General features: G+C 65.3%; 59 protein-coding genes and 1 riboswitch (2 of these 60 running past the window's edge). Of the genes, 19 read left to right on the top strand and 40 right to left on the bottom strand.

Annotated elements, in window-relative coordinates:
* From E4K65_RS25700 to E4K65_RS25725, 6 genes are all read right to left on the bottom strand, one after another.
* Positions 1-704: the 5' portion of a M16 family metallopeptidase gene (locus E4K65_RS25700; protein ID WP_430649040.1), read on the bottom strand. 685 nt of this gene lie to the left of the window's left edge; 704 of the gene's 1389 nt are visible here — the first part of the coding sequence; the start codon lies at positions 702-704; its stop codon lies off the left edge, out of view.
* Positions 701-2095, bottom strand: coding sequence for a M16 family metallopeptidase (locus tag E4K65_RS25705; protein ID WP_371090214.1), 1395 nt, complete (start codon positions 2093-2095; stop codon positions 701-703). The genes E4K65_RS25700 and E4K65_RS25705 overlap by 4 nt, the downstream gene beginning before the upstream one ends.
* Positions 2096-2286: 191 nt before the next feature.
* Entirely contained in the window at positions 2287-3012 is a 726-nt protein-coding gene (locus E4K65_RS25710; protein WP_135176509.1) for a hypothetical protein, read from the bottom strand.
* Between the two features lie 96 nt (positions 3013-3108).
* Positions 3109-3603 (bottom strand): signal peptidase II, encoded by a 495-nt coding sequence (gene lspA, locus E4K65_RS25715; protein WP_167771137.1) that lies wholly within the window; start codon positions 3601-3603, stop codon positions 3109-3111.
* Between the two features lie 164 nt (positions 3604-3767).
* Positions 3768-6776, bottom strand: a complete 3009-nt coding sequence (gene ileS, locus E4K65_RS25720; protein ID WP_135176511.1) for an isoleucine--tRNA ligase — start codon at positions 6774-6776, stop codon at positions 3768-3770.
* A 205-nt stretch (positions 6777-6981) separates the two neighbouring features.
* A complete protein-coding gene (locus tag E4K65_RS25725; RefSeq protein WP_167771138.1) occupies positions 6982-7953 on the bottom strand; it encodes a bifunctional riboflavin kinase/FAD synthetase in 972 nt (323 codons plus the stop codon).
* A 232-nt stretch (positions 7954-8185) separates the two neighbouring features.
* On the opposite strand from E4K65_RS25725, the gene E4K65_RS25730 reads away from it, so the two are divergent.
* The gene (locus E4K65_RS25730; RefSeq protein ID WP_008567674.1) at positions 8186-8581 is read left to right on the top strand and encodes a response regulator; all 396 of its coding nucleotides are present in this window, start codon (positions 8186-8188) and stop codon (positions 8579-8581) included.
* Positions 8582-8760: 179 nt separating this feature from the next.
* Here the strand turns inward: E4K65_RS25730 and E4K65_RS25735 are convergent, their stop codons facing one another.
* From E4K65_RS25735 to E4K65_RS25745, 3 genes are all read right to left on the bottom strand, one after another.
* Positions 8761-9615 (bottom strand): TIGR01459 family HAD-type hydrolase, encoded by an 855-nt coding sequence (locus tag E4K65_RS25735; RefSeq protein ID WP_027546011.1) that lies wholly within the window; start codon positions 9613-9615, stop codon positions 8761-8763.
* 15 nt (positions 9616-9630) lie between these two features.
* A complete protein-coding gene (locus E4K65_RS25740) occupies positions 9631-11124 on the bottom strand; it encodes an EAL domain-containing protein (protein WP_135176513.1) in 1494 nt (497 codons plus the stop codon).
* A gap of 142 nt (positions 11125-11266) precedes the next feature.
* On the bottom strand, positions 11267-12772 hold the full coding sequence (locus E4K65_RS25745; RefSeq protein ID WP_430649041.1) for a winged helix-turn-helix domain-containing tetratricopeptide repeat protein: 1506 nt from the start codon (positions 12770-12772) through the stop codon (positions 11267-11269).
* A gap of 177 nt (positions 12773-12949) precedes the next feature.
* On the opposite strand from E4K65_RS25745, the gene E4K65_RS25750 reads away from it, so the two are divergent.
* Positions 12950-13789, top strand: a complete 840-nt coding sequence (locus tag E4K65_RS25750; RefSeq protein ID WP_135176514.1) for a class I SAM-dependent methyltransferase — start codon at positions 12950-12952, stop codon at positions 13787-13789.
* A gap of 41 nt (positions 13790-13830) precedes the next feature.
* On the opposite strand, the gene E4K65_RS25755 is transcribed toward E4K65_RS25750, so the two are convergent.
* The 7 genes from E4K65_RS25755 to uvrC all read right to left on the bottom strand — a co-directional run bounded on the left by E4K65_RS25755 (position 13831) and on the right by uvrC (position 20109).
* Positions 13831-14961, bottom strand: coding sequence for a YihY/virulence factor BrkB family protein (locus E4K65_RS25755; RefSeq protein WP_135176515.1), 1131 nt, complete (start codon positions 14959-14961; stop codon positions 13831-13833).
* 1 nt (position 14962) lies between these two features.
* Positions 14963-15550 carry a phage holin family protein gene (locus tag E4K65_RS25760; protein ID WP_135176516.1) on the bottom strand — a complete coding sequence of 196 codons (588 nt, stop codon included), beginning with the start codon at positions 15548-15550 and terminating at the stop codon, positions 14963-14965.
* A gap of 89 nt (positions 15551-15639) precedes the next feature.
* Entirely contained in the window at positions 15640-16599 is a 960-nt protein-coding gene (prmB, locus tag E4K65_RS25765) for a 50S ribosomal protein L3 N(5)-glutamine methyltransferase (protein ID WP_135176517.1), read from the bottom strand.
* Positions 16599-17081, bottom strand: coding sequence for a molybdenum cofactor biosynthesis protein MoaE (locus E4K65_RS25770; protein WP_135176518.1), 483 nt, complete (start codon positions 17079-17081; stop codon positions 16599-16601). The genes prmB and E4K65_RS25770 overlap by 1 nt, the downstream gene beginning before the upstream one ends.
* A 4-nt stretch (positions 17082-17085) precedes the next feature.
* Positions 17086-17337: a molybdopterin converting factor subunit 1 gene (gene moaD, locus E4K65_RS25775; protein ID WP_011090205.1), complete on the bottom strand. Its 252-nt coding sequence runs from the start codon at positions 17335-17337 to the stop codon at positions 17086-17088.
* Positions 17334-17951, bottom strand: coding sequence for a CDP-diacylglycerol--glycerol-3-phosphate 3-phosphatidyltransferase (gene pgsA, locus E4K65_RS25780; protein ID WP_011090204.1), 618 nt, complete (start codon positions 17949-17951; stop codon positions 17334-17336). The genes moaD and pgsA overlap by 4 nt, the downstream gene beginning before the upstream one ends.
* A 97-nt stretch (positions 17952-18048) precedes the next feature.
* A complete protein-coding gene (gene uvrC, locus E4K65_RS25785) occupies positions 18049-20109 on the bottom strand; it encodes an excinuclease ABC subunit UvrC (protein WP_135176519.1) in 2061 nt (686 codons plus the stop codon).
* Between the two features lie 252 nt (positions 20110-20361).
* Here uvrC and E4K65_RS25790 point away from each other — a divergent pair, with 252 nt between their 5' ends.
* Entirely contained in the window at positions 20362-20985 is a 624-nt protein-coding gene (locus E4K65_RS25790; RefSeq protein WP_167771140.1) for an outer membrane protein, read from the top strand.
* Between the two features lie 87 nt (positions 20986-21072).
* Here E4K65_RS25790 and E4K65_RS25795 read toward each other — a convergent pair whose 3' ends face one another.
* The 4 genes from E4K65_RS25795 to E4K65_RS25810 form a co-directional block, all read right to left on the bottom strand.
* Entirely contained in the window at positions 21073-21288 is a 216-nt protein-coding gene (locus E4K65_RS25795; protein WP_008544396.1) for a cold-shock protein, read from the bottom strand.
* Positions 21289-21538: 250 nt separating this feature from the next.
* Positions 21539-22399 carry a 23S rRNA (adenine(2030)-N(6))-methyltransferase RlmJ gene (locus E4K65_RS25800; RefSeq protein WP_135176521.1) on the bottom strand — a complete coding sequence of 287 codons (861 nt, stop codon included), beginning with the start codon at positions 22397-22399 and terminating at the stop codon, positions 21539-21541.
* Positions 22400-22589: 190 nt separating this feature from the next.
* Positions 22590-23294: a ribonuclease T2 family protein gene (locus tag E4K65_RS25805; protein WP_135176522.1), complete on the bottom strand. Its 705-nt coding sequence runs from the start codon at positions 23292-23294 to the stop codon at positions 22590-22592.
* 121 nt (positions 23295-23415) lie between these two features.
* Complete coding sequence (locus tag E4K65_RS25810) at positions 23416-23880, bottom strand: hypothetical protein (RefSeq protein WP_135176523.1); 465 nt, start codon at positions 23878-23880, stop codon at positions 23416-23418.
* Positions 23881-24062: 182 nt separating this feature from the next.
* On the opposite strand from E4K65_RS25810, the gene E4K65_RS25815 reads away from it, so the two are divergent.
* Both E4K65_RS25815 and E4K65_RS25820 read left to right on the top strand, forming a co-directional pair.
* Positions 24063-24356: a hypothetical protein gene (locus E4K65_RS25815; protein WP_135176524.1), complete on the top strand. Its 294-nt coding sequence runs from the start codon at positions 24063-24065 to the stop codon at positions 24354-24356.
* Positions 24357-24400: 44 nt separating this feature from the next.
* Positions 24401-24931 (top strand): DUF3617 domain-containing protein, encoded by a 531-nt coding sequence (locus E4K65_RS25820; RefSeq protein WP_135176525.1) that lies wholly within the window; start codon positions 24401-24403, stop codon positions 24929-24931.
* A 166-nt stretch (positions 24932-25097) separates the two neighbouring features.
* On the opposite strand, the gene E4K65_RS25825 is transcribed toward E4K65_RS25820, so the two are convergent.
* From E4K65_RS25825 to E4K65_RS25835, 3 genes are read right to left on the bottom strand one after another with little or no spacing between them, the layout of a single operon-like run.
* Positions 25098-26486, bottom strand: a complete 1389-nt coding sequence (locus tag E4K65_RS25825) for an ATP-binding protein (RefSeq protein WP_027545995.1) — start codon at positions 26484-26486, stop codon at positions 25098-25100.
* 18 nt (positions 26487-26504) lie between these two features.
* The gene (locus tag E4K65_RS25830) at positions 26505-27236 is read right to left on the bottom strand and encodes a response regulator (RefSeq protein WP_027545994.1); all 732 of its coding nucleotides are present in this window, start codon (positions 27234-27236) and stop codon (positions 26505-26507) included.
* The gene (locus tag E4K65_RS25835) at positions 27233-27775 is read right to left on the bottom strand and encodes a MarR family winged helix-turn-helix transcriptional regulator (protein WP_027545993.1); all 543 of its coding nucleotides are present in this window, start codon (positions 27773-27775) and stop codon (positions 27233-27235) included. The genes E4K65_RS25830 and E4K65_RS25835 overlap by 4 nt, the downstream gene beginning before the upstream one ends.
* A gap of 338 nt (positions 27776-28113) precedes the next feature.
* Here E4K65_RS25835 and E4K65_RS25840 point away from each other — a divergent pair, with 338 nt between their 5' ends.
* From E4K65_RS25840 to E4K65_RS25860, 5 genes are all read left to right on the top strand, one after another.
* Positions 28114-29196 (top strand): branched-chain amino acid aminotransferase, encoded by a 1083-nt coding sequence (locus E4K65_RS25840; protein ID WP_135176526.1) that lies wholly within the window; start codon positions 28114-28116, stop codon positions 29194-29196.
* Positions 29197-29332: 136 nt separating this feature from the next.
* Positions 29333-29857, top strand: a complete 525-nt coding sequence (locus E4K65_RS25845; protein ID WP_135176527.1) for a YegJ family protein — start codon at positions 29333-29335, stop codon at positions 29855-29857.
* Between the two features lie 256 nt (positions 29858-30113).
* Positions 30114-31634, top strand: a complete 1521-nt coding sequence (gene hisS / locus E4K65_RS25850) for a histidine--tRNA ligase (protein ID WP_135176528.1) — start codon at positions 30114-30116, stop codon at positions 31632-31634.
* A gap of 55 nt (positions 31635-31689) precedes the next feature.
* On the top strand, positions 31690-31956 hold the full coding sequence (locus tag E4K65_RS25855) for a tautomerase family protein (protein WP_011090190.1): 267 nt from the start codon (positions 31690-31692) through the stop codon (positions 31954-31956).
* A 203-nt stretch (positions 31957-32159) separates the two neighbouring features.
* The gene (locus E4K65_RS25860) at positions 32160-32555 is read left to right on the top strand and encodes a thioesterase family protein (RefSeq protein WP_135176529.1); all 396 of its coding nucleotides are present in this window, start codon (positions 32160-32162) and stop codon (positions 32553-32555) included.
* 127 nt (positions 32556-32682) lie between these two features.
* On the opposite strand, the gene proC is transcribed toward E4K65_RS25860, so the two are convergent.
* Both proC and E4K65_RS25870 read right to left on the bottom strand, forming a co-directional pair.
* Positions 32683-33555 carry a pyrroline-5-carboxylate reductase gene (gene proC / locus E4K65_RS25865; RefSeq protein ID WP_209312089.1) on the bottom strand — a complete coding sequence of 291 codons (873 nt, stop codon included), beginning with the start codon at positions 33553-33555 and terminating at the stop codon, positions 32683-32685.
* Positions 33556-33709: 154 nt separating this feature from the next.
* Positions 33710-34210 (bottom strand): type III secretion system chaperone family protein, encoded by a 501-nt coding sequence (locus E4K65_RS25870; protein ID WP_135176531.1) that lies wholly within the window; start codon positions 34208-34210, stop codon positions 33710-33712.
* Positions 34211-34674: 464 nt separating this feature from the next.
* A riboswitch (FMN riboswitch) is annotated at positions 34675-34850 on the top strand.
* A gap of 76 nt (positions 34851-34926) precedes the next feature.
* Between E4K65_RS25870 and E4K65_RS25875 the strand changes: the two genes are divergently transcribed.
* On the top strand, positions 34927-35502 hold the full coding sequence (locus E4K65_RS25875) for a 6,7-dimethyl-8-ribityllumazine synthase (RefSeq protein ID WP_135176532.1): 576 nt from the start codon (positions 34927-34929) through the stop codon (positions 35500-35502).
* Positions 35503-35593: 91 nt separating this feature from the next.
* Here the strand turns inward: E4K65_RS25875 and E4K65_RS25880 are convergent, their stop codons facing one another.
* From E4K65_RS25880 to E4K65_RS25915, 8 genes are all read right to left on the bottom strand, one after another.
* Positions 35594-36628: a D-alanine--D-alanine ligase family protein gene (locus E4K65_RS25880; protein ID WP_167771143.1), complete on the bottom strand. Its 1035-nt coding sequence runs from the start codon at positions 36626-36628 to the stop codon at positions 35594-35596.
* Entirely contained in the window at positions 36625-37653 is a 1029-nt protein-coding gene (locus tag E4K65_RS25885) for a putative zinc-binding metallopeptidase (protein WP_027545976.1), read from the bottom strand. Before E4K65_RS25885 ends, E4K65_RS25880 begins: the two co-directional genes overlap by 4 nt.
* 233 nt (positions 37654-37886) lie before the next feature.
* On the bottom strand, positions 37887-38840 hold the full coding sequence (locus E4K65_RS25890) for a ribose-phosphate pyrophosphokinase (protein ID WP_027545975.1): 954 nt from the start codon (positions 38838-38840) through the stop codon (positions 37887-37889).
* 193 nt (positions 38841-39033) lie between these two features.
* The gene (locus E4K65_RS25895) at positions 39034-39648 is read right to left on the bottom strand and encodes a hypothetical protein (protein ID WP_135176534.1); all 615 of its coding nucleotides are present in this window, start codon (positions 39646-39648) and stop codon (positions 39034-39036) included.
* Positions 39649-39835: 187 nt separating this feature from the next.
* Positions 39836-40603: a peptidoglycan editing factor PgeF gene (gene pgeF / locus E4K65_RS25900; protein ID WP_135176535.1), complete on the bottom strand. Its 768-nt coding sequence runs from the start codon at positions 40601-40603 to the stop codon at positions 39836-39838.
* Positions 40603-41718 carry a class I SAM-dependent methyltransferase gene (locus E4K65_RS25905; RefSeq protein ID WP_135176536.1) on the bottom strand — a complete coding sequence of 372 codons (1116 nt, stop codon included), beginning with the start codon at positions 41716-41718 and terminating at the stop codon, positions 40603-40605. The genes pgeF and E4K65_RS25905 overlap by 1 nt, the downstream gene beginning before the upstream one ends.
* 21 nt (positions 41719-41739) lie before the next feature.
* On the bottom strand, positions 41740-42585 hold the full coding sequence (lgt, locus tag E4K65_RS25910) for a prolipoprotein diacylglyceryl transferase (protein ID WP_167771144.1): 846 nt from the start codon (positions 42583-42585) through the stop codon (positions 41740-41742).
* Between the two features lie 14 nt (positions 42586-42599).
* Entirely contained in the window at positions 42600-43331 is a 732-nt protein-coding gene (locus E4K65_RS25915; protein WP_135176538.1) for a dienelactone hydrolase family protein, read from the bottom strand.
* A 166-nt stretch (positions 43332-43497) separates the two neighbouring features.
* Between E4K65_RS25915 and E4K65_RS25920 the strand changes: the two genes are divergently transcribed.
* The 4 genes from E4K65_RS25920 (at position 43498) to ychF (ending at position 46507) form a co-directional block, all read left to right on the top strand.
* Positions 43498-43749, top strand: coding sequence for an accessory factor UbiK family protein (locus E4K65_RS25920; RefSeq protein WP_011090176.1), 252 nt, complete (start codon positions 43498-43500; stop codon positions 43747-43749).
* A 265-nt stretch (positions 43750-44014) separates the two neighbouring features.
* Positions 44015-44740: a 50S ribosomal protein L25/general stress protein Ctc gene (locus E4K65_RS25925; protein WP_135176539.1), complete on the top strand. Its 726-nt coding sequence runs from the start codon at positions 44015-44017 to the stop codon at positions 44738-44740.
* Between the two features lie 58 nt (positions 44741-44798).
* Complete coding sequence (gene pth / locus E4K65_RS25930) at positions 44799-45404, top strand: aminoacyl-tRNA hydrolase (RefSeq protein WP_135176540.1); 606 nt, start codon at positions 44799-44801, stop codon at positions 45402-45404.
* Between the two features lie 5 nt (positions 45405-45409).
* A complete protein-coding gene (gene ychF, locus E4K65_RS25935) occupies positions 45410-46507 on the top strand; it encodes a redox-regulated ATPase YchF (protein WP_135176541.1) in 1098 nt (365 codons plus the stop codon).
* A 170-nt stretch (positions 46508-46677) separates the two neighbouring features.
* On the opposite strand, the gene E4K65_RS25940 is transcribed toward ychF, so the two are convergent.
* Complete coding sequence (locus E4K65_RS25940; RefSeq protein WP_027545964.1) at positions 46678-46974, bottom strand: DUF4282 domain-containing protein; 297 nt, start codon at positions 46972-46974, stop codon at positions 46678-46680.
* 169 nt (positions 46975-47143) lie between these two features.
* On the opposite strand from E4K65_RS25940, the gene E4K65_RS25945 reads away from it, so the two are divergent.
* The 3 genes from E4K65_RS25945 to E4K65_RS47475 all read left to right on the top strand — a co-directional run bounded on the left by E4K65_RS25945 (position 47144) and on the right by E4K65_RS47475 (position 48452).
* Entirely contained in the window at positions 47144-47596 is a 453-nt protein-coding gene (locus E4K65_RS25945; protein WP_167771145.1) for a MaoC family dehydratase, read from the top strand.
* Entirely contained in the window at positions 47596-48078 is a 483-nt protein-coding gene (locus E4K65_RS25950) for a MaoC family dehydratase (RefSeq protein ID WP_135176543.1), read from the top strand. The genes E4K65_RS25945 and E4K65_RS25950 overlap by 1 nt, the downstream gene beginning before the upstream one ends.
* A 227-nt stretch (positions 48079-48305) precedes the next feature.
* Entirely contained in the window at positions 48306-48452 is a 147-nt protein-coding gene (locus E4K65_RS47475; protein WP_027545961.1) for a hypothetical protein, read from the top strand.
* 39 nt (positions 48453-48491) lie between these two features.
* On the opposite strand, the gene E4K65_RS47480 is transcribed toward E4K65_RS47475, so the two are convergent.
* From E4K65_RS47480 to E4K65_RS25975, 5 genes are all read right to left on the bottom strand, one after another.
* The gene (locus E4K65_RS47480) at positions 48492-48629 is read right to left on the bottom strand and encodes a hypothetical protein (RefSeq protein WP_018648329.1); all 138 of its coding nucleotides are present in this window, start codon (positions 48627-48629) and stop codon (positions 48492-48494) included.
* Positions 48630-48925: 296 nt separating this feature from the next.
* On the bottom strand, positions 48926-49351 hold the full coding sequence (locus E4K65_RS25960; protein WP_135176544.1) for a hypothetical protein: 426 nt from the start codon (positions 49349-49351) through the stop codon (positions 48926-48928).
* A 337-nt stretch (positions 49352-49688) separates the two neighbouring features.
* The gene (locus E4K65_RS25965; RefSeq protein ID WP_135176545.1) at positions 49689-50603 is read right to left on the bottom strand and encodes a hypothetical protein; all 915 of its coding nucleotides are present in this window, start codon (positions 50601-50603) and stop codon (positions 49689-49691) included.
* A gap of 267 nt (positions 50604-50870) precedes the next feature.
* Entirely contained in the window at positions 50871-51311 is a 441-nt protein-coding gene (locus tag E4K65_RS25970) for a nuclear transport factor 2 family protein (protein WP_135176546.1), read from the bottom strand.
* Positions 51312-51591: 280 nt separating this feature from the next.
* The gene (locus E4K65_RS25975) at positions 51592-52044 is read right to left on the bottom strand and encodes a nuclear transport factor 2 family protein (RefSeq protein WP_167771146.1); all 453 of its coding nucleotides are present in this window, start codon (positions 52042-52044) and stop codon (positions 51592-51594) included.
* Between the two features lie 299 nt (positions 52045-52343).
* On the opposite strand from E4K65_RS25975, the gene E4K65_RS25980 reads away from it, so the two are divergent.
* Positions 52344-52580: a hypothetical protein gene (locus E4K65_RS25980; RefSeq protein WP_135176548.1), complete on the top strand. Its 237-nt coding sequence runs from the start codon at positions 52344-52346 to the stop codon at positions 52578-52580.
* A gap of 79 nt (positions 52581-52659) precedes the next feature.
* Here E4K65_RS25980 and uvrB read toward each other — a convergent pair whose 3' ends face one another.
* A protein-coding gene (gene uvrB, locus E4K65_RS25985) for an excinuclease ABC subunit UvrB (RefSeq protein WP_135176549.1) crosses the window boundary here: on the bottom strand, positions 52660-53993 show its final stretch. 1582 nt of this gene lie beyond the right edge of the window; 1334 of the gene's 2916 nt are visible here — the last part of the coding sequence; the start codon falls outside the window, past its right edge — the gene reads right to left on this strand; it ends in the stop codon at positions 52660-52662.

Genomic DNA, 53993 nt, shown 5'->3' on the forward strand with positions numbered 1-53993 from the left:
GTCGCGGGATCGACGTCGCCGACGACTGCGACCTTCAAAGTGTCCTTGGCGAGCACGCGGCCGACATAGTCCTTCATGTCGGCGGCGGTGACGGTCGGCACGCTTTCCAGCGTGCCGTTGGTCTGCCGGCCATAGGGATGATCGCCGAAGGCGACCTCCAGGAATTGGCGGCTCGCCAGCGACGACGGATTGGTGGTCTCGCGGCGCAGGCCCGAGATCACCTGCGAGCGGATGCGCTCGACGTCGGCGGTGTCGAAATGCGGCGAGGTCAGTGCCATCCGCAACAGGTCGAAGGCTTCGTCCTTGTTGTCGCGCAACATGCGCAGGCTGCCGCGGAAGGTGTCGCGGGTGGCGCTGAAGGAGAGCTCGATGGCGCGGCGGTCGAGCCGCTCGTGGAAGGTCTTGGAGTCGAGATCGCCGGAGCCTTCGTCGAGGAGGTCGCCGACGAGATTGGCGACGCCCGACTTGTCCTTGGGATCCTGGGCCGAGCCGCCGGCAAAGGAATATTCCATGGCGATCAGCGGCACGGTGGCGTCCTGCACGAACCATGCCTCGATGCCGCCCGGCGAGATCAGGCGCTGGATCTTTGCTGCGGCCTGCGACGGCGAGACCGCGGCGAGCGCGAGCGCCGCGCCGGTGACGAAGGACAGCGCGAAGTGCCTTGTGCGTGGGAAGTGTTTTGCGCGAAGGAAGGGATAGGTCACGAACGCTTCTCCTCGCGCTTGGTGGTCGCAGTGTCCTTGACCAGATAGCCCGTCACCGAACGCTTCTTCTCGAGCCATTTTTGCGCAACAGCGCGAACCTGTTCGGCGGTCACCGCGCGAATGCGGTCGGGCCAGCTCCTGATGTCCTCGATCGACAGGCCGGTGGTCAGCGCGCCGCCATACCAGCGCGCCAGCACCGCCTGGTTGTCCTGGGCGTAGATCGCTTCCGCGATGAGCTGGGTCTTGACCCGCTCGAGATCCTCGGCGCGGATCGGGTTCTGCGCGATGTCGGCGATGACGCCGTCGACCGCCTGCTCGACCTCGGCGAAGCCGACGCCGGGTTTCGGCGCGGCCGAGATCGCGAACTGCGTCGGGTCGAGCGAGATGCTGGAATAGCTGGCGTTGGCGGAGACCGCGAGCGGCTTGTCGACGACGAGGGCGCGGTAGAGATAGGAATTGCTGCCGCTGCCCATCAGCTGCGCGAGCACGTCCAGGGCCGCGCTTTCGCCGGCCGCAGCCGTGGTCGCCGAGGGAACGAGATAATAGCGCCGCAGGCTCGGCTGCTCGACGCGCGGGTCGGCCAGCGTGACGGTGCGCGGTGCCGCCGGCTCCGGCTCCTGCGGACGGATGCGGCGTGCCGGGATCGCGGGCTGGGCCGGGATGGAGCCGAAATTGCGCTCGACCAGCGGACGGATGTCGGCGGCTTCGACGTCGCCGGCGATCACCAGGATCGCGTTGTTCGGCGCGTAGAAGCGGCGGTAGAAGGCCAGCGCATCCTCGCGATCGAGCTTCTCGATCTCCTGATGCCAGCCGATCACCGGCCGGCCATAGGGATGGTTGAGATAGAGCGCGGCCATGATCTGCTCGTTGAGCCGCGCGTCCGGATTGTTGGCAACGCGCATGTTGTACTCTTCGAGCACGACGTCTCGCTCGGGCAGCACGTTCTCGTCCTTGAGGATCAGGCCGGTCATGCGATCGGCCTCGAACTCCATCATGGTCGGCAGCTGCTCGCGCGGCACGCGCTGGTAATAGTTGGTGTAGTCGACCGAGGTCGAGGCGTTCTCGTTGCCGCCGACACGAAGCACGGTCTGGGAGAATTCGCCGACCGGATGCTTCGAGGTGCCCTTGAACATCAGGTGCTCGAGGAAGTGCGCGAGCCCGGATTTGCCCGGCGTCTCGTCGGCCGAGCCGACCTTGTACCAGATCATCTCCGTGACCACCGGCGTGCGGTGATCCGGGATCACCACGACCTGCATGCCATTGCTGAGCGTGAAGCTGGCGGGCGGGGCCGATGTCACCGTGGTCTGGGCGAGGGCCGCGCTGGCTGAGAGGACACTCGTCGAAAGCAGCGCGGCAAGGAGGCAGGCAGCCGATCGGTAAGAGGACATCATGATCCCTAGTGAAAGGCCGAGGTCCGGATGTCCGGCTCGGCGGCACGGCATGCTACACCGTGCGGCTGAGGCTTCGCGTCACGAAGCAGAGAACGCCGTCATCGTGAAGTTAAAGATAAGTCATGTGCTTCGTCCGGCCTACACCGGTCGATTGCGGCAGTTTCGTATGGGGACGCCTCTCGGCAAGAGCGCTATTTCTCTTTTTCCTTGCCACTGAGCACGTCGAAATATGTCCTTTTGGACTTATCCGGTCCCCCGGCGCCATAGGCGTAGTTGGGCGAGGGCGTCTGGTATCCGGGCGGTGGTTCGGTCAGGGATGCCCGCGGCGGCTCAGATGTGAATTGCTTGGATTCTTCGCTGTCACTCTTGAAGATGCCGAGCAGACCGCCCTTATAGCCGAGCTGGCTGGGGCTCATGGTTGGATTGTTTCCGCCCGGCTGGACAGAGTCGTTGCTCGACGTGCGGCTGCTGCCGTTGGTCTTGGCGGCGTTCAACTCGGCCGGAGTGAGTGGTCGGGCCGCTTCCCAGGGGTTCAGGAACTTGGTGCCCGATTTCTTCCTGGCGGCGGCAGCCTCCTTGCGGCGCTTCTCGTCCGGGTCTTTTGGCCAGTTCGGAGGAGCCGCCTCGGCGGCCGATGCCGGGGGCGGCAGGTCGAGCTTCGGCGGCACCACCAGCGGCGAACGTTCGCGGTATTCAATGCCGGGCGTTTCCATGCTCTTGGCGCCGAGACCCGACATCAAATTATCGATGATCTTTTCCTCGAAGGTCCGATCGTCTTCGTCATCGTCGCCGGCGCGGGCCGCGCCTGCTGCCATGACGACACCGATGCCGAGCGCGACAGCGGATAATTTCAACGCCCGCCAGAACTCCCACCGGGGGTCTCGAACCATCGAACCGCTGGTCTTCGAGCTGCGCATCAGTGTACCTGTTCCATATTGTGGCAGATTGCCGCTCGCACGCGGCTCAAACTCTCGCAAAAAGCGGGTTCCACCTGCCGGTCGTATCGGCCGGGATCAGGGCGCTTTTGCGGCGGGTACCCCCAGGAAGGAATCATACAATAGCGCCGCCACCCCAGCAACGATGGCCACGTCGGCGAGGTTAAACACATACCAATTATAGGTATTTCCGCCGATCTCGATGTGGAATAGGGCGAAATCCACCACCGCGCCATAGGCCAGGCGGTCGATGCCATTGCCGATGGCGCCTCCGATGATCAGGCCGAGCGCGATGGTCGCAAGCAGGGTGTGCGAGCGGGCCATCCAGATCGCCAGCGCGACCACTGCGATACCTTTGACGGCCATCAGCGCGAGCTGCGCCGCCTGGCTGTCGTTCTGGAGCCAGCCGAAGCTGATGCCGATGTTCCAGGCCAGCACCAGGTCGAAGAACGGCGTCACCTTCACCGCGCCGCGACGGGCGAGGTCGAACACGTTCAGCAGCCAGAGCTTGGAGGCCTGGTCGAGGATGACCGTGGCGATGGCCGAGACGATGCCGGCGCGGAGCGGGGTCATCGTGAGTGACCCAACGCCGCCGCGGCACACTCCGCCGTCGTCCTGGCGAATGCCAGGACCCATAACCCCAGGCGGTCGTTGATTGAAAGACTCGTGGTCATCAGCCTTCGCTGCAATTGGCGACGGTGGTAATGGGTCCTGGCTTTCGCCAGGACGACGCTAGATCAAACGCCAACCCCCAGCGCCTTCCATTCGCGCAGCGCCTTGGCATCGCGCGGGGTGACGTCGGGGTATTCGGGGTCTTCGCCGACCGTCGGCGAGATCTTCCAGGAGCGGGCGCATTTGGTGCCGACCGCCTTCTCCACCACGACGGCAACGCCGGGCACGGCATCGAGACGGAACGCGGAAGCCGGCGCCTCGCCCTCGCGCACCTCGTAGTTCGAGGTGATGCAGACTTCGGCGAGGTCGGTGTCGAACAGCGTCGCCAGCATGTCGCGGGCGGCGACATAGATGACCGGCGAGGCCTCCAGCGACGAGCCGATGTTCTTGGCGGCGCGTTCGAGTTCGAGCGCGCCGGTGACGACACGGCGGACGTTGCGGATCGCCTCCCATTTCGCGGCGAGCTTGTCGTCGCGGAGCTTTTCGAGATCCCCCGGAAATAGCGTGAGGTGCACTGAAGGCTCCGCATCCGGCCGGTACATGCGCCAGGCTTCCTCCGCAGTGAAGCTGAGGATCGGCGCCAGCCACTTCAGGATCGAAGAGCACAACAGGTCGATCGTGGTCAGCGCCGCCTTGCGCGTCGGCGAGGACGGCGGATCGCAATAAAGCGTGTCCTTGCGGATGTCGAAGTAGAACGCCGAGAGCTCGCTGTTCAGGAATGCGGACAGCGTCGCCACCACGTTCTTGAAGTCGAACGTCTCGTACGCCTTGCCGACCAGCTCGGCGCGCATCGCGAGCTCGTGCAGCATCAGTCGCTCGAGCTCGGGCATCTCGGCCGGCGGAACCGCGTCAGCCGGCTTGTAATGATGTAGCGTGCCGAGCATCCAGCGGATGGTGTTGCGCAGCTTGCGGTAGGTCTCGACCGTGTTCTTCAGGATCTCGGGGCCGATGCGCTGGTCGTCGGTGTAGTCGCAGGCGGCAACCCAGAGCCGCAAGATGTCGGCGCCGGATTCCTTGATGACGGCCTGCGGCTCGATGGTGTTGCCGAGTGACTTCGACATCTTGCGGCCGTCCTCGGCCTGGGTGAAGCCGTGGGTCAGCACGATGTCGTAGGGCGCGCGGCCCCGCGTGCCGCAGCTTTCCAGCAGCGAGGAGTGGAACCAGCCGCGATGCTGGTCCGAGCCTTCAAGATACATCACGGTGTCGGTGCCGCCGTCGATCTTGCGCTTGATGCCTGACAGCCCCGGGAAGTGCACGGGATCTTCTAGCACGAAGGCGTGCGTCGAGCCGGAATCGAACCAGACGTCGAGGATGTCGTCGACTTTCTGCCAGCCCTCGTTCGCATGCGCGCCCAGGAAGCGCTCGCGCGCGCCTTTCGCGTACCAGGCGTCGGCGCCTTCCTTTTCGAAGGCGTCGCCGATGCGGGTATTGACGGCCTCGTCCTGGAGGATCTCGGCGGAGCCGTCAGCCTTCTCGCGCACGAACACGGCGATCGGCACGCCCCAGGCCCGCTGGCGCGAGATCACCCAGTCGGGGCGCGCCTCGATCATGCCGTTGATGCGGTTTTCACCGGACGGCGGCACCCATTGCGTCACCGAGATCGCGTGCAGCGCGCGGGCGCGCAGCGTGTCGCCGGACTTGGTCTTGCCGCCTGCCGCGATATCCTTGTCCATCGCGATGAACCATTGCGGCGTGTTGCGGAAGATCACCGGCTTCTTGGAGCGCCAGGAATGCGGATATTGATGCTTGAGCCGGCCGCGCGCGAGCAGCATGCCCTTTTCGACCAGGGCCTTGATCACGGCCTCGTTGGCATCGCCCTTCTCGCCCTTGTCGTTGATGACGCGCTTGCCGACGAAGCCAGGGGCATGGTCGGTGTAGGCGCCGTTCTCGTCGACCGTGTAGGGGATCGCCGTGTTGATGCCGCGCGCATCGAGATCGCGCCCATGTGCCATCCAGGCGTCGAAGTCCTCGCGGCCATGGCCGGGGGCGGTGTGGACGAAGCCGGTGCCGGTGTCGTCGGTGACGTGGTCGCCGGGCAGGAGTGGCACGACGAATTCATAGCCGCCGGCAAGACCCTTCAGGGGATGGGCGCATTCGATTGCGTCCATGGTGTCGGCGGGGACGTCGCGCAGCTTTTCGAAGGCGGTGACACGCGCCTGCTTGAACACCTCGTCGGCGAGCGCGTCGGCAAGGATCAGGAGGTCGCCGTTCCTGGCCCAGTTGTCCGCCGGTGCGTCCGTCACCTTGTAGAGGCCATAGGCGATCTTCGGCGAGAACGAGATGGCCCGGTTGCCCGGCAGGGTCCAGGGCGTGGTGGTCCAGATCACGACGCTTGCGGAGGCGAGCGCGCCGTGCGCGGGCGAGGTCACCGGGAATTTCACCCAGACCATGTCGGAGGTGTAGTCCTCGTACTCGACCTCGGCTTCGGCCAGCGCGGTCTTCTCGACCACGCTCCACATCACCGGCTTGGAGCCGCGGTAGAGCGTGCCGTTGGCGGCGAACTTCATCAGTTCGCGCGCGATCTGGGCTTCCGCCGGGAAGCTCATGGTGGCGTAGGGGTGGTCCCAGTCGCCGATCACGCCGAGACGCTTGAACTCCTCGCGCTGCACGCCGAGCCAATGGGTGGCATAGGCGCGGCACTCTTTCCGGAAATCGATCATCGCGGCAGAGTCGCGGAAGTCGGGCTTCTGCTTGCCCTTCTTGCGATAGTGCTCCTCCTCGACCTTCCACTCGATCGGCAGGCCGTGGCAGTCCCAGCCTGGCACGTAGTTGGAATCGAAGCCGAGCATCTGCTGGCTCTTGGTGACGAGATCCTTGAGGATCTTGTTCAGCGACGTGCCGATGTGGATGTTGCCGTTGGCGTAGGGCGGGCCGTCATGCAGCACGAACTTGTCGCGGCCCTTGGCGCCCGCGCGCAGCTTCTCGTAGAGGCCGATCTCGTACCAGCGCTTGAGGATCTCCGGCTCGCGCTGCGGCAGGCCGGCGCGCATCGGGAAGTCCGTCTGCGGCAGGAACAGGGTTTTCGAATAGTCTTTGACTTCGGACTTTTGGGACTTTTGCGGCTTTTCGGACATGAGGCTGACTGGCTCGGAAGGGCGCGGGAAAACGGATGGCGATGCGGAATCGCGGGGTGAAACGACGAAATCCCGGTCTTGCGCCGAGCCAAAGGCTCAGGCGGAAGCCGGGCCGCTAATCCCTATGATGCGCCGCGCAAACATGGGCTCTCCATAGCAGGGGGCTAAGGGAAGCGCAAAGGTCCGGCTTGGCCGGTTTTCGGCCTCAATCGATGACGCCAAGCCGCGGAAATGCGTCCGGGGCGGCGGCCAGCATGGCGCGGGCGCGGGCGGAATCGTCGTCCATCTGGCGGATCAGGGTCTCGATGCCGTCGAATTTCAGCTCCTCGCGGATGAAGCCGACGAAGGCGCAGTCGAGCACCTGCCCGTAGAGGTCGCCCTTGAAGTCGAACAGGAAGATTTCCAGGAGAGGGGCGCCATTGTCGAAGGTCGGGCGGCGGCCGAAGCTGGCCACCCCGTCCAGGCGCTCGGTGCCGCGGCCGACCCGCACCGCGTAGATGCCGTGCTTGAGGCCGCAATTGGCGTCGAGGCGGATGTTGGCGGTGGGGTAGCCGAGGTCGCGGCCGCGCTTCTCGCCATGGATCACCTCGCCGGTGATGAACCAGGGGGCGCCGAGCATGGTGGTGGCTTCGTCAAGCTGGCCTTCGGCGAGCGCAATACGGATGGCGCTGGAGGAGACCGGCCGTTCATCGAAATCGACATGCGGCTGCACGTCGACCTCGATGCCGAGCCGGGGCGCCTCGTTGACCAGCAGGCTCGGCGAGCCGACCCGTCCCTTGCCGAAATGGAAGTCATAGCCGACCGCGATTGCGCTGACGCCGAGACGCCCGATCAGGTCATGGTGAATGAAATCTTGCGCGCTGGTGCCGGCTCTTGCCTTGTCGAAGGTCATGACCACGGCGCCGGAGAGCCCGGTCCCGGCCAGAAGCCGCAGCTTGGCCCGCTCGTCCGTCAGGCGGAATTGCGGGGTGTTGGGGCTGAAAAATCGCCGTGGGTGCGGCTCGAAGGTCAACGCCAGCGCAGGGCGGCCATGCGCCCGGCCCATCTCCAGGGCCGCTGCGATCACTGCGCGATGGCCGAGATGGACCCCGTCGAAATTGCCCATGGCGACCACGGCACCCCGGGGAATAGCGGAATCCGGCGTGGTGTCGCGGATAACGGTAAAATGCGGGGCCATCAGGGGAATTCTCGAGCCGGGCGGGACCGGCCGGGACCGTGGCTTGACCCGCCCGGCGAAGTCAAGCGGGGGAGGCGGCGGCATTGAACACGATTTCAATTCTTCGGGGGCCGCCCCAGTTAACGGGCTGTTTAACGCCTTGATGCTAGTCCTTGAAGCAGTGGAACTGCACGGGCCTCCGGCCTGGCAGCTTCAATCGTAATATTCCTGGGTTTGCGTTGGGGGAGTCGAGATGGCGGTTGATTTGTCGATGCCGGTTCTGGTGGTGGATGACTACAGCACCATGATCCGTATCATCAGGAATCTGCTGAAGCAGCTTGGCTTCGAGAACATCGACGATGCCAGCGACGGTTCGGCGGCGCTGAACAAGATGCGCGGCAAGAAGTACGGCCTCGTGATCTCCGACTGGAACATGGAGCCGATGACGGGCTACGACCTCCTGCGCGAAGTGCGCGCGGATCCGAACCTCGCCACCACGCCTTTCATCATGATCACGGCGGAATCGAAGACCGAGAACGTGATCGCGGCCAAGAAGGCCGGCGTGAACAACTACATCGTCAAGCCGTTCAACGCGGCGACGCTGAAGACCAAGATCGAGGCGGTCTTCCCGGACATGGCGAGCGCGTAAGGCGCGCGCTAAAGCTTTCAGCTGAATTCGAAGGCCCGGGCTTTTGTCCCGGGCTTTCTGCGTTGGGAGTGTCATTCCGGGGCGCCCGAAGGGCGAACTATGGTGCGCAATTGCGCACCTGAGAATCTCGAGATTCCGGGTTCGATGCTCCGCATCGCCCCGGAATGACGATCAGATCACTACCACTTCAATTCGCGCATCAGCGCCTTCGGCGGGTGGCCGAACAATTCCATCACGGACGCCGGGTCGAGCTGGTCGAGACCTTCGAACTCCTCGGCATGGATGCCGCGGGTGACGAACAGGCAGTCGATGCCGAATTCGCGCGCGCCGGTGAGGTCGGTGCGGACGGAATCGCCGATCGCCAGCACGCGTCTGCGGTCGATCTGATGGCCCTGGCGTTCGCCGGCGAGCGCCATCGCGCGCTCGTAGATCGGCCGGTGCGGCTTGCCGTAGAAGATCACCTCGCCGCCGAGCTCGCGATAGAGCTCGGCGATCGCGCCGGCGCAATAGATCAGCCGGTCGCCGCGTTCCACCACGATGTCCGGGTTGGCGCAGACCAGCGTCAGCTTGCGCTCGCGCGCCTTCAGCATCATGCCGCGATAGTCTTCCGCCGTCTCGGTCTCGTCGTCATAGAGGCCGGTGCAGACGATGTAGTCGGCCTGTTCCAGCGGCGCGGTCACCGCATCTAAGCCCCGATAGATCGAGTTGTCGCGCTCGGGGCCCAGCCAGAACATCTTGCGGCCGGGATGTTCGGCGACATAGAGCCGGGTCAGGTCGCCCGACGAGACGATCGCGTCATAGGTCTCGTCGGCGACGCCGAGCTTGCGCAATTGCCGCTGCACGGAGTCGGCGGGGCGTGGGGCATTGGTGATCAGGATCACCGTACCGCCGCGGCTGCGATAGGTGTGCAGCGCCTCGCAGGCTTCGGGGAAAGATTCGAGGCCATTGTGGACCACGCCCCAGATGTCGCTGAGCACGACGTCCACATCGCCCACGAGCTCGCGCAGGCTTTCGGCGAAATGCAGCGTAGTCATGATGCGCGCGACCGATCAGATCCGGCGCGCGAGCGCCGCGTTGCCGGTGATGCGTTGTGCCGGAGGCGCGGCTGACGTCGCGCCTTGGCCGAGTGGAGCGAAGCCATTGGATCCCTGAATATCCTGCGCCTGGTTCGGCGAGGCCCCGCCGGTAGCAGATGCCCCCTCCGGCCGCAATGGCCGGGGCGGCGCGAACAGGAACCCCTGGCCGAACCGAACGTCATAGTCGAGCAAATCGACCACGGCGCGCTCGCCTTCGATCCGCTCGGCGATCAGGTCGATGCCGAAACGGCCGAGCAGGTCTGAGAGGTCGGACGGGTGGATGTCGGAGGTCGAGGCCTGCCTCGGGTCGAGCAACAGCGTGGCCGGAACCTTGATGAAGCGCACGCCGCGGTCGGCGAGTTCGCGCGGCTCGATGCGCAGATCCGTGACATGGTCGATCGAGAAGCGGAAGCCGCGCTGGGCGAGCGCGGCGAGGTTCTCGGACTCGGCCGGGCCGAGATTGCGGAAGGTCGACTGCTTGAACTCCAGCACCAGCGACGGCGCCAGCGCCCGGTTGGCTTCGAGGAAGTCGAGGCATTGCGCGAAGGTGGTCGAATTGCCGAGCGTGGAGGCCGCGACGTTGCAGAACACGCCGACGTCCTTGTTGCGGACCATGAGGCGGCGCAGCACCTGCACACAGCGCAGCATCACCATGTTGTCGATGCGCCCGATCAGGCCCGAGGCCTCCGCGATGCTGATGAATTCCTCGGCGGCGATCAACTGGTCGCGCTCGTCGCGGACGCGAGTCACCGCCTCGTAGAACCGCACCTTGCGCTGCGGCAGCGTCACCATCGGCTGGAGGAAGATGTCAATGCGGTTCTCGTCGATCGCGTTGCGGAGCGTAGCGAGCAATTGGGTCTGGTTGCGTCCGTTGGCGGTCTGAACCGGATGGGCGGTTTGGGCCTGAACTGCCGGTGCCGGCCGCGGCTGCGCTGCGGGAGGCGGGGGAGCCGCGGGAAGCAGTGGCGGCGCCACCGGCCGCTCCCCGAGCGGCGCGATCAGGTCGATCGGCGCTTCCAGGTCCGGCCTCGCGGCCGGAGCCGCCGCAGCTGCAGGCGCGGCGCCAGCCAGCAGGTCCTCATGGGTGGACACGGTGGAAGCGAGCTGCCTGACCAGCCCGCCGAGCTCGTTGATCTCGCCGACCACCGACTGGATGCGGTCGGAATTGGTCGAATTGGACGAGGCGATGCGCCCTTCCATCGCAGCTAACCGGCGGCCGAATTCGGCCACCTGGCGGGCGAGGTCGGCGGTGCCGCGCGAGAGGTCGGCGATCTGGCCGCCGACGTCGCTACGGTCGCGCAGCCGCATCGACACCGCGTTGTAGAGGATCAGGAAGGTCAGCGCGGTCAGCGCCACGATCGCGGATTCGGTTCCGCTGATGCCGGCGACCGCGTAGAGCACAAGCCCGAGCGAGGCCGCGACCAGAACCATGCAGATGGCGATGAAGATCGTCGAAATGCGAATCATGCCGCGCGTTACGCCTCAAGAGCTGACTGCCTCACCCGGGAAAACACGGGTTACTGTGCGAACCCGTCACGCCTCATGCTCCCCCAAGCCGCATGACCCTAACATCATTGTTGATTCGAGGGGATAGTGGTCCGTTTGCCCTTCAAGTCAGGCCAGCCCGGCGAAAGCCTTCGAGGTAGTGCTCGCGGTCGGAGGCGAGTTTGATCGGCATGAATTCGGCGATCCAGGTCAGCGAAACGTTCGGCTGGGTTCGGTGGAGTTCCTTCAGGGCAACCCGGGCGGTCTCGGTTTGTCCGGCCATGCCGGCAGCGGCAACCAGCACCCGGTGCCCGCCGACGAAGTCGCTACGCTGGCGCAGGGACTCCTGTGCGAGCCGGATCGCTTCGGCGTAGTCGCTGCCGAGGAAGCGGGCGAAGGCGGCGATGCCGAAATAGACCGGCGCGTAGGGATCGCGCGGGCTGAGGCGGATCGCCCGGCGCGCGGCCTCGTCGGCATCCTGCCAGCGGCCGCAATAGCCCAGCGCCAAACCATAATAGCCCTGCGCCAGCGCAAAATTCGGATTGAGCCGGAGCGCGGTCTCGAACTCGGCGAGCGAGTCCTCGAACCGCCGCGCGAACAGATGGACATGGCCGAGCGCATTGTGGGCCCAGGCATCCTCATCGTCGGCGCGGATCGCGGCCCTCGCCGCGCGCTCGGCGAGGGGTATTGCCGTGGCCATCTCCATCCAGCCCATATGCGCCGTGAACATGTAGCTGGTGCCGAGCAGGCCGAGCGCCTTGCCGTAGTTCGGGTCGAGCGCGATGGCCTTCTCGAGCAGCGCCTGCGCCACGACATGATCCTGCCGCGTCACGCGCCAGTAGTGGGAAAGGGCGCGCATCACGAGATCCCAGGCGTCCAGGCTGTCGGGCGGCTTGCGCTGGGCGCGAAAGCTCTCCGCGGCGTAGAGCTGTGGCTCGATCGCGGCGACGATGGCTTCGGTGATCTCGTCCTGCACGGCGAAGACGTCGGCGAGCTCGCGATCATAGCGCTCAGCCCAGAGATGACTGCCAGTGGCGACGTCGTTGAGCTGAGCGGTGATGCGGACGCGGTCGCCATCCTTGCGGACGCCGCCTTCGACGACATAGCGCACGCCGAGTTCTTCTGCGACCTGCCGCAGATGAACCGGGCGGCCCTTGTAGATGAAGGAGGAGTTGCGCGCGATGACGAAGAACCAGCGCAGCTTCGACAGCGCGGTGATGATGTCCTCGCTGATGCCGTCGGAGAAATAGTCCTGCTCGACCTCGCCGCTCATGTTGGTGAAGGGCAGGACCGCGATGGCCGGACGATCTGGCAGCGGCAATGCCGTTGGTGGCGCGTTGGACGGTTGGGCCGGCGCCGCGGGCGTTGCGGCCGAGGAAAGTTCCGTGACATCGCCGACGAAGCGCACACCCTTGCGCGCGATGGTGCGGATCAGCCGCTGCTCCTCGCCATTGTCGTTGACCGCGCGCCGCGCTGCGTTGATCCGGCTGGTAAGGGTCGATTCCGAGACGACGCGGCCGTTCCAGACCGCATCGAGCAGATTGTCCCGCGTCACCACGCGCTCGCGGTTGCGGACGAGATAGAGCAGAAGATCGAAGACCTGGGGCTCGAGCGCGACGAGCGTCTCCATCCGCCGCAATTCGCGGCGTTCGGGATCGAGCACGAAATCCTCGAAATGAATTGTCAATCTGCCCTCGGCTCCCGTCCGGAAATCAAGGTACTCTCAGCGTAAAATAAGGCCGCTCTCAAGGCCAGCGAGCTGCATGCGCTCTATCGTCCCGGCGTGTTCAACCGCAGGAGATTTGCCATGTCGACATCCGCAGCGCTCAAGCCGGCGCCAGCCCAACCCGATCTCGCTGCCGTCAAGCAGCGCCAGCACGGCGCCTGGTCGTCCGGCGACTATGCCGTCGTCGGCACCACCTTGCAGATCGTCGGCGAACAGCTTTGCGAGGCGCTGGATCTTCGCGCCGGCAGCAAAGTGCTGGACGTCGCTGCGGGCAACGGCAATGCGACGCTGGCGGCGGCCCGGCGCTGGTGTGACGTCACATCGACCGACTACGTTCCGGCGCTGCTCAAGCGCGGCCGCGAGCGCGCGGCAGCCGATCATCTGATGGTCGAATTCCGCGAGGCGGACGCCGAAGCGCTGCCGTTTGCCGATGGCAGCTACGACGTCGTCGTCTCGACCTTTGGTGTGATGTTCACGCCGGACCAGGACAAGGCTGCTGCCGAACTCGCACGGGTCTGCAGATCGGGCGGCAAGATCGGCCTCGCCAACTGGACGCCGCAAGGCTTCATCGGTCAGCTCTTCAAGACCATCGGCGGGCATGTGGCGCCGCCGGCCGGCGTGAAGTCGCCGGCATTGTGGGGCACACCGGCCCGCCTCAAGGAGATGTTTGGAGACCAGGCGTCGGAGATCACCGCCGAGCCGCGCATGTTCGTGTTCCGCTATCGCTCGCCGGAGCATTGGCTCGAAATCTTCAAGTCGTATTACGGGCCGATGCTCAAAGCCTTCGCCGTACTCGACGAGTCCGGTCAGGCTGCGCTGCGGCACGACCTCATCACGCTGCTCGGCGAGTTCAACCGTGCCGACGACGGCACGGTCGTCGTGCACAGCGAATATCTGGAAGCCGTCATCACCAAGCGCTGATGCGGCTTGAGGTCAGGCCGGCGTTCGGCCTGACCTCAACATCAGGCCGGGGCGGCGGCGCCGACCGTGTCGGCCGAGACCGCCTCGCGGCTGCCGAGCGGCTTGGGCTCCCCGGTGGTCGTGTCGCGCAGGGTCTGCCGTTCGATCTCCGAGTTCAGCTCGGCGCCGAACATGACGACGATCGCGGACATCCACATCCACATCATCAGGCCGATCGCCGCGCCGAGCGAGCCGTAGGTGGCGTTGTAATTGGCGAACTCGGACAGATACCAGGACAACAAGGCGGAGCCGGCAATCCAGAGCAGGGCGGCCGTCACCGCGCCGAGGCTCAGCCATTGCCAGCGCGGCGCGTCGCGGCTGGGTGCGAAGCGGTAGAGGATGGCGAGCGCCGCGAGCAGGATGAGGAACAGGAGCGGCCATCTTGCCAGCGCCACGATCAACTTGCTTTCGGGCGCCATGCCGAGGTGATTGAGCGCGAGCGGGAAGGCGACGACGGCACCCACCATCAGCAGCAGTGCGGCGATGCCGCCGACCGTGAAGGCCAGCGACACCGAGTTCAGCCGGATGAAGCTGCGCTTCTCGCGCTCCTCATAGGCGACGTTGAGGGCGTCGAAGATCGATTTGACGCCGGCATTGGCGCTCCAGATCGCAAGCAGGAGGCCGAGCAGGAAGGTGGCGCCAAGCGTCGTATTGCCCTTCGACACCACGCGCCCTACCTGGTCCTCGACGATCTGGAACGAGCCCTCGGGCAGCATCGTCGCGAGGGTCTGGAGATTGGCGCTGATCGTGGCGGGATCGGCGAACAGCCCATAGGACGAGACGAGCGCGGTGACGGCCGGAAAGATCGCGAGCAGCCCGAAGAACACGACGCCGCCGGCAGTGGCGAGCAAGCGATCGTCGTCGATGCGCTGATAGGTGCGCCAGAAGATATCCTTCCAGCCGGCCCAGGGGATCGCGAAGGGGCTACTGGAACGGCGCCCGCGGCCGGGCTGCGTCGCGGCACGGGTTACGCTCGTTTCCGGAGAGCTTGCTTCGTTGTTGCGGTGGTCTTGCGGCGGCCCCGGCCGGATCAAGCCGGGGTCCTGGAAGTAGCGTTCGGCGGTCAGCACGAAGACGACGGTGGCGGCGACCAGCAGCCAGGAGTCGAGCTGTCCTGAGCGCCGCGCCGCCATCTCACGCGTCCAACCTGTGCCCGTGCCGTCTTCGACGCGCGGCCGTGAAGCCCAGCAGCCCGACGGCTGCGAGCATCAGACCCAGTTGCACGGGACGGTTGGCGCGCACGGGCCGGATGTTGCCGCCATGGCGGCGTTCGCCGGGCGCGAGGGGTGCCAGGGGAATCGTCGTCGCGACCTCTTTCACTGCCTGCTTGACCGTTCCACGCGGAATCCGCGGGGTGGCGATCGCAACGCGCAGGCGGCTGGCCAGCGGCACGATCGGCTTGTCCCGACGCTTCATCTGAGCCAGAGCCGCGCCGGCGCAGCACGCAGCCAGAACCAGCAGGACCGCGCCGACGGCACCAAAGCCCCAGAATTGTCCGTAGGTGATTGCGATCCAGCGGTACAAGGCAACCAGACCGACAAAGAAGGCCGCGATCAGGAACAGCCCGGCCACGGCGAACAGGCCGGCCGCGACCGCATAGGACGTCGCCCGTCCCGTGGCCTGGCTGGTGCGGTCACGCAAGTAAGACCGGGTGGCGCGCTTGAGATGGTTGAGTTTCAGCGCCACGCCGGCGCGCAGCAATTCGCCCGATGGCGCGAGCATGCGGACATCCTCCGAGAGCGAGACATTCGTCGGGGATGAACGTGACGGGATTTGACTTGTTCCGCGCGGGACGCCGCCGCGGTGACCGATCAGCCGAGATCGGCGGCAGCGATCCAGAACACCTCGCCTTCGGAGGCTTCGGTGTCGAGCCAGAGCAGCGGCAGCTCCGGAAAGGCCTCGTCGACCAATTCGCGGCCGCGGCCGATCTCGCAGATCAATCCGCCATCCGGCGTCAGGTGATCGGGGGCGTCGCGCAGGATCCGGCGCACCACGTCGAGACCGTCGGCGCCGCCGTCGAAGGCGAGCTTCGGCTCGGCCTGGCACTCCGGCGGCAATGCCGCCATGCCTTCCGCATCGACGTAAGGCGGATTGGTGATGATGAGGTCGTATCTGTTGTCGCCGAGCGGGGCGAACAGGTCGCCGCGATGGAGCGTGACCCGCTCATCGAGCCCGTGCTCCCCGACATTGCGCGCGGCGACTTCGAGCGCGCCCCTGGAGATGTCGACGGCATCGACCATTGCATTCGGGAAGTGATACGCGGCGAGGATGGCAAGGCATCCAGATCCCGTGCAGAGGTCGAGCACGCGTTCGACGGCCGCGGGGTCGTCGATCAGCGAGCCGGCCTCGCCATCGCCGCCGAAATGCGAATCCAGGAGCTCGCCGATGAAGGAGCGCGGGACGATAACGCGCTCGTCGACATAGAAGGGCAGGCCGCGCAGGTAGATCTTGTTGACGAGATAGGCGGCCGGTTTGCGCGTGGTCACGCGCTTATGGATGAGATCGAGGATGGTCTTGCCTTCCGCAGCCGTGACGCGCGCGTGGGCAAAGGCCTCGAACTGGTCCGGATGCAGATGCAGGGCCTCGCAGACCAGGAAGGCCGCTTCCGCCACCGGATCGGTCGTTCCGTGCGCGAAGGCGAGCTTGGCCTCATTGAAGCGGCTCACGGCATAGCGGACGAAGTCGATGAGCGTGACAAGCTCGCCGCGGCCGACCTTCGCAAGTTTTGGCGCGGCGCGGCCGCGCGCGGTCTTTTTGGAAGCTCTTGCCATCAGGGCTTCGTCCAGCGCGCGGCGGCCTCGTCGTCACGGGCATGGGCTTCGACCCAGCCGGTGCCGGTGGCGCTCTCTTCCTTCTTCCAGAACGGCGCGCTGGTCTTGAGATAGTCCATCAGGAACTCGGCTGCCTGGAATGCCGCCTGACGATGCTGCGATGCGGTCAGCACCAGCACGATGTTCTGGCCGGGCATGAACCGGCCGACGCGGTGGATGACCGTGACGCCGTTGAGCGGCCAGCGCGTGGTCGCCTCGTCGACATGACGCTTGATCTCTTCCTCGGCCATGCCGGGATAATGTTCGAGCGTCAACGCGGCGATCTTCGCGCTGTCCTCGTCGCCGCGGCAGATGCCGGAGAAGCTGACGACCGCACCGATGTCGGTCCGGCTCCTGGTCAGGAGCGCGATCTCGCGCGCAATGTCGAAATCGTCTTCCTGGATACGGATGGTGACGGGGCCGGTGGTCGCAGGGGAAGTCATGGGCCTAGCCGCCGGTCATCGGCGGGAAGAACGCGATCTCGCGGGCGCCCGCGATCGCGGCGTCCGACTTGACGTGGGCGTGGTCGATCGCGGCGCGGATGACCTTCGGCTTTTCGAACGCATAGGCATAGGCCTCGCTCCGGCCGGACAGCCAGGCGATCAGCTCTTCCACGGTGCGCACGGTCGCTGGCGGTTCGATGGTCTCCTCGGCCTTGCCGACCCGTTCGCGCACCCAGGCAAAATACTTCACCTTCATACCTCATCCTCCTTGATGAGGTGATGGATGCCGGAGCGGAAATAATCGTAGCCGGTGTACATGGTGAGGATCGCCGAGGCCCACAGCAGCAACAGGCCGATCTGGGTCACGACAGGCACGACCTGGTCGCCGGCCTCGCCCGCGAGCAGGAAACCGATGGCGACGAGCTGGACCGTGGTCTTCCACTTGGCAAGCTTGGTGACGGGCACGCTGACGCGCAGCGCGGCGAGATATTCGCGCAGGCCCGAGACCAGGATCTCGCGGCACAGGATCACGATGGCGGCCCACAGCGACCAGCCATGGATGATACCGTCGGCGGCCAGCATCAGCAGGCAGGAGGCGACCAGCAGCTTGTCGGCGATCGGATCGAGCATCCGGCCGAACGCCGATTGCTGATTCCAGATCCGCGCGTAGTAGCCGTCGAGGTAATCGGTGACTGCTGCCGCGATGAAAATGGCGACCGCGACCCAGCGCAGCCACAGCGGCTGATCCAGAATCGACTGCGCATAGATGCACCCGACCACGACCGGGATCGCGGCGATCCGGCCATAGGTCAGGATGTTCGGGAGGGACATCGCGCGGCTGGTCGTCCCTCGTGTCGTGGCGATGTTCATCCGTCCTACCAATACCGCTGTGGCCCGAAGGTCAACCGTTCCGCTCCTCAAATGGGGTGCGAGATGCGACGACCATATGACCACGGCCCCCTTTAGTTCACCCCGGCTGGGGATGGAAATACTCGAAAATCCTGCGGGCGCTTTCGGCGCTCACCCCCGGAACCTTGCCGAGATCGGCGATCGAGGCCCGTTCGATCTCCTTCAGGGTTCCGAAATGATGCAGCAAGGCACGTTTGCGTGACGGGCCGATGCCCGGAATCTCCTGCAAACCGGCCTCGCGGATGTCCTTCTTGCGCAGCTTGCGATGCGAGCCGATGACGAAGCGGTGGGCCTCGTCGCGCAGGCGCTGGATGAAATAGAGCACGGGGTCGCGCGGCTCGAGCTTGATCGCCTCGCGCTCCGGCATGAACAGGGTCTCGCGGCCGGCATCCCGGTCCGGCCCCTTGGCGACCGACATCAGCGATACCTGGGTCAGGCCGAGATTCGCAAAGATCTCGCGGACGGCATTGAGCTGGCCGCGGCCGCCGTCGATGATCACGAGGTCGGGCCATTGCGGAAAATCGTCGTCCTTGACCTTGGCCCCCTCCTCGGGCGGGTTGATGAGACGCTTGAAGCGGCGCTCCAGCACCTCGCGCATCATGCCGTAGTCGTCGCCGGGCGTGAGCCCTTCCGACTTGATGTTGAACTTGCGGTACTGATTCTTCACGAAGCCGTCCGGGCCGGCGACGATCATGGCGCCGACCGCATTGGTGCCCTGGATGTGGCTGTTGTCGTAGACCTCGATGCGCTTGGGGGCATGCGGCAGGCTCAGCGTCGTCGCCATGGCGTCGAGCAGGCGGCCCTGCGTCGCGGTGTCCGCGAGCTTCCGGCCCAGCGCCTCGCGCGCATTGGTCAGCGCGTGTGCGACGAGTTCCTTCTTCTCGCCGCGCTTCGGCGCGGCGACCTCGATCTTGTGCCCAGCCTTGATCGAGAGCGCGTTGGCAAGCAGCTCGCTCTCCTCGATCTCATGCGAAAGCAGGATGTTCTTCGGCGGCGGCTTGTCGTCGTAGAACTGGGCGAGGAAGGAGCCGAGCACTTCTTCGGGCGTAAAGGTCTTCTCCGCCTGCGGGAAATAGGCGCGGTTGCCCCAGTTCTGGCCGGTGCGGAAGAAGAACACCTCGACGCAGGAGAAGCCGCCCTCCTGGTGGATGGCGAACACGTCGGCCTCTTCCACCGTGCGCGGATTGATGCCCTGTTGCGACTGGATCGCCGACAGCGCGGCGAGGCGGTCGCGGTAGAGTGCCGCGCTCTCGAATTCGAGCTCATTGGCCGCCTTCTCCATCTCGCCGGCGAGTTCCTGCTTCACCGCATGGCTCTTGCCGGAGAGGAAGTCGGTCGCTTCGCGCACCAGCGTCGTATAGCCGGGGAAATCGATCTCGCGGGTGCAGGGACCGGCGCAGCGGCGGATCTGGTAGAGCAGGCAGGGCCGGGTGCGGCTCTCGAAAAAGGAATCAGTGCAGGAGCGGATCAGGAACGCGCGCTGCAGCGCCGTGATGGTGCGGTTGACGGCGCCGGCGGAGGCGAACGGGCCGAAGTACCGGCCGGGGCGGGTCTGCGCGCCCCGATGTTTCAGGATCTGCGGCGCCCAATGGTCGCCGGTGATCAGGATATAGGGAAACGACTTGTCGTCGCGCAGCTGCACGTTGAAGCGCGGCCGCAGCTGCTTGATGAGGTTGGCTTCCAGCAGCAGCGCTTCGGTCTCGGTGTTGGTCGAGACGATCTCCACGGTCACGGTGGCGGCGATCATGCGCAGGATGCGCGCCGGCTGCGGCGCACTCTGGCGCGCGTAGTTGGAGAGGCGTTTTTTGACGTTCTTGGCCTTGCCGACATAAAGCACGTCGGCATTCGCATTGAGCATGCGATAGACGCCGGGCGAGGTCGGCGCGAGCCGGACGGCGCGCTCGATTGCCTCATGGCCGCTCGCCAGCGGCTCTTCGCCGACCGCGCCGCTCTCTTCCAGGATATCGGGCAGCAGAGCATCGTCCTCGTCGTCGCCGCCTGTGGTGGCGGGATCGAGGTCAGGCGGTGCCGTCTCCTGGGACGGGGCGTCCGGTGCCATGCCGCGCCTGGATTTGCGCGCGCGGGCGTCGTCCGGATTGTCGGTGGAATCGTGAACCATGGGGCGAATTTAGGCGCTGGGGATACCGATTTGAAGTTCCGGCCATGCTGCACGCACAGGATGGCGGGCGCGGTTCCCGGTAACGCTTCCTTAAGTCTGTTAAGCGCGCGGTAACGGGTCTTAACAGCCCTTTAACTTAAAACTCTCGATAAATCTTACGCGAAAAGGTCTTGGTTCCGTAACCATGCGACATGGCGCGGCGCGGCGGCGCGGGCATCGCACCGGTTTACGGCGGTTGCGTTGGAGTGTGTGATGAAGAGGCTCGTTGTGGGCGCGGCCGTGTTGGTTGCCGCCGGCTGGACAGCTTCGGCAGAGGCCGCCGATCTCAATTACGGGCAGCGTGCGCCCTATACCGTCAATCAGCCGCTCAATGCCTATAGCTGGGCCGGTCCGTATCTCGGTGCCAATCTCGGCTATGAGTGGGGGTCGGTGAGTAACTCACCCGTAAAGCCCTCCGGCTTCGTCGGCGGTGTGCAGGCCGGCTATAATTTCCAGAACGGTCCATGGGTGTTCGGCGTCGAGGGCGATATCCAGGCCGCCGGCGCTGATGACACCTTCGCGCCGTGGAAGTTCTCCAATCCGTGGTTCGGCACTCTGCGCGGCCGTGCCGGCTATGCCTTCAGCAACGTGCTGGTCTATGGCACCGCCGGCCTCGCCTTCGGCGAGCTGCGTGCGCAGACCTTCGGCTGGACCGAGTCGCACACCAGCGCCGGCTGGACCATCGGTGCCGGTGCGGAAGTGGGCTTTGCGCCCAACTGGACCGCCAAGCTCGAATATCTCTACATCGATCTGTCGACGAGCCAGTTCGCAATCACAGGCGTGTCAAACGGCTATAGCGCCAGCGTTGTGCGTGCAGGCGTGAACTATCACTTCTGAAAGCCAACTAAGAAAATACCGGACAATAACCTCCCGGCCGCTCGCGGCCGGGACTTTTTTTGCGCCAGGTTTTTTGAGTCAGGCCCGCTAGGAAAGGATGACCAAATTGACCGCCTTCGGTCCCTTCCCCTTCTTGTCCGGTTCGACTTCGAAAGTAATACGCTGTCCTTCGGCAAGGTCCTTCAGTCCCGCTCGCTCCACAGCAGTGATGTGAACGAAGACATCGCGACCGCCGTCATCCGGCTTGATAAAGCCGTAGCCGCGCTCGCCGTTGAAGAACTTGACCGTTCCCGTCATGGCCATCGGGAAACTCCCCCTCATTGCTCCTCCGTCGCGACGCAGACTCACGTCACGACATGACCGGGCCGTACGGAGCCCGGGAGCTGGCCATCCTTGGGCGGACGTTTCGGTCCGGCCGGATCTTTATTAGGCCTTCACTCCGCCGCAACCATTCGCGGAAGCGGAACGTAAAGCCAGTCACCGAAATAGCATAATACGGTTCTTTGCAGATTGACTACGGCTCCTGCATATTTTTCCCAAGAATGCCGGAGTGTTACGGCCTCGGCACCTCTAATCGGAATCTGGCAGCGCCGCCCTGGCCGAGCGGCATTTCGAGCTCGGGCAGGATCGTCTTGAGCTCGCCGTGCAGCGTGTAAGGGGGATTGACGATCAGCAGTCCGGTGGAGGTGAGGGCTGCGCCGTCAAGTTGCGGCGCGGCGCTGAATTCGAGGCGCAGGCATTTGCCCGGCGGCTTTGCTGCGGCTGCGAGCCGCGCCACGAGTTGCGCCAGCGTGTCGGTGGCGCGCCGGCTCTTGGCCGGATACCAGATTACATAGATACCGGTTGGCCATTTTGCGAAAGCCTCCGAGAAGGCTTCGCCCAGCCGCTCGAACTCGTTCTTTGCCTCGAACGGCGGATCGATCAGCACCAGCCCGCGCCGTTCCTTCGGCGGCACGAAGGCCGGCAGCGCCATCCAGCCGTCGAGATCGACCACGCGGGCCTGCTCGTCGCGGCGCAGCACGTCGATCAGCGCCTTGCGCGCCTTCGGCTCGAGCTCGCAGGCGACGAGGCGATCCTGCGGCCTGAGCAGGCCGCGCGCGATCAGCGGCGAACCCGGATAGGCCTTGAGCTCGCCCTTCGGATTGAAGGCGCGGACGATGTCGAGATAAGGCTTGGTCAGTGCGGCGGTCTCGTTCGACAGGCGCGCCTGCATCAGCCGCGCGATGCCGGTCAGCCATTCGCCGCCGCGCCGCGCCTCGTCGCTTTCGAGATCGTACAGGCCGGCGCCGGCATGGGTGTCGATGACGCGGAACGCCCCCGGCTTGTCCTGCAAGTAAGTGAGGATGCGCGCCAGCACGATGTGCTTGATGACATCGGCGAAGTTGCCGGCATGGAAGGCGTGACGGTAGTTCATGCAAGAGCACTACGCCACGTCACGGCCTGAGCAAAGAGGCACTAATGCGTGTCCCGGACGCGGTGCGGCGTGTAACGCTGCGCCGCTGAGCCGGGACCCAGCTTCTTCGTTCGTGATGGGCCCCGGATCAGCGGTGCACCACGCCGCGTTTCGCGGCGCATTGCACCGCATCCGGGGCACGAGAGCCGGTCTACCCACCCCTGATCGGCGGCATCGTCACCTGGTCGCGGCGGCAGGCGCGGCGGTCGATCTCCTCGCAGGCGCGGAATTGCAGGTCCTTGCTGAGGCAGATGCGGACCTCGGAAAGCCGCGTCCGGTTGCAGGTGACCGAGATGGCGGCGCTGCCGAGGCCCGGATTGGCCCTGATGAAGGCCTCCTCGACCTCCGCCGGCGCCACGGTCTTGGCTTGCGACAGGTCGAGATACTCGGCCGGAATCTTGATCGCGGCGCGCGCTTTCCGGATCGTCTCGAAATAGCTGCGGTCGGCGAGCCCCGAGCAGGTGCCGTGCTTGTCCCATTCGTTGAAGATCAGGCCCGGCGCGGGCATCAGGTCGAGCATCGAGGAGACGATGCTGCGGTTCAGCCGTGGCGCCGGCCGCTGGCAATATTCCGGAAAGCCGTTCTCGTATTGCGGCCACAATCCGTGCACCACGAAAGCATAGGGCCGGCCGCTGCACTGGATCTGGGAGCGGCCGCCGCGCTCGGCCGCCTCCTCGCAGAAGGAGGGCGACCACGACAGCGACAGCACATAGAAATCGAACTCGCCGGGCGCGTTCTGTCGCCTGTCCTGGGCTTGCGCGGCGCCCGTCAGCGAGACCAGCCCGGCGGCAAGGGGCAGGGCAAGGACCAGCGAGATCATCAGGCGGGAGAACGAGTGCAATCTGGAATGAAACATGGCAACGCCCCTCAACTAGACTGTGCAGTCGAGCCTAGCAGGCGAGAAGAACATTTCAAGAACAAAATTCGGGCGGCCCCCGTCAGGCCGCTGGGCTAGCTCCGAATCAGGGCTCGTCGAATTACTGCCTGGCGGCGCGGCAGGCCGGATTGTAGGCCCAGTTGCGGTCGAGCCCGACCACGCACCATTCGACACCATTGCCGTAACCGGCGAAGCCGCCATCCTCGATGATCGAGAAATGCACCTTGCGGACCTTGCCGTCGTTGAGCATGGCCTCGCCGGTGCAATAGCGGCGCGGGATGTTGTCGGACTGCCAGGGCCGGAACGCGGTCTCGCGCACGGCGGAGAAGCCGGTGATCTTCAACGAGGAGTTCCAGAAGGAGCTTTCCTTCTCCCAGAACTGGGTGGCGATCGTCGGCAGCGCCTTGTCACAATCGGCGACGCCGCCGTCATAGCGCGGTCCGCTCAGCCAGAAGTTCAGCTCCAGCGGATTGGCCGCCCTGGCCTCACCGAGCGACAGCGCCCCGAACATGAGGCCGAGCACGGCGGCAAAGCGGAGCGATTTCAGGGAGGTCGAGGCGCGCATGGGCAATCCAGACAGAATGATCTGCGAAGGTCGGACGGTGCCGCGAAGGGCGGGTGAGGTCAAGTGCAGCGCGGCAACACTTGGCCAGGAGTTGATCTAAACGTCGCATCCGACAGGGCTTCAGTTCTTTTCACTTCCGTCCCGGCACCGTAAACTGGCGCCAACCAATTGGAGTAACGGGAATGCGAATCATTGCGGCCGCGGGCCTTCTTGCCCTGGGTATGATGGCGAGCCAGCCGGCGCGCGCCGATCTCCTTCCGGTGCCTCCGTTCAAGGGCAACGACACCGGCGGCATCATCGCCTATTCGATGGCCACCCAGGTCGATGCGCGGCAGGTCGCGGTCGATCACTGCGCGCGCTACGGCAAGGTCGTCAAATTCCTCGGCGTGCAGGCCTATGAGGGCGGCTACATCTCGTTCTCCTGCCGCTGGGTGCCCTATGGCGCCGCCAACCAGCCGATCCGCACGCTGTACTGAGGCGTTTTCGTAACGCAGCGATCTCTCAGCCGGGAGCATCCCACATGACGCGCAAACTTGCTTTGCTCGGCTCGGCCGTTTGCTTCGTGTTGTCGGCCGGCAGCGCCTCTGCCGACGATCTGCCGGTGCGCAAGGCCGGCCTGTGGGAATTGAAGATGGTCAGGAGCGGCTCTGCGATGCCGGAAATGACCATGCAGCACTGCACCGACGAGACCGTCGACAAGGAGATGAACAACAACGTCTCCCCGATGGCCAAGCAGATCTGCGCCAAGCAGGACATCAAGAAGACCGCGACCGGTTATGTCAGCGATTCCGAGTGCAGCGTCGCCGGCATCAGCACCACCTCGCATGCCGAGATCACCGGCGACTTCAACTCGGCCTATACGGTGAAGACCTCGTCACACGCGCAAGGCGGCGCCGCCGGCACGGCGGGGCGCGACACCACCATGACGCTCGAAGCGAAATGGCTGGGCGCCTGCAAGCCCGATCAGAAGCCCGGCGACATCGTCATGCCCGGCGGCTTCAAGATGAACGTGCGTGACATGGATAAGTTGAAGGCGTTGCTGCCGAAGTAGGTTGTCTTCCCCTCTCCCCTTGCGGGAGAGGGTGGCTCGCCGCGTAGCGGCGAGACGGGTGAGGGGTATCTCACCGCGTACTCTCTCGCTTCTGAATTCGCGGAAGCAACCCCTCATCCGGCGCTTCGCGCCACCTTCTCCCGCAAGGGGAGAAGGGAAGAGCGGCCTACACCGGTATTCTCACGCTCGCCCTTAATCCGCCCATCGGGCTGTCGCCAAGCGTGATGTCGCCGCCGTGGGAGCGGGCGATGTCGCGGGCGATGGCAAGGCCGAGGCCCGTGCCGCCTTCGTCCTGGTTGCGGGCGTTGTCCAGCCGCAGGAACGGCTTGAACACCTCTTCGCGCAGATGCGCGGGAATGCCCGGGCCGTCGTCGTCGACCGTGACGGTCAGATAACGGTGATCGCGCTGGCCGGTGATGGCGATGCTCTTGCCGTAGCGCGCTGCATTGGTGACGAGGTTGGCGAGGCAGCGCTTGAACGAGGCCGGCTTCACCGTCACCACGGGCAGTCCGTTGAATGCGACGGTCGCAGCGTGGCCGTGGCGTTCGGCATCGCTGCGCAACTCCTCGAGCGCCTGCGCCATGTCGGTCGGCTGCGACTGCTCGCCGGAATCGCCGCGGGCAAAGGCGAGATAGTCCTCCAGCATCATCGACATCTCGTCGACATCCTTGCGCATGCCCTCGAGCTCCGGGTTGTCGCCGATCAGCGCCAGCTCGAGCTTGAAGCGGGTCAGGATGGTGCGCAGATCGTGGCTGACGCCGGCGAGCATCGCGGTGCGCTGCTCCATCGTGCGCTCGATGCGCGACTTCATCTCGAGGAAGGCGACCGCCGCGCGCCGCACCTCGCGCGCGCCGCGCGGCCTGAAGTTCGGCGCCTCGCGGCCCTTGCCGAAGCTCTCGGCTGCATCGGCAAGACGCAGGATCGGCTTGATCTGGTTGCGCAGGAACAGCACCGCGACGATCAGCAGGATCGAGGACGTGCCGACCATCCAGAACAGGAAGATCTCCGAGTTCGAGGCGTAGGCCGCGCTGCGCTGTGCGAACACGCGCATCACGGCGTCGTCGAGCTGGATGCGGATCTCGACGAGGTTGGAGCGGCCGACCGTGTCGATCCAGAACGAGCGCCCGATCTGGCGGCCGAGCTGCACCGACAGCGTCTGGTCGAGCAGCGAGAAGAACGGCTTTGGTCCCGGCGGCGGCATGTCGCCGGCGGGCAGGAAATCGACGACGAGGCCCAAACGCTGCTGGGCGATGCGACGGATCTGGTCGCGATCCTTGTCCTGCGGATAGCCCTTGTAGACGTCAATCAGCGCGGCGATGTCCTGCACCACCGCGGCCGACAGGCGGCGCGTCACCGTATTCCAGTGCCGCTCCATGAACACGAAGGCGACGACCGATTGCAGGATCACCATCGGCACGATCATGATGAGCAGCGCGCGGGCATAGAGGCCGGTCGGCATCCAGCCCTTGAACGCGTTGCCCATCCAGCCATTGGCGGCGGAGACGCGGCCGGCGGCGCTCTTCAGCAGCGTCAGGCCGGTATCGATCGTGCTCATCGGTCGCGCTTCACTGCTTTATGGCGATGCCACCAGCCGGTAGCCGATGCCGCGCACCGCCTGGAGGAACAGCGGATTGGCGGGATCGGTCTCGATCTTGCGCCTGAGGCGGTTGATCTGCACGTCAACGGCGCGCTCGTTGACGCTGCCATTGCCGGTCAGTGCGCTGCGCGGCACGGTCTCGCCCGGGGTCTCCGAGAGAATGCGAAGCATCTCGCGCTCGCGGTCGGTGAGGTGAATGACCTCCTCGCCTTGGCGCAATTCGCCGCGATCGAGATGGTAGACGTAGGGACCGAACGCGATCTTCTCCACCACCGCGGCCTGCGGCGGCGGGGCGGCGCGCTTGAGGATATTGTTGATGCGCAGCGCAAGCTCGCGCGGCTCGAACGGTTTTGCCACGTAGTCGTCGGCGCCGATCTGGAGCCCCTCGATGCGGGCTTCGGCCTCATGGCGCGCCGTCAGCATCACGATCGGCACCGAGGAGGAGGTGCGGATGAAGCGGGCGAGGTCGAAGCCGGTCTCGCCGGGCATCATGACGTCGAGGATCAAGAGGTCGAAATGCAGGCCCATGAGCTTCGAACGCGCATCGCTGGCGCTGGCCGCGGTCGAGACACGATAGCCTTCGCTGGCGAGGAAGCGCGACAGCAGATCGCGGATGCGGCGGTCGTCGTCGACCAGCAGAAGATGCGGGGCGTCATCGGCCGGTTGCACCGGCGGACGGGCGAGCGTGGCAGCGAGCGGCACGGTCACTCCTTTGCGTCTTGATTGACGGAGGCGAAGATCGTCTCCAGCACCTTGTCCGGATCGTCGCGGTCGATCATCGCGCGCAGGAAGCGCTTGACCGTCTCCGCATCCTGCGGCGCCATCTCGGCGAGCGCCTTGGTGATCCGCGTGGTCTGGAGCCCGGCGAGCTTCTGCACCAGCGCCTCGCCCTTCGGCGTGGCATAGAGCAGGCGCTGGCGGCGATCATTGTCGCCGGTCTTCTGCACGATATAGCCCTCGTCCAGGAGCTGCTTGAGCACCCGGCCGAGCGACTGTTTTGTGATGCGCAGGACGTCGAGCAGATCGGCGACCTTCAGTCCGGGATAGCGGTAGACGAAGTGCATGACGCGGTGATGGGCCCGGCCGAAGCCGAATGCCTCCAGCTCCTGGTCGGGATCGCCGACGAAGTCGCGATAGGCGAAGAACAGTAGCTCGATGATATCCCAGCGCAAATTGCCTCCTTCGCCTGCGGCCGGCCGGAGCTCGGCAGCGTCTTGAGAGGGAGTCGCGAAATTTATGTCAGGCATATTGACGTATCTTGGGTTCAATGTTACAAAACGATCAGCCCGCACGAAATTTTAGATCGTTTCGCGTCGGGTGGCATTTTCTAAGAGCGGCCGGAGAGAGCCGGACAGGCGGCAACGGCCGGATCAGATCTACCGTGCGATTGTCGAGCGGCATTTCGGCAAAACATACTGGACTTCCGCCTTCCGCAAAAGCATGTCCTCGGCGACATGCTGGTCACGGAAACCGGCCGTAACAAGGCTGGCGGTGGTTCGGCCAACAATCTAATCAAGCCAGCCGGGCCCGGAACGGGCAGGCGGGCGCCCGAACAGCGCCGCTACCGGCAGCGGGAGGCAAGGACATGAGCATGAAATTCGACATCCAGCCCGCATCCAACCCGACGCCCGAGAAGGATCGGGTCGCCAAGCTGGTGGACCCCGGCTTCGGGCGCGTCTTCACCGATCACATGGCTGTGGTCCGCTATAACCAGGCCAAGGGCGGCTGGTACGAGGCGAAGATCGAGGCGCGCGCCAACTTCCAGATCGATCCAGCCGGCGCAGTCCTGCACTACGCTCAGGAGATTTTCGAGGGCCTCAAGGCCTACAAGCGCGACGACGGCGGCGTGAACCTGTTCCGCCCCGACGCCAATGCGCGCCGCTTCAAGGACTCCGCCGACCGCATGGCGATGGCGCAGCTGCCCGAAGACGTCTTCATCGAGGCGGTCGAGCAGGTCGTGCGTATCGATCGCGCCTGGATGCCGGGCGGCGAGGGCAGCCTTTACCTGCGGCCCTTCATGATCGCGAGCGAGACCTTCCTCGGCGTCAAGCCGTCGTCCGAATACATCTTCGCGGTGATCGCCTCGCCTGTTGGCTCCTACTTCAAGGGCGGACCTGCGCCGGTCTCGATCTGGGTGTCGGAGAACTACACGCGCGCCGCGATCGGCGGCACCGGCGCCGTCAAGTGCGGCGGCAATTATGCGGCGAGCCTGCGCGCCCAGGCCGAAGCCATCCAGCACGGCTGCGATCAGGTCGTGTTCCTCGACGCGGTCGAGCGCCGCTACATCGAGGAGCTCGGCGGCATGAACGTCTTCTTCGTGTTCGACGACGGCTCGCTCTCGACGCCGCCGCTCGGCACGATCCTGCCCGGCATCACCCGCGACTCCATCATCGCGCTGGCGAAGGATGCCGGCAAGACGGTGCGCGAGGAGCCGTACTCCCTCGACCAGTGGCGCAAGGATGCAGGCTCCGGCAAGCTGAAGGAAGCCTTCGCCTGCGGCACTGCGGCCGTGATCTCGCCGATCGGCAAGGTGCGCTCGGTGAGCGGCGATTTCGAGATCAGCGGCGGCGCCGCCGGCCCCGTCGCCATGGGCCTGCGCAAGCAGCTCGTCGACATCCAGTACGGCCGCACCAACGATCCGCACAACTGGATCCGCAAGGTGTTTTGATCGACGGCGATTACGTTTCCCCTCTCGCAAGGGAGAGGGGAAACACGCAACGTTTGTGGCTTATTGCGCTATGAACGTGCTGCTGCCGACACGCGACAAAGCCAGGAGACATCGAAGCATCCTGGACATCGCTATCATGGCAACGCAACTCTCCCAGCCCCTGAAATGGGCCGTTCTCGCCGCAATCACCGGCGTTAGTGTTTTCGGCATCCTGACCATCGGCCCCGCGCCCGAGGTCGCAGCGCAAGACCGCTCGCCGATCGTCGACGTGCGCACCACCGATCCCGAAATGAACGCCGCGATCGCGCGCGGCCGCGGCACGCTCCCAACCTTCTGGGCCTCGTACGAGGCGCCCAAGCCGTCGGAGGCCGGGCACGCCCTGAAAGTGCGCTTTTCCACCCGCAAGGGCGGCGAGCACATCTGGATCGCCGAGGTGAAGAAGCTGCCCAACGGGGCCTATTCCGGCCGCTTCGCCAATGAGCCGCGCGATCTGCCCGGCAAGCACGCGGGCGACGAGGTCAAGTTCAGCGAAGCCGACATCTCGGACTGGATGTTCATGCGCAACGGCAAGATCGTCGGCGGGGAGACCATCAAGCCGACGCTGAAGTCGCTGCCAAAGGCCGATGCCGATGCCCTCCGGGCGCGCATGGAGCAGCCGTAGCGGTAGGGTCTCTTCCCTTCTCCCCTTGTGGGAGAAGGTGGCATAGGCGGCCATTGGCCGCCGTTCTTAAGAACGCCGAAGCTAGGCTTCGGCTATGGCGCCGGATGAGGGGTTCTCTCCGCGTGTTTGGAAGAGAATGACCCGCGGAAAGAGACCCCTCACCCGTCTCGCCGCTACCGCGGCGAGCCACCCTCTCCCACAAGGGGAGAGGGCAAGACCGGTTGCCGCCTCGCGCGTCGGCTGGTAAACGCCGCGCATGGCCGAGAAACCCAAAAAACCCCAGAAACTGAAGGCGCGTCTGCCGCGCGGGCTCGAGGATCGCGATCCCGCCGCGATCCGGGCGACGCGCGAGATGGTCGAGAAGATCCGCGCCGTCTACGAGCTCTACGGCTTCGAGCCGGTGGAGACGCCGGCGATGGAATACACCGACGCGCTCGGCAAGTTCCTGCCCGACCAGGATCGCCCGAACGAGGGCGTGTTCTCGTTCCAGGATGACGACGAGCAGTGGATTAGCTTGCGCTACGATCTGACCGCGCCGCTCGCCCGCTATGTCGGCGAGCGCTACGGGACCGACGCTCTCGTCTTGCCCTACCGCAGCTACCGCGTCGGCTACGTCTTCCGCAACGAGAAGCCCGGCCCCGGCCGCTTCCGCCAGTTCATGCAGTTCGATGCCGATACGGTCGGCTCGGCAACGCCGGCGGCGGATGCCGAGATCTGCATGATGGCCGCGGACACGATGGAGGCGCTCGGCGTTCAGCGCGGCCAGTACGTGGTGAAGGTCAACAACCGAAAAGTGCTCGACGGTGTTCTGGAAGCAATCGGGCTCGCTGGTGACGAGAATGCCGCACGCAGACTGACTGTGCTGCGCGCAATCGACAAGCTCGACAAGTTTCCCGCCGACGAGGTGCGCAAATTGCTCGGTCCCGGCAGATGGGATGGTGGCGAAGAGGGCAAGGGCGACTTCACGAAGGGCGCCAATTTGAGCGCGGCCGAGGCTGACGTTGTTCTCGCCATCACCAAACCGCGCGACGATTGGAAAGAGGCCATTGCCGCGGCGGAAACTTACCTCGCCAAGACCGAAGTTGGTCAGGCCGGCGTGAGCGAGCTGGAAGAGATCGCCAAGCTGGTCACGGCGTCGGGCTATGGCGCGGACCGCATCAGGATCGACCCCTCCGTCGTGCGCGGCCTCGAATATTACACCGGCCCCGTCTACGAGGTCGAACTCCTGCTCGACACCAAGGACGAGAAGGGCCGCCCGGTGCGCTTCGGCTCCGTCGGCGGCGGTGGCCGCTATGACGGTCTCGTCTCGCGCTTCCGCGGCGAGCCGGTGCCGGCGACCGGTTTCTCGATTGGCGTCTCGCGCCTCCAGGCCGCGCTGACGCTGCTCGGCAAGCTCGACACGCGGCCCGAGTTCGGTCCCGTCGTCGTCACCGTGTTCGACCGCGACCGCGTCGCCGACTATCAGAAGATGGTCGCGTCCTTGCGCACCGCCGGCATCCGCGCCGAGCTCTATCTCGGCAATCCCAAGAACATGGGCAACCAGCTCAAATATGCCGACCGTCGCAACAGCCCCTGCGTGATCATCCAGGGCTCCGATGAAAAGGCGCGCGGCGAGCTGCAGATCAAGGATCTGATCGAGGGCGCCAAAGCGGCCGCCGCCATTGCCTCCAACCAGGAATGGCGCGAGAGCCGCCCGGCGCAGTTCTCGTGCAGCGAAGCCGACCTCGTCGCCAAGGTGCGCGAGGTGCTGGCGCGCCATGACGTGAGCTGGGGCTAGCCATTCGCGCATCGCCTGATGCCCGGGCTTGTCCCGGGCACCCACGTCCTGTTTGATGCACACGACTTTGAATGATCGGGACAAGCCCGATCATGACGACAGCAGCAGGGAGAAAACGATGCCTGAGATCACCGTCAGCATGGCCGAAGGCCGCACCGACGAGCAGAAGGCCGGCATGATGCGCGACATCACGCAGGCGCTGGTGAAGAATCTCGGCGTCGACGCCGATGCCGTCGTCATCCAGATCAACGAAGCCCCGCTCCGCCACAAGATGAAGGGCGGCAAGACCTTCGTGGAGCGCGCGGCGGCGGCGAAGAAGTAGTTTCGGCGGGCGCGGGTAGCCACAGTCGCAGCAGCAATCACAACTGTCGTCCCCGCGAACGCCGGGACCCATAACCACAGGGAGCGGTTGTGGGCGAGCTGCTAACTACGAGTCTTCGCCAAGCTACTCCCTGAGGCTATGGGTCCCGGATCTGCGCTCGCTACGCTTCGCTTGTCCGGGACGACAGCGGAGTTTGAGGGACGATGGACGCACGCGACTTCATCACGACAGGCATGAGCGCGGAGCGCACGCTGGTGGTCCCGGTGGAGCGCACGGTCGGACATTTCGTGCCCGGCATGCCTTTTGTCTATGCGACGCCGATGATGATCCTCGAGATGGAGATGACCGCGGGCGACGCGATCCGCTCTGCGCTTCAGCCGGGCTGGGTCACCGTCGGCACCGAGGTCGACATCCGCCATCTCGCCGCCGCCCTCGTCGGCGCGACGGTGCGGACCACCGCGAAGGTGGTCGCGGTCGAGCGCCGCGTCATCCGTTTCGAGGTCGAGGCGTTCGAGGGCACGCGCAAGCTCGGCGAGGGCCACCACGCGCGCGGGCTCGTCAATGTCGAGATGTTCAACAAGCGCCTCGGCGCTACGTAGCTGCCACTCGCTCTGACCTCATCCTGAGGAGACCGCGAAGTGGTCGTCTCGAAGGATGGCCGCGGGCGAGAGCCGGGCCTGCATGGTTCGAGACGGCGCTGACGCGCCTCCTCACCATGAGGGCTTGCTACTTCGCCAATTCCCTCGACCGCTGCGTTGCGGCCGCAATCGCGCGGATCATCAGGTCGCGCAGGCCGGGCTCACCCATCAGCACACCGAGCGCTGCGGCCGTGGTGCCGCCGGGCGAGGTGACGTTCTGGCGCAGCGTGCCGGAGGGAAGCTCGGATTGATGCAGCAGCTCGCCCGAGCCGGCGACGGTTTCGCGCGCGAGCTTCGTCGCCAGCGCCTCGGGCAATCCCGCTTCGACACCGGCGCGCGCAAGTTCCTCGGCGAGCAGGAACACATAGGCCGGCCCCGAGCCGGACACCGCGGTCACCGCATCCATCAGGCTCTCATCCTCGACCCATTCGACCGAGCCGGTGGCGCGCAGCAGCGCATCGGCGACCGCGCGCTGCGTGGCGCTGACGTTGTTCGCCGCAACCGCCACCGTGATGCCGCGGCCGATCGCGGCCGGCGTGTTCGGCATCGCGCGCACCACGGCGCCGCCGCAGACCTCCTGGAGCGAGGCAATCGTGGTTCCCGCCATGATCGAGACCACGGAGGTCTTCTCCGAGACGAAGGACTTCAGCTTCGCGCCGGCCTCGCGGAACATCTGCGGCTTCACCGCGACGACCATGGTCTCGACCTGGCCTGCCGCCTTCGCATCGGGATTGAGCGCCACGCCCTTGGCGGCAAGCGCGCTGATCTCGGGCGTGATATGCGGGTCGACCACCGCGACACGGCGCGGATCGAGCCCGCCCGCCAGCCAGCCGGTCAGCATCGCGCCGCCCATCTTGCCGGCGCCGGCGAGAAGGATTGTGCCGGTGATGTTTTGAAGGGTGCTGTTCGCCACTGTGGTCACCACAAATTCGGTGTCGTCCCGGCGAAGGCCGGGACCCATAACCACGAATGTTTCTAGTGGATGCAGGTGTTGGCAACAAGCCGCGTGCCCCAAGCGATATCACGCGGTATGGGTCCTGGCCCCCGTGCGCAATTGCGCACTAGGCCGGGACGACGGTGGGGAGGGAGCGGCGGCTCCCTACGTCACGAGAACCTTACGCCTCTCCAACCGTATCGAACATCGCCGCGTCCATCGCTTCCGTCGTGGTCTTGCCGGCCCACACCACGAACTGGAACGCCGGGAAGTAGCGCTCGCAGGCGTGGATGGCGCCGGCGAGCATGGCTTCGCATTGCGCGGTCGAGGCGGTCAGTCCGCCCGGCAGCACCAGGGCCTGGCGGTGCATGACCATGCCGGTGTTGGTCCACAGGTCGAAATGGCCGACCCACAACTGCTCGTTGACGGCGGCAACGAGCCGCTGCACTTCGCTCCGCCGCGCGACCGGAATCTTCATGTCGAACGCGCAGGCCAGATGCAGCGCCTCGATCCCGCCCATCCAGGTGAAGGAGAGCTGGTAGTCGGTCCATTGTCCCTTCGAGACAATCGTGAGTTCGTCTTCGCCGGAGCGTTCGAACGGCCAGTTGTTGCTGGCAGCGATATCCTCGACCACCGCGAGCGGATGACTTCGGGAATCGATAGCGCCTTCGAGCAGGGACATGCCGTCTCGACCTCTTGCCTTCTTGTTGTCTTTGATACGCACGCGGTTGGTCCGGCGCGCGCTCCCTTAATATTGCTAAGGCGATCCCCTTGGCGTCGCTCTCGCGATCCCGGGATCAGCGCGGGCTTGTCGCGGATCAACTGATGTGATTTGCGGAATCTGCGCAACTGGCTGCCGAGTCCGTCCACAAGTCAGGACTCGTTCGTCCACAGCTCATCTCCGCCACAATTCTTAACGGAGGAGAACAAACCGGAATCGGATCGGCCGGCGCCTGCTGCGTTCCATGTGCCGGTGCCCTCCTTGCGGGTCCGGATCGGTCCCGCCCTGTTCGAAGTCCGCCCCGCAGGATTTTCGCAGAGTTTCGCTCTGACGTCATAGGCACATGCGTAGTACCCATAAGGAAGGTTCTTGCTGGCCGTCTCCCGGTTCGTCATAATTCGAAATAGTCCACCCATATCGGGTGGATAAGTTCTCAGGGCGGGGTGGAAGTCCCCACCGGCGGTAAGGGCCGAAAGGCCCAAGCCCGCGAGCGCCTTCCCCGGGATTTGTCCTGAAAAGGGATTTTATCCGAAGGGAAGGGTCAGCAGATTCGGTGCAACTCCGAAGCCGACGGTTAAAGTCCGGATGAAAGAGAACGGTCGGTGGCAGACGCATCGCAAGGTGCGGCTGCTTGTCGTTCCGTGTGCCCTGATTCTGGTCCTTAACTGAGGAAAGCCATGAATCAGATGTTGCAAGATCCCCAAGTCCAAACTTCCCAAGCTGAAACTGCCGAGACGACCCAACCGCCGGTTCCCGTGGACCCACCGGCCATCGAGCATCCGCGTTTTGCAAAACCGCAGCGGGTGGCCTTCGTGCAGGCCTGCTGGCACCGCGACGTGGTCGAGGAGGCCCGCATCGCCTTCATGAAGGAGGCCGAGGCGCGTCACCTCACCCATGTCGACGTGTTCGAGGTGCCGGGCTCGTTCGAGATCCCGCTGCACGCGCAGATCCTCGCCAAGACGCGGCGCTACACCGCGATCGTCGCGGCCGGCCTCGTCGTCGACGGCGGCATCTATCGGCACGAGTTCGTCGCCGATACCGTGATCAAGGCGTTGATGGACGTGCAGCTCCGCACCGAGGTGCCGGTGTTCTCCGCGGTCCTGACGCCGCAGCAATTCCACGAGACCGAAGTGCACTACGATTTCTTTCGCAGGCATTTCGCGATCAAGGGCGTCGAGGTCGCAGAAGCCTGCGCCAACACGCTGCTCGGTCTGGAGCGCTTGCGCGGCCAGGTCGCGGCGGGAATTGCGTAACGCAGCGTAGCGACCATCACCCCTCATCCCTGGGAGCGCGCAGCGCGTCTCAAAGGATGAGGGGCTATTCTACGGTCGCTGCCATCTCGCATCACCCCAGCGACACCCCCGCCTTGGCCCGGCTGATCCCGAGCGTCAGGATGCGCTGCAGGAGATCCGGATATTTGAGCCCGGCATGTTGAGCCGCCGTGGCGAATTCCTGGCTCTTGGCGATCTCGGGGTTGGGATTGGCTTCGATGAAATACGGCGTGCCGTCGGCGGCGAGACGAAAATCGATACGCGCATAGCCGTCGAGGCCGAGCGCCCGGTAGATGCGCTTCGCGGCGCGCTGGATGCGCGCGGTGACTTCGGGCGCGAGGTCCTTCGCCGGCCCGTCGACGATGCCGACCTTCTCCTGATAGTCGGTGTCGTGCTTGGCTTTCTCCGTGGCGATGTGCCGTGAGCTGCGTCCGCCCATGCTGCCGAATTTCAGTTCCCAGACCGGCAGAACACGCAGCCGGTTGTTGCCGAGCACGCCGACATAGAGCTCGCGCCCCTCGATGAACTGCTCGGCGATCGCGGCGGATTCGACGCGCTCGTGAATGAAGGCGACCCGCTCCGCGAGCTTCTCGTCGGTATCGACGATCGATGCCTGCGAGATGCCGAAGGACCCGTCCATGTTCAGGCTCTTGACGATCAGCGGCAGCGCAAGGCGCGTCGGGCGTTTCACCTTGCGGCGCATCGGGAAGACGGCGAAGGCCGGCGCCGCGATCCGGCGGTGATGCACCAGCGTCTTGGACAAATCCTTGCCGCGCGCCAGGATCAGGCCGCGCGGATTGCACCCGGTATAGGGGACCTTCAACAGCTCGAGATAGCTGGCGATGTGCTGGTCGTAGGCGACGTTGTTGTGGAATTCCTCCAGCAACGTGAAAACCACGTGCGGCTTGAACTCTTCGATCGCCTCGCGCACCGGCTTGATTTCGTCCTGCGCGCCGAGGGCGCGAACCTCGTGGCCGGCCGCGCGCAAGGTGCTCACCACGTCGTATTCCGTTTTCCACGCGTTGATTTCCTGCGCGGAGTATCCGTCGCTTGAGTCCGGAGGCATGAAGTCCGGATGCATCAGGACCAGAATGCGCAAGCGTCTCATAGCGCGATCCATTTGCGCCGAGACGGGCCAAACAGCGCGTGCATCGTCTTGGCGGTCACGAGGACGGTGAAATCGAGAACGAGCTTCTGTTCGGGGCCGACGGCGCGCAGATCGAGCTCGCGGCAGCGGGAGATCATATCGTCAAGCACGGCATCGAGCGTGAGCTGGTTCTCGCCGGTCCACCGCGCGACCAATTGCCTGATCTGGGCGCGGTGCCGCCTGATCAGGCTCGAAGCCGGCTTTGACCGGTAATGCCGTGGATCGGCGGAAAACAGCCTCGAGAGGTCGCGGTCGTAGGTCTTCGGCGGCGTGAAGGCGTAGAACGCCTGCTTCTTCTTGTAGTGGTCGTCGAGCGTCTGGCTGAGCTTGCTCAGCGGGTCGACACGCTCTCGCGTCGTGATAAGCGGCCGCTTGCCTGCGATCTCGCCCATCAGTTCGTCGACATATTCGAGCTTCTTCAGTGCCGGCCAGCCGGCATATCGTGTCCGCCAGTTCGAGCGCGGCCGCAGCCACACCGCAAAGGTTTCGGCGAAGTCTTCGTCAGGATGGCTCTGCGCGTACCAGAGCCGAAGATGCTGGACATAGCGGCGGCTCGCCGGATTGGGCCGGTAGTAGCGCGGATAGTGCTTTGACGATGGGCCGAACAGCTGCTGCCAGCGCCGGCGGCGCTGCAACTGATAGCCGTGCTGGATGGCATGGCCTGCCTCGTGACGGAGGATGGCCATGCACTCGCGCCAGGTTCCGCCCTCGACGTCGAACATCATCCTTTTCTCGAGCTTCATCAGGCGGGGATGGGCGAGATAGAACGGGATGGCGATGCCGGGCACATCTCCCGGACTGAACCATTCGCTCGAGATCCATGTGTGCGGCCGCAGCCGGATGCCCCGCTCTTCCAGCTCCTCGTGGAGCGTGCCGACGCAATCCTCGAGCCAGGTACCTTCGACCGTAACCCTCAGGCTGCTGAGGCGTTGCTCGAGCAATTCGTCATCCGACAGCTTCTCCCAGGCAAATTTCCGGCGTGGCATCAGGCATCCAGAGGGCAGAGATGACTCGGCGTCCGGATGATGTCATGGGCCGCGGTTGGCAACAACCCGTGGGCGGGCGCGGTGTGCCGCGGCGCATCGGACCGTAGGGTGGGTTAGCCGAAGGCGTAACCCACCACTGTCTGTCTCTGCGGAAACAAAAGAGGTGGGTTACGCCGAGCGGTCTGCGCTTCGCGCAGTCCGCAGGGCTAACCCACCCTACGAAGCCAGCTTGTTCAGTCGAACAGGCTCGACACCGACTCTTCCGCCGCGGTGCGCGCGATCGCGTCCGAGATCAGGCTGGCGATCGGCAGCGTGCGGATGTTCGGCGCCTTGCTCACCGCTTCCGTCGGCAGGATCGAGTCGGTGATCACGAGCTCCTTCAGCTTGGAATTCGTGATACGGGCGGCCGCGCCGCCGGAGAGCACGCCGTGGGTGATGTAGGCGTAGACGTCCTTGGCGCCCTTGGCGATCAGCGCATCGGCCGCGTTCACCAGCGTGCCGCCGGAATCGACGATGTCGTCGACCAGAATACAGCTGTAGCCGGAGACGTCGCCGATCACGTTCATGACTTCGGATTCACCCGGCCGCTCGCGGCGCTTGTCGACGATAGCGAGCGGGGTGTTGATGCGCTTGGCGAGTCCGCGGGCGCGGGCCACGCCGCCGACGTCGGGCGATACCACCATCACCTTGGAGAGGTCGAAACGTTCGCGGATGTCGCGCACCATCAGGGGGGCAGCAAACAAATTGTCGGTCGGGATGTCGAAGAAGCCCTGAATCTGGCCGGCATGCAGGTCGAGCGTCATGACGCGGTCGACGCCGGCATGGGTGATCAGATTGGCGACGAGCTTGGCCGAGATCGGCGTGCGCGAGCCGGAGCGGCGGTCCTGCCTGGCATAGCCGAAATAGGGGATCACTGCGGTGATGCGGCGCGCCGAGGAGCGGCGCAGCGCATCGGTGATGATCAGCAGCTCCATCAGATTATCGTTCGCCGGGAACGAGGTCGACTGGATGATGAAGGCATCCGAGCCGCGGATGTTCTCCTGGACCTCGACGAAAATCTCCATGTCGGCGAAGCGCCGTACCACCGCTTTGGTCAGCGGCATGTCCAGGCCCTGGGCAATGGCCTGGGCGAGAGCCGGATTGGAGTTGCCGGCGACAAGCTTGATGGAGCCGTTCTTGGCCGACATAGACGCTTCCTCCCGCGCTTTGCTGGATAGGACGTTCAACATCTGGGAATACCCACTTGAAGCACGGTTACGACGGGCGAGGAAATATCAGGCCGGGGGCCGCAATGGCAACCCGGGATGCTACTTTTCCCTTTGAAAATCCTGAGTCGGGCCAACGGCTTGGCCGCAACTTGAGGCCGTGGTTTAGCGGGGGTTATCGCTCGGCATAGCCGAGCGCCGAGGCCGGCATGTCCGATGCCGGAGCCTCCGGGGTGACGCTTGCCACCGCCGGTCCGCGCAGGCCCGGAGCAGCGCTCGGCGCCTCCGGCGTCCCGTTGATCATGTTGGAAAGTCCGCTGAATCCGGCCTGGGCGATCTTCCGCAGCACGAGGTCGTCGGCGGCTCCCCAGGGATCGCGGCCCCCCTTGCTGGCGGTGGGTTCCTCGCCGGAGAGGCGCAGCGCCCGCTGCTGGTTGGCGTCATAGACGTCCCAGACCCAGGCGATCACGGTCCTGCCGCGCACGATCTGGGCGGAGAGGTAACTGCGCACGCGGTAGGCGGCCGAACCCTCGCGGGAGACCACGGACAGGCTGCGCAGCTTGGATTCGCTGTCGAGCACGCCGACCATGCGGTCGAATACCTGGGGCGGGGGGCCGTCGATGGATTCGAAGGCTACCGTGGCCCCAGAGCCGGCGCTCGGCGCCATCGCATAGGAGTTGGCGGCACCACCGCCGCCGGCGCAGCCGCCAAGCGCGGTCGCCGCTGCCAGCAACATGCCCGCCAGCACGCGCGAACCCGCGCGGCGCAAGATGGATGACGCGTCCCTCATTATGGAGGGCAGCGATATCGTTAAAACGCATTAACGTCTAGGGCGGAGGCGACACAGACCACCGTCATTCCGGGTCGCGCCACTTGGCGCGAGCCCGGAATCCATCTTGCCGCGCAAACTGTTGCACGATGGATTCCGGGTTCGATGCTTCTCATCGCCCCGGAATGACGGTGTGTTGCCCTTGTGTTCACGCTTCGAGCGCGATCGCGTGGACGTGCCGGCCGTAGTCCGGCTCCTTGCGATGCACCGAGCGGCGATAGCTGAAGAAGCGCTCGTCGGCGTAGGTGTCGAGGCCGAGATCGTCGATCATCAGGATGCCGGCGGCTTCCAGCCGCGTCCGGATGAAGCCGGCGAGGTCGAACATCGCGTGGCCCTCGCGCGCCGACGGAATGAAGAACATCGCGTTCTCCGCGTCCGCCTCGATGAAGCGCGCCACGAACTCGTTGCCGACTTCATAGCTCTCCTGCCGGATCAGCGGGCCGATCGCCGTGATGATGCCGCCGCGCGTGGCGCCGAGCTTTTCCATCGCTAGAATTGTCGCCTCCAGCACGCCGGTCAGCGCGCCCTTCCAGCCGGCATGGGCGCAGCCGATGACGCGCGCATTGGGATCGACGAACAGCACCGGCCCGCAATCGGCGGTGGAGACGCCGAGCGCGATGCCGGGCGTCTTGGTCACCAGCGCGTCGCCCCTCGGCCGCGGCCCGCTCGGCCACGGCGTCTCGGCAACCAGCACGTCGGGCGAATGGATCTGGTGCAGGCTGAGGAAACGTTCGGGCGCCACGCCGACATGCTCGGCCATGCGGCGGCGATTCTCCGCGACGAGGGCCTGATCGTCGTTGGAGCCGAGCCCGCCATTCAGCGCGGCATAGATGCCGCCGGAGACGCCGCCTTCGCGCGTGAAAAAGGAATGGCGCAGGCCTGGCACCGCCGACAGCAGCGACGAAGCGAGAGTCATCAGTTCCCTCCGGCCTGTTCGAGATCGCTGAGGCCGGCAAGGCCTGACAGCCGCGGCTCGGAGATGCCGAGCACCTTGAACATCGAGCCCATGCCGCTGCGCCCGGTGTCGGTCAGGCGCTTCAGCGCCACGGAAATGTCGGTGGCGACCTCAGGCGCCGCCTTCTGCATCAATGCGGCCGCGCGGGTGTCGATGCCGACGCGCTTGAGGAAATCGCCCTGCGTCACCGGCCCGTGCACGCGGGCGCCGACATCCTCAGCCGCGCGCGCCAGCGCCTGGAAATCGACATGGGCGGTGACGTCGGCCTGGCCCGGCGCCTTCAAGGGATCGGTGAAGGTGTGGCGCGCGATCGCCTGGAAGGTGTCGCCGGCATCGCTGCGCAAATGGCCGTAATCGATGATCAGCGCCGCACCGTCCTGGTCGCGCACGCGCGTGGCGAGCTTCATCATCTCACCGTCGGGACGCCATTCAAACACGGCGCCGACGGGCGCGGCGCGCACCAGGGGCGGCAGCAGCACGTCGAAGCGCGGCGTCGGCTCGGGGGCCGCGCCGAACTGAAGCTTGCCGTTGGGATCGATCTCGATCACGCGCTCGTGCCAGCCGTTCTCGTGGCGGACCATCTGGTGGATCGGCAGCACGTCGAAATATTCGTTGGCGAGGATGATGCTCGGGCCTTCGGGCACGTCGTCGATGCTGTCGTGCCAGGCGATGTGGCGCACGCCCGACAGCATCGCACTCTGCCGTTCGCGCAGGACGGGATTGACCTCGACCAGGTGGATATGAAGCGCCTGGTAGAGCGGCGGCAGCACGCGGAGCGCGCGCAGCGCATCCGCCATCATGGTGCCGCGGCCGGGGCCGAGCTCGATCAGCCGCAAGAATTGCGGCGAGCCCATCTGCTTCCATACCGAGGCGGTCCACAGTCCCAGCAGCTCGCCGAACATCTGGCTGACCTCGGGCGCGGTGGTGAAGTCGCCCTCACGCCCGAGCGGATCGCGCGAGACGTAATAGCCGTAGCGTGGGTGCATCAGGCACAGTTCCATGTACCGCCAGACCGGCATGGGGCCTGAGGATTTGATCAGCGCCTTGATCTCGTTCAACAGCGGCGAGTCGGTCACGGACGGCTTTCTCGAAATGAATTAACTGATAGCCCCGATGGGCCTCGGCGCACCGCGCCTGATAGCCAATACAATAAGTATGCCGCCCACAATAAGCATCGGGATCGACAACAGCATGCCCATGGTTAACCAGCCCCAGAAGTAGCCGAGCTGGACGTCCGGCTCGCGGAAATGCTCGCCGGCGATCCGGGTCAGACCATAGATCAGGATGAAGGCGCCGAGGATCATGCCGGGCCGCTTCAGGGCGCCGAGGCGGATCATGATCGCAAGCACCGTGAACAGCAGGATGCCCTCCATGCCGGCCTCATAGAGCTGGCTCGGATGGCGCGGCAGCTGCGTCGGGTCGTTGGGGAAGACCATCGCCCAGGGCAGGCTCGCATCGGTGGCGCGGCCCCACAATTCGCCGTTGATGAAATTGGCGATGCGCCCGAGCAGCAGCCCGACCGGCGCGACCGCGGTGGTGATGTCGCCGAGCGACAGGATCGGGATGCCATTGCGATAGGCGAACCACATCACCGCAACGACGCAGCCGAGGAAGCCGCCATGGAACGACATGCCGCCCTCCCACAGCCGGAAGATCGCGGCGGGGTGATCGATGAAGAAGGGCAGATTGTAGAACAGCACGTAGCCGGTGCGGCCGCCCAGGATGATGCCGAGCGTGACCCACAGGATGAAGTCGTCGATCTGCACCAGCGACATCGGCGCCGGCCCGCCCCACAGGCGCTCTTTCTTCAGGAGCGAGCGCGCATAGAGCCAGCCGAACACGATGCCGCAGATATAGGCCAGCGCGTACCAGCGGATCGCGAACGGGCCGATCTCGAGCGCGATCGGCTTGAAGGCGGGAAAGTCGATGAGCAGAAAGGGCATCACGCCTTCTATGTCTAGACGAGATTGCGGCGATAGAGCGCCAGCAGCCGCTCCCAATGCCGCTCGGCGGCGTCGCGGTCGTAGACCGGGCGCTTGGGGAAGGCGAAGCCGTGATGCGTGCCGGGATAGATCTCGACCTCGGCTTTGGCGCCGCTCATGCCCTGCTTGACCTTCTCGATGATCTCGGTCGGCGCGTAGATGTCGGTCTCAGCGCAGGCGAAATAGAGCTCGGCCCTGGTCTTGGCTGCGGCGAGGTGCGGGCTGTCGTCCTGGTCCGTCGCAAGCTGCGTGCCGTAGACCGAGGCGGCGGCCTTGACGCGATCGGGGAAATGCGTGGCGGCGTTGACGGCGTACCGGCCGCTCATGCAGTAGCCGACGGTGCCGACCATCTTCGTGTTGGCGGCGGCCTGGCCCTCCGCATAGGTGAGCAGCGCGCGTGTGTCGTCCATGATCATGGGAATGGTGAGCGAGCCCATCAGTGCGAACATGCGCTTGCGCTCCGGTGCGTTCGGGTCTGTCGGCAGCGCGCCGAGCTCCATCGCGCCGGAGCGGTAATAGAGGTTCGGCAGCATCACGTAATAGCCTGATGTCGCGAGCCGGCGCGCCATGTCGCGCAGCTCTTCGCGGATCGCCGGCGCATCCATGTAGAACAGGATGACCGGAAACGGCCCGCCACGTTCGGGATGGGTGATGAAGGTTGCGGTGTGGCCGTCCCTGGTGGGAATCGCGATCTGCTGGTCGATCATCTCGTGCGCCTTGTGATTCTTCTTATGCCGGGACGTTGAATACGATTGCAAGGAAACCGGGGCATGACAAGGATACCGCCGATCGGCCCTTGATCCGTTCCGCCCGGATTGCCATTGTCTTTTCGAGCGTTCGCGCAAAGTTTATCGGAGCTGCCAGGAGACCGAAATGACCCAGACCAACAACCGGTTTTTCGACGAGATCGGCCGCCTGATGAACGACGCCGCCGGCGCGGCCCAGGGCGTCAAGCGCGAGTTCGACACGGTGATGCGGACCCAGGCCGAAAAATTCCTGCGCGACATGGACCTGGTCAAGCGCGAGGAGTTCGAGGCGGTCAAGGACATGGCCCGCCTGGCGCGTGAGGAGAACGAGGCCCTGAAGGCGCGCATCACGGCGCTGGAGGCCAAGCTGGGCGGATAGCACCAATGCCGTAGCCCGGATGGAGCGCAGCGCAATCCGGGCCGCTCTCACCTGTTGCACGAGTTCCCGGATTTCGCTCCGCTCCATCCGGGCTACAAGAGGCTACCCGGTGCAGCCCGGCAGCCCATTCTCCTTGTCATTTCCGCGTCTTCCGGGTAAAAGCCCGCCACGTTCGCGGCCCCCGCACCCCTGGAGGCTTGCTGCGAACTATGCCATGGGCCGCGTTGCGGCCCATTAACTTTTGCAAAAACAAGGACTTAACGTTATGGCGACGACCGTCAAGGAATTGAAGGCGACCGCACGTCCGAAGAGCGGCAAGGGGGCCGCCCGGGCTGAGCGTCGCGCCGGGAAAGTGCCCGGAGTGATCTATGGCAACAAGCAGCCCCCGCTCCCGATCTCGGTTGATGATCGCGAACTGCGCCAGCGCATCCTCGCCGGCCGGTTCCTGACCACGCTGGTCGACATCGACCTCGACGGCAAGAAGCACCGCGTGATTCCGCGCGACTACCACCTCGATCCGGTCAAGGACTTCCCGATCCATGTCGACTTCATGCGGCTCGGCGAAGGCGCCACCATCCGCATCAGCGTGCCCTTGCACGTCGTGAAGGCGGAAGCCTCCCCGGGCGTGAAGCGCGGCGGCGCCATCAACATCGTCGCCCACGCGATCGAGCTCGAATGCGGTGTCGAGAGCATCCCGCAGTACATCGAGGCCGACGTCGGCACGCTCGAAATCGGTCACTCGCTGCATCTGTCGGACGTCAAGCTGCCGGCCGGCGTGAAGGCGCTGACCCGCGAAGACGCGACCCTCGTCACCATCGTGCCGCCGTCCGGCTACGCCGAAGAGCAGAAGGCTGCTGCTGCGGCCGCGGCTGGTGGTGCGGCTCCGGGCGCTGCGGCTGCTCCGGCGGCTGGTGCGGCTGCTCCGGCGGCTGGCGCGGCTGCTCCGGCAGCGGCTGCCAAGGCTCCCGCCGGCGGCGACAAGAAGAAGTAATCTCTCAAGGCTGGCGCGCGGTCCCTGATCGCGCGCCGAGCGAGGGGCGCGCCGCGTCATGCGACTCTTTGTTGGGCTCGGCAATCCCGGCGCGAAATACGCACGTAACCGGCACAATATCGGCTTCATGGCCGTCGACGAGATCGCGCGGCGTCATGGTTTCTCGCCATGGCGCCGCAGGTTTCAGGGCGAGACCTCGGAAGGCGCGCTCGGCACTGAGCGCGTGATCCTGCTCAAGCCGATGACCTACATGAACGATTCCGGCCGCAGCGTTCAGGAGGCGGCAGGCTTCTTCAAGATCGCCCCTGGCGACGTCACCGTGTTCCATGACGAGCTCGAACTGCCGCCGGGCAAGGTGCGCGTGAAGATCGGCGGCGGCATCGCCGGCCACAACGGTCTGCGCTCGATCTCGGCGCATATCGGCAACGACTACCGCCGTGTCAGGCTCGGCATCGGTCATCCCGGCGTCAAGGAACTGGTGCACGGCCACGTGCTGTCGGACTTCGCCAAGGCTGACAACGACTGGGTGGCGACGCTCTGCGACGCGGTCGCCGAGCACGCCGCGCTGATCGCCAAGGGCACGGACGCGACCTTCGCCAACAGGGTGCATCTTGCCATGCAGGCGAAGGGATTTTTGACCAAGGACGACAACGGCAAGGAATAACGCTCGTGGGATTTAAATGCGGGATCGTCGGGTTGCCCAATGTCGGCAAGTCGACCTTGTTCAACGCGCTGACCGAGACGGCCGCGGCGCAAGCCGCGAACTATCCGTTCTGCACCATCGAGCCGAATGTCGGCGAAGTCGCCGTGCCCGATCCGCGGCTCGACAAGCTCGCGGCGATCGCCAAGTCCGGTCAGATCATTCCGACCCGGCTGACCTTCGTCGACATCGCGGGCCTCGTGCGCGGCGCCTCCAAGGGCGAGGGCCTCGGCAACCAGTTCCTCGCCAATATCCGCGAGGTCGACGCCATCGCGCATGTCGTGCGCTGCTTTGAAGATTCCGACATCACCCATGTCGAGGGCAAGATCGCCCCGCTCGCCGACATCGAGACCATCGAGACCGAGCTAATGCTCGCCGACCTCGACAGCCTCGAGAAGCGCCTCGACAACCTCAGCAAGAAGGCCAAGGGCAACGACAAGGACGCCAAGGAGCAGCTTGACCTCGTCAACCGCACCCTGGTGCTGCTGCGCGAGGGCAAGCCCGCACGCCTCGTCGAGCGCAAGGCGGAGGAGGAGCGTGCCTTCGGGATGCTCGGCCTGCTCTCGTCCAAGCCCGTGCTCTATGTCTGCAACGTCGAGGAAGGTTCGGCCGCGACGGGCAATGCGTTCTCGAAGGCGGTGCAGGAGCAGGCTGCCAAGGAAGGCGCCGTCGCCGTCGTTATCTCCGCCAAGATCGAATCCGAGATCGCCACCATTTCGCGTGAAGAGCGCGCCGACTTCCTGGAGACGCTGGGTCTCGAAGAGGCCGGCCTCGACCGCCTGATCCGCGCCGGCTACACGCTGCTCGACCTCATCACCTATTTCACGGTGGGCCCGAAGGAAGCGCGTGCCTGGACCATCTATCGCGGCACCAAGGCGCCGGGCGCGGCCGGGGTGATCCACACCGATTTCGAGAAGGGCTTCATCCGCGCCGAGACGATCGCGTATGACGACTACGTCGCGCTCGGCGGCGAGGCCGGCGCCCGCGATGCCGGCAAGCTTCGGCTCGAAGGCAAGGAATACGTCGTCGCCGACGGCGACGTGATGCATTTCCGGTTCAATACGTAAGACGCAAACTGCGTGCCCCGGACGCAGCGCAGCGCTTCTTCAGCGGTGCGCTGCAGAGCCGGGGCCCAGGAGTCTTGATTGCGGATGCATGGGTCCCGGATTGCGAATGCATGGGTCCCGGCTCTGCGTCGCGTCACTGCGTGCCGCGCCGCGTCCGGGACACGAGAGCCTCACTTCATGCCGCCGCCCTGGTCCCGGATCGCGCCGAGATGCTCGTTGATGCGGAAGACGATCAGGATCAGTTCCGCGACGATGCGCGAGAACACGATGCCGACGACGACGCTCGCGATCGACGACAGCAGCACCAGGAAGCCGCCGAACGGGCTGATCGCCATCGCGGCGAGCCCTGAGAAGATGCCGGAGAGGCCGAACAGGCAGATCAGCGCGATCACCAGCCAGTAGAAGGTCTTGATGATCGTCGGCGTGATGAAGCGGTCCCACTGAAACAGGTCGCTGAATGAAAACATCGCTCTCCCCAGGACAAATCGGGCCTTGTCGAATCGGGCTTCGGCCCTCGGTTGATCCGACTCAAGGCCAGGATCGCCGCGTCGAATGTAGCACGAGCCATGCGGGCCGGCGGGTTGAGATTGCCGCAAAGTGCGGCCACAATCTGTCATTTCCGCCAGCAATCCCAAGATGACCCTGACCTTCGAAGATTTCCCGCCCGGCCGGTTCGGAACGTTCGGCCCGCGCCATGTCACCCGCGACGAGATCTTGGCCTTCGCCGCCGAGTTCGATCCGCAACCGATGCACCTGGACGAGAACGCCGCCAGCCAAAGCATGCTGCGCGGCCTGTCCGGCTCGGGCTGGCACCTCTGCTCGCTGATGATGCGGATGATGGCCGACGGCTTCATCACCCGAGCCGCCTCGCTCGGCTCGCCCGGCGTCGACGAGGTGCGCTGGCTGTCGCCGCTCAGGCCCGGCGACGACCTCATGCTGGACGTCGATGTGCTGGAGGCGCGCACGTCGAAGAGCCGCCCCGAACTCGGCATCGTCAAGTTCAAATGCACCGTGCGCAACGCGACGGGACAGGCGCTGTGCGAGATGACCTCGCCGATCCTGATCAAGCGGCGCGAGGGGGCGGTCTGATGCGGTTCTTCGAGGACATCGAGATCGGCCATCGCCGCGAGATCGGCGCCTACACGTTCACGGCGGAGTCGATCAAGGTTTTCGCCGCAAAGTTCGACCCGCAGCGCTTTCACCTCGACGAGGAGGAGGGCAAGAACTCGCTGTTCGGCGGGCTCGCGGCCTCGGGCTGGCATGTCGGCTCGGCTTGCATGAGCCTGCTTGTCGCGGACGGCCAACGTCTGGCGCGGGAGGCCGCAGAGCGCGGTGAGGAGGTCGCGGTGTGGGGCCCGTCACCGGGCTTTCGCGACCTGCGCTGGATCAGGCCGGTGCTCGCCGGCGACACCGTCTCTTACGCCAATGTCGTCATCGACAAGCGCACCTCCGCCTCGCGCCCCGGCTGGGGCATTTTGACGGCCCGCACCACCGGCACCAACCAGCGCGGCGAAGAGGTCTACGCCATCACCGCCTCAGCCTTCGTGCCGCTGCGCGTGAAGGGCGCGTAGTTTAGAATTCATCGAGCCACCCTCTCCCACAGGGGGAGAGGGAACACCTTCGCCGAATTGGCGTCGAGTGTTGCCCGCGCGCTATGGACGCTATTCCGGACGGCTGCCATAAGCCTGCGCAACATGGTTACCCGCGAAGCAGTTGGCGGAACCATCGAGTTGCTAACCAATTATGAACCTGTCGCTGTCTATTTGAACGAATAGGCAGAGGACAGGGGACGAGGACCATGGCTGACCGCGGCGCACTCAAGTTTGTTGGATTTATCTTTGCTACCGCGACGCTGGCCGTGATGCTGGTCGCCGGCATGGTGGTGAAGGGCTATGCCGATGGCGCCTACACCCTGGAAGCCTCGACCGTGGAAGCCGCCCGGTAAGACTTCGTTAACTATTCGGGGCCGGCGTCCGGCCTCCGCTCATCGGCTATAGACGAACGCCAGCACCGCGATCGCAACCGCCAACAATCCAACGAAGCGCAGCATGATCGTGCCGAACTGGTTCGGCGCGGGGCGCAGCGGTATGGGGTCCGTGGTGTCGGGCCGAATGCTTTCCATCTGAAATATCCCCCGGGCCCGGCCGTAACACCGACGGGCGCTTGGCATTGGTCGCGGGGGAGGGGCGGCGGGTTCAAAGCCAAATCCTCCGCCGTCATGCCCCGGCTTGACCGGGGCATCCAGTACGCCGCGGCCTCTCGGCTCTTGCCTCACTGTCTCTGGAATACTGGATCACCCGCCTTCGCGGGTGATGACGCCTAGCGTGAGGAGCGTGCGCGCACCCATCACACCCCCAGAATCAAAACCGCCGCGCCCCTTTCGGAACGCGGCGGCCGGTGATGCCTGGTGCTAACCGATCAGCTGTTGCGCAGGCCGTCGGCGGCGCGCTTCCACTGCGCGACGTTGTCGGCGATCATGCGGGTCGACTTCATCGCGGCCTGGCTGAGCTGGGCGTAGCCGGAGATCTCGCGCTGGACGCGCTGGCCTTCGGCATGGAGCAGGTCGCGCAGGCTCTCGAGTTCGGAGATCAGGTTCTCGATCTCGGCGAGCGAGGTGCCGGCGACGCGCTGGATCAGCGAGTTGACGTTGGTGACGGTGGCCTCCGCGCTCGGATCGAGCGCGGGTGCGTCGGTGGTCGTCGCCGCCGGGCGGCGCAGATAGGCGATGTCGTTGCGGACGAAATCGCGGATGCCGGCTTCGACTTCCGTCACCGCGGCGAGATTGCTGTCGACGGCGGTCTCGGTCTCGGTGGCTTCGATCTTGTCCGGACGAATGGCGTTCATCGTTGTTCCCCTGTTCGCGTTGAGCGCAGCGCGAGTGTCCCCCGCACGACGATGTCTGTAAGGCAATCCGCATCAGGGCGTCGGATTTTGACCGTAACTGGGCCGAGATGCGGCAAGGGCGGACCATTCGGGGGTTTTGCCGTGGCGTATGGTTAGGAATGTCTGAACGGCGGCTGCGGCGACGACAGACATATCCCCTCATGGTGAGGAGCGCGCTCTTCGCGCGCGTCTCGAACCATGCAGGCCCGGCACTCGCCGCGGGGGCCTCGATCCTTCGAGACGCGCTCCTTTGGAGCGCTCCTCAGGATGAGGAGCGAGTGACGCGCTGGGTTAGCGACTACCAGCTCTTCTTGAACCCCGCTGTCAGGCTCTTGTTGATCGCGCCCTGCGAGGTCTCGCCGACCGAGCCGGAGACGGTGACATTGTCGAACAGCTTTTGCTCGGCGCCAAACTTGCGCAGCCATTTGTCGTCGGTGGTCGACAGCGTCTGGCCCGCGGTGACGCTTGTGCCGGTATCGGTGAGGGTGACCTTGGCGGACTGATCGGTCTCGTAGTTGCGGGTGATGTGACCGCCGATGCCGGGGACCGCGGTCGTGCCCTGCTGGTTGACGCTGTAGCCGTTCTGGAGCGTCAGCGACGTGTCGCCCGACAGCGGCATCGATTTGGTGAGGGAGGCGCCGATCTTGCTCTGCTCGGCGCCTGGATCGACGCGGGCTTCCACCGCCGTCTTGTCCCAGATCGGGCCCGCGCCCGGCGCGGTCGCGGCCGCCCAGGCGCTGCCGGAGGATTGCGGCAGGCTGCCGCCATTGGCGGCCTTCTGCGCCAAGAGCTCGGACATGGTCCGCGGCTCGCTCGTCACCGTCATGTCGGCGCCGATGCGGGCGTCCCAGAACGAGGAGACCGACTGCTTCACCGTCACCGCCGAGGAGCCGTTGGCTTTGGCGTTCGACGACCAGTTCATCCCGTCATTGGCGGCCGCCTGCGCGCGCTTCTTGGCGGCGATGAGGTCGTTGAGCGTGCCGGCGTCGATCGCGAGTTGGCTCCAGTCGAGCTTGTCGACGTCGATGCCTTTGAGCACGTCGGGGTCGTTGACGTCGGGGGCTTCGGCTGCCTCGGCCTCGTCGTCGGGCGTGGCCGCGGGTGGGGAAAAGGGCGGAATGATCTGCGCCGAAACCGTCAGAACCGAGCCGAAAACGAACGCGGCCGCCAGCACCGGCAGCCTGGTCCAGCCAAAACCTGTCGAGAATTCCATCGTCCTGCCCGCGAACCCCAGCGCATGCCCTCCGATAATATATATCGGCCCTCCGCAATGACCATGCGCCATTCCGCGCAAAGGATGCTGATCTATCGTTGCGAAATTGTGGCGGCTCGCCTGGAGACGCGAACCAACGGGCCGCGCGAAAGGCGCGCGCCCGACGACGGGCTTCCGGCACGACGGCATCCGGCGGGGCTGGAGGCCAGGACGTCGCGCCACGCGTCGTCATCGGTCCCGAAGAGCGGGGCCCGTTGGCGTCTCCCCTCAGCCGACGCTGCTCATCTTCGGCAGATGAATGGCGCGGCCGAGTGCCTGCTCGACCAGGTCGAAGGTGTCGATCAGCACGCGCAAGCTGACGAGCTTGCCCGCCCTGAACTGGGCGAACTGCGCGACCCGCAAGGAAATCGGCTTGTTGGAATCCAGCGCCGTCAGCGAATAGCGCACCATCGAGGCGGCGGAATCGACGCCGAGCATGATGCTCTCGCGGTCGAAGCGGCGGACCTGGAAATTGTCGGCGAGCTGGCGGATGACGTCGAGCACGGCGTCCTTGCCCTGGCGCGCGCCGAGGAACGGAAACATGTCGATCGGGCCGTAGAGCGCCCATTCGACGTCCTCGTCGATCAGGGTCTCGATATCCTCGAAATGCCGGTCGTTGATCGCGCGGTGCAACGCGCGCGAGAAACGCCAGAGGCTGTGCTCTGTCATTTTGGGCAGTCCTGACGCTGGCTTGCGAAAAACGGAAAACAGCCCGATGCACCGGAAACGTGCCGCGGGGCCGTTCAACTCATTTGTATACGAACAAAATAGGAGATTTCAGCCGAAACGCAATTCACGTTTTCGCAATGCACAATTGACCGCGTTTTGTGAGATTTACAATAGAACCCCGTAATCTTCCGGTCGTTGGCTTGTGGAACCCGAAGTGCGCCACATCCTCGGTGTCGTCCTGGCTTTCGCCAGGACGACGCCGCGAAGAGCGCGGTCGGGATTAGCCCCCGTCCACCCCCGCTCCCACGATCAGCGGCCCGATCTCGCGCTCCAGCACCTGCTGCACCAGATCGTAGGAATCGATGATCTCGCGGATCTGCGCCACCTGTCCGTTGCGGAAGGTGTAGAACACCGCGATGTCGAACTGCACGACGCGGTCGTTGCTGCGCTTTCTGAAATAGGTGTGCATGTAGGTCGCGACCTCGTCGCCCTCGGCGACGATGTGTGGCGCCTTGTAGCGGACCTCCGAATAGCGCGACCAGACCGTCTGCCAGAGCGCGCGCAATTCGGCCTTGCCGTGGCGCGGCACCATATGCGGCAGGATGTCGATCGGCGCGTGGGTGAGGAAGTCGACGTCGTCGGTACAGCACGACAGCGCGGCCTCGATGTCGCCGCGCGCGAAGGCGTCGAGCAGATGCACGACGCGCTGGCGATTAAGCTTCTCGACCGTCATTCCGCCCGTCCTCATTGGCCGCGTGGCGTTGCGCAACGCTAACGCGCGGTTTCGCGTAGCGGCAATCCGCAAAACCACAGGGGTGTTGCAGTCGATATGACGCGCAAGCGCAATGCCAGGTTCATGGCTGCAATTACGGGTTGAGAAGCTGCGCACCTGCACGAATTCACGCTGCATTCGGCTGCCTGGCGCGCGAGGCGTGTGGACGAATGCGCAATGCCGAGCCCGCGCAGGCGCGTGGAACCGCGATGCGCCCGCGCCCGTTGAGACGCCGACACCGCATCCGGAGACATCGATCCATGAAATCCCCGCTTCTAGCCGTCGCCGCCGCCCTTCTCGTGCTCGGCGCAACCTCCACCGCCAATGCCAAAGGCTGCATCAAGGGCGCCGTCGTCGGCGGCGTCGCCGGCCACTACGCCGGTCATCACGGCGTCCTCGGCGCCGCTGCCGGCTGCCTCTATGGCCGCCACCACGCCAAGGAGCAGGAAAGGCAGCGGCAACAGCAGAGCCAGGTGAACGGGCAGGGGAAGTTGTAATCCCCCGTCATTCCGGGGCGCCGCAAAGCGGCGAGCCCGGAATCCATAGCCACGACTGGCGCGGGTGATACTGCGCCGCCTACCTCTTCTTCCACCCGCCGCGATGACCCGGCGCGCCGCCGCTGGAGCGCGGGGTGGGCCCGAACTCCGGCCCCGACTGCCGTGAATCCGTCGGCTGGATGATCCGGCTCTCGCCGCCGAACGGTTTTGACGGCAGCGCGCGGTTCTCGCGGTAGGGCAGCGACTCCGGGCCGTGCATCTCGTCGAGATGCGGCTTGTGCACCTTCGAGCCGCTGCCGCCGCCGCTGGCTTTCAGCGCCGAGCTCACGGTCTTCTTCTTCATGGCGCTGACGGGCAGGTTGGCGGCATCGCCGTATTTCTTCGTACCCGCGTAGGCGCCGGCCTTGCCCTGCACGGTGCGTTGTTTTGCGGTGGGGTCGTCGACGACCGCGAGCTCGGTGGCGCGCAGGCGCTTGACTTCGTCGCGCAGGCGCGCGGCTTCCTCGAAGTTCAGATCGGCGGCGGCCTCGCGCATCCGGGTTTCGAGATCGGCCAGCACGGCTTCGAAATTGTGGCCGATCGAGATGACGTCGTCGGTCATGTCGTGGCCGCCGACCTCGACCAGCACGTGGTCGCGCTCGTAGACGGAGTTGAGGATGTCGCCGATGTGCTTCTTCACGCTCTCCGGCGTGATGCCGTGCTCCGTGTTGTACTCGACCTGCTTTTCGCGACGGCGGTTGGTCTCGGCGATGGCGCGCTCCATCGAGCCCGTCATCTGGTCGGCGTAGAGGATCACCTTGCCGTCGACGTTGCGCGCGGCGCGGCCGATGGTCTGGATCAGCGAGGTCTCGCTGCGCAGAAAGCCTTCCTTGTCGGCGTCCAGAATCGCGACCAGCGCGCATTCGGGAATGTCGAGGCCTTCGCGCAGGAGGTTGATGCCGACCAGCGCGTCGAACGCGCCGAGCCGCAAATCGCGGATGATCTCGATGCGCTCGATGGTGTCGATATCGCTGTGCATGTAGCGCACGCGAATGCCCTGCTCATGCAGATATTCGGTGAGGTCCTCTGCCATGCGCTTTGTGAGCACCGTGATGAGCGAGCGATAGCCGGCCTGCGCGGTCGCGCGCACCTCGCCGACGAGATCGTCCACCTGGGTGCGGGCGGGGCGGATGTTGACGGGCGGATCGATCAGCCCGGTCGGGCGGATGACCTGCTCGACGAACACGCCGCCGCTTTCGTTCAGCTCCCAGCCGCCTGGCGTCGCCGACACAGCGACCGTCTGCGGCCGCATCATGTCCCACTCCTCGAAGCGCAGCGGGCGATTGTCCATGCACGACGGCAAGCGGAAGCCGTATTCGGCCAGCGTCGCCTTGCGGCGGAAGTCGCCGCGAAACATGCCGCCGATCTGCGGCA

Origin of the sequence: Bradyrhizobium niftali, from assembly GCF_004571025.1 — a bacterium.
GTDB lineage: Bacteria > Pseudomonadota > Alphaproteobacteria > Rhizobiales > Xanthobacteraceae > Bradyrhizobium > Bradyrhizobium niftali.

Bases quoted from the DNA above. Each gene is read 5' to 3' on its own strand.
- E4K65_RS25895 (WP_135176534.1), bottom strand. From the start codon at position 39,648: ATGAGGGACGCGTCATCCATCTTGCGCCGCGCGGGTTCGCGCGTGCTG.
- E4K65_RS25790 (WP_167771140.1), top strand. From the start codon at position 20,362: ATGAAGAGGCTCGTTGTGGGCGCGGCCGTGTTGGTTGCCGCCGGCTGG.
- E4K65_RS25750 (WP_135176514.1), top strand. From the start codon at position 12,950: ATGTCGACATCCGCAGCGCTCAAGCCGGCGCCAGCCCAACCCGATCTC.
- E4K65_RS25970 (WP_135176546.1), bottom strand. From the start codon at position 51,311: ATGACAGAGCACAGCCTCTGGCGTTTCTCGCGCGCGTTGCACCGCGCG.
- E4K65_RS25825 (WP_027545995.1), bottom strand. From the start codon at position 26,486: ATGAGCACGATCGATACCGGCCTGACGCTGCTGAAGAGCGCCGCCGGC.
- E4K65_RS25810 (WP_135176523.1), bottom strand. From the start codon at position 23,880: ATGCGCGCCTCGACCTCCCTGAAATCGCTCCGCTTTGCCGCCGTGCTC.
- E4K65_RS25960 (WP_135176544.1), bottom strand. From the start codon at position 49,351: ATGAACGCCATTCGTCCGGACAAGATCGAAGCCACCGAGACCGAGACC.
- E4K65_RS25920 (WP_011090176.1), top strand. From the start codon at position 43,498: ATGACCCAGACCAACAACCGGTTTTTCGACGAGATCGGCCGCCTGATG.
- E4K65_RS47480 (WP_018648329.1), bottom strand. From the start codon at position 48,629: ATGGAAAGCATTCGGCCCGACACCACGGACCCCATACCGCTGCGCCCC.
- E4K65_RS25860 (WP_135176529.1), top strand. From the start codon at position 32,160: ATGGACGCACGCGACTTCATCACGACAGGCATGAGCGCGGAGCGCACG.
- lspA (WP_167771137.1), bottom strand. From the start codon at position 3,603: ATGACCCCGCTCCGCGCCGGCATCGTCTCGGCCATCGCCACGGTCATC.
- E4K65_RS25885 (WP_027545976.1), bottom strand. From the start codon at position 37,653: ATGCCACGCCGGAAATTTGCCTGGGAGAAGCTGTCGGATGACGAATTG.
- E4K65_RS47475 (WP_027545961.1), top strand. From the start codon at position 48,306: ATGGCTGACCGCGGCGCACTCAAGTTTGTTGGATTTATCTTTGCTACC.
- moaD (WP_011090205.1), bottom strand. From the start codon at position 17,337: ATGAAGGTGAAGTATTTTGCCTGGGTGCGCGAACGGGTCGGCAAGGCC.
- E4K65_RS25945 (WP_167771145.1), top strand. From the start codon at position 47,144: ATGACCCTGACCTTCGAAGATTTCCCGCCCGGCCGGTTCGGAACGTTC.
- E4K65_RS25915 (WP_135176538.1), bottom strand. From the start codon at position 43,331: ATGATCGACCAGCAGATCGCGATTCCCACCAGGGACGGCCACACCGCA.
- hisS (WP_135176528.1), top strand. From the start codon at position 30,114: ATGGCCGAGAAACCCAAAAAACCCCAGAAACTGAAGGCGCGTCTGCCG.
- E4K65_RS25890 (WP_027545975.1), bottom strand. From the start codon at position 38,840: ATGTCGGCCAAGAACGGCTCCATCAAGCTTGTCGCCGGCAACTCCAAT.
- E4K65_RS25880 (WP_167771143.1), bottom strand. From the start codon at position 36,628: ATGAGACGCTTGCGCATTCTGGTCCTGATGCATCCGGACTTCATGCCT.
- E4K65_RS25980 (WP_135176548.1), top strand. From the start codon at position 52,344: ATGAAATCCCCGCTTCTAGCCGTCGCCGCCGCCCTTCTCGTGCTCGGC.
- E4K65_RS25705 (WP_371090214.1), bottom strand. From the start codon at position 2,095: ATGATGTCCTCTTACCGATCGGCTGCCTGCCTCCTTGCCGCGCTGCTT.
- E4K65_RS25835 (WP_027545993.1), bottom strand. From the start codon at position 27,775: ATGCCTGACATAAATTTCGCGACTCCCTCTCAAGACGCTGCCGAGCTC.
- E4K65_RS25950 (WP_135176543.1), top strand. From the start codon at position 47,596: ATGCGGTTCTTCGAGGACATCGAGATCGGCCATCGCCGCGAGATCGGC.
- prmB (WP_135176517.1), bottom strand. From the start codon at position 16,599: ATGGCAAGAGCTTCCAAAAAGACCGCGCGCGGCCGCGCCGCGCCAAAA.
- E4K65_RS25740 (WP_135176513.1), bottom strand. From the start codon at position 11,124: ATGATTCGCATTTCGACGATCTTCATCGCCATCTGCATGGTTCTGGTC.
- lgt (WP_167771144.1), bottom strand. From the start codon at position 42,585: ATGCCCTTTCTGCTCATCGACTTTCCCGCCTTCAAGCCGATCGCGCTC.
- E4K65_RS25815 (WP_135176524.1), top strand. From the start codon at position 24,063: ATGCGAATCATTGCGGCCGCGGGCCTTCTTGCCCTGGGTATGATGGCG.
- E4K65_RS25710 (WP_135176509.1), bottom strand. From the start codon at position 3,012: ATGCGCAGCTCGAAGACCAGCGGTTCGATGGTTCGAGACCCCCGGTGG.
- E4K65_RS25875 (WP_135176532.1), top strand. From the start codon at position 34,927: ATGAATCAGATGTTGCAAGATCCCCAAGTCCAAACTTCCCAAGCTGAA.
- E4K65_RS25925 (WP_135176539.1), top strand. From the start codon at position 44,015: ATGGCGACGACCGTCAAGGAATTGAAGGCGACCGCACGTCCGAAGAGC.
- E4K65_RS25975 (WP_167771146.1), bottom strand. From the start codon at position 52,044: ATGACGGTCGAGAAGCTTAATCGCCAGCGCGTCGTGCATCTGCTCGAC.
- pgsA (WP_011090204.1), bottom strand. From the start codon at position 17,951: ATGAACATCGCCACGACACGAGGGACGACCAGCCGCGCGATGTCCCTC.
- E4K65_RS25870 (WP_135176531.1), bottom strand. From the start codon at position 34,210: ATGTCCCTGCTCGAAGGCGCTATCGATTCCCGAAGTCATCCGCTCGCG.
- E4K65_RS25770 (WP_135176518.1), bottom strand. From the start codon at position 17,081: ATGACTTCCCCTGCGACCACCGGCCCCGTCACCATCCGTATCCAGGAA.
- pth (WP_135176540.1), top strand. From the start codon at position 44,799: ATGCGACTCTTTGTTGGGCTCGGCAATCCCGGCGCGAAATACGCACGT.
- proC (WP_209312089.1), bottom strand. From the start codon at position 33,555: ATGGGTCCCGGCCTTCGCCGGGACGACACCGAATTTGTGGTGACCACA.
- E4K65_RS25940 (WP_027545964.1), bottom strand. From the start codon at position 46,974: ATGTTTTCATTCAGCGACCTGTTTCAGTGGGACCGCTTCATCACGCCG.
- E4K65_RS25965 (WP_135176545.1), bottom strand. From the start codon at position 50,603: ATGGAATTCTCGACAGGTTTTGGCTGGACCAGGCTGCCGGTGCTGGCG.
- E4K65_RS25805 (WP_135176522.1), bottom strand. From the start codon at position 23,294: ATGTTTCATTCCAGATTGCACTCGTTCTCCCGCCTGATGATCTCGCTG.
- E4K65_RS25730 (WP_008567674.1), top strand. From the start codon at position 8,186: ATGGCGGTTGATTTGTCGATGCCGGTTCTGGTGGTGGATGACTACAGC.
- E4K65_RS25840 (WP_135176526.1), top strand. From the start codon at position 28,114: ATGAGCATGAAATTCGACATCCAGCCCGCATCCAACCCGACGCCCGAG.
- E4K65_RS25745 (WP_430649041.1), bottom strand. From the start codon at position 12,772: ATGGAGACGCTCGTCGCGCTCGAGCCCCAGGTCTTCGATCTTCTGCTC.
- E4K65_RS25845 (WP_135176527.1), top strand. From the start codon at position 29,333: ATGGCAACGCAACTCTCCCAGCCCCTGAAATGGGCCGTTCTCGCCGCA.
- E4K65_RS25735 (WP_027546011.1), bottom strand. From the start codon at position 9,615: ATGACTACGCTGCATTTCGCCGAAAGCCTGCGCGAGCTCGTGGGCGAT.
- E4K65_RS25855 (WP_011090190.1), top strand. From the start codon at position 31,690: ATGCACACGACTTTGAATGATCGGGACAAGCCCGATCATGACGACAGC.
- E4K65_RS25820 (WP_135176525.1), top strand. From the start codon at position 24,401: ATGACGCGCAAACTTGCTTTGCTCGGCTCGGCCGTTTGCTTCGTGTTG.
- ileS (WP_135176511.1), bottom strand. From the start codon at position 6,776: ATGTCCGAAAAGCCGCAAAAGTCCCAAAAGTCCGAAGTCAAAGACTAT.
- E4K65_RS25760 (WP_135176516.1), bottom strand. From the start codon at position 15,550: ATGCTCGCGCCATCGGGCGAATTGCTGCGCGCCGGCGTGGCGCTGAAA.
- E4K65_RS25755 (WP_135176515.1), bottom strand. From the start codon at position 14,961: ATGGCGGCGCGGCGCTCAGGACAGCTCGACTCCTGGCTGCTGGTCGCC.
- E4K65_RS25725 (WP_167771138.1), bottom strand. From the start codon at position 7,953: ATGGCCCCGCATTTTACCGTTATCCGCGACACCACGCCGGATTCCGCT.
- pgeF (WP_135176535.1), bottom strand. From the start codon at position 40,603: ATGACTCTCGCTTCGTCGCTGCTGTCGGCGGTGCCAGGCCTGCGCCAT.
- uvrC (WP_135176519.1), bottom strand. From the start codon at position 20,109: ATGGTTCACGATTCCACCGACAATCCGGACGACGCCCGCGCGCGCAAA.
- E4K65_RS25795 (WP_008544396.1), bottom strand. From the start codon at position 21,288: ATGGCCATGACGGGAACGGTCAAGTTCTTCAACGGCGAGCGCGGCTAC.
- E4K65_RS25800 (WP_135176521.1), bottom strand. From the start codon at position 22,399: ATGAACTACCGTCACGCCTTCCATGCCGGCAACTTCGCCGATGTCATC.